Here is a 57,671-nt window from a genome sequence, read left to right on the forward strand (position 1 = left end):
CCTTTCTGCTAGCTGCATTTGAGACTTGCGTTTTTTGGGCTATGCGTATTCCTTGTTCAACACTCACAACTATAGAATACCATTATTGTTTATAATTGCTTATAAACTCAATGAAGTTTTACAATACATAGGGCGAGAAATGCGGTTTCCGATCTGGCCAGTCTGCTGGGAAAGGCTTTCTCCACAGAGAAAGCCCTGACCCACTCAAAACTCCTTAAACTTTTGTCCCGCACTCAGGACAAAACTTATTGGTCGAAACATTCTTAGCGCCGCAACTCGGACAATAAATCAACTCCGCAGATTCCAACTTGCTACGATCGGGCAAACCAACCATTTGAGCGTTACTCTTACCCGGAACTACCATCGGATAGCAGTTTTCGTCCCTCGTCACCTTCACGTTGATCAGCACCGGGCCCTGGTGAGCGAGCATTTCGGCGATCGCACCCTCCAACTCATCCGGCCCTGAAACCAGCATCCCCTTCACGCCGTAGGCCTCGGCCAGCATCACAAAATCCGGCATCCCCACAGTCATGTTCGACGACGAATAACGCTCGCCGTAGAACGCCTGCTGCCACTGCCGCACCATGCCCTGCCAGCCATTATTTACAATCACAACCTTGACATTAATGCCGTATTGTGCTAAGGTTCCGAGCTCTTGAATATTCATTTGGATGCTAGCGTCGCCAGCAATACAAATTACTTGCTCGTTGGGTAGCGCCATTTTTGCGCCCATCGCCGCCGGCAACCCAAAACCCATCGTGCCCAAACCAGCGCTGGAAATCCAGCGGCGCGGCCCGTTGTTCAAGAATTGAGCCGACCACATTTGATGTTGACCTACATCCGTTGTGTAGTAAGCATCGGGCGCTTGAGTCGCCAACTGAGAAATCACCGCTTGCGGAGACAAAATGTCTGGGTAGTGAGGCACAACTAACGGATAATCTTGTTTCCAGCGATCGATCCTGTGCAGCCATTCCCCAGTTTGTCCGGCAGTACCCGAAACACCAGTTTCCCGACAGCGGCGCAGCAAATCGATTAAAACTTGGCGGACATCTCCGACAATCGGCACGTCAGGGCCGCGATTTTTGCCGACTTCCGCCGGGTCAATATCGATGTGAATCACCTTCGCCCGCGCCGCAAACTCGTCTAATTTTCCCGTCACCCGATCGTCAAACCGAGCTCCGACAGCAATCAACAAATCGCACTCGGTAACGGCAAAATTAGCGTAAGCAGTGCCGTGCATCCCCAGCATTTTCACTGACAGAGGATGGTTTTCATCAAAGGCACCTTTGCCCATCAGCGTTGTCGTGACAGGTAATTGGAACATCTCGGCGAGTTCCTTAATTTCTTCGTGGGCCCCGGCTGCGATCGCCCCGCCGCCCACATAAAGCAAAGGACGGTTTGCTTCCTTCAGCAAATGGATTGCTTGACTGATTTGCCGGGGATTTCCCTTCACCGTCGGCCGGTAGCCCGGAATTCTCACCGATCCGGGTTCCACCGGCAGATACTCAAACTCTTCTAAACCGACATCCTTGGGCACGTCAATCAACACCGGCCCGGGTCGCCCGGTACTCGCAATGTGGAAAGCTTCAGCCACAATTTGCGCCATGTCTCTAGGGTCGCGCACTACATAGGAATGCTTGACAATCGGCAGGGTAATTCCGTAAATATCAGTTTCCTGAAACGCATCAGTGCCGATCGCCGGACGGGGCACTTGACCCGTAATAATTACCATCGGGATCGAATCCATGTGTGCCGTCGCAATCCCCGTCACCAAATTCGTTGCGCCGGGCCCGGAAGTCGCGAAACAAACCCCAACTTGTCCGGTAGCCCGGGCGTACCCGTCAGCAGCGTGAGCAGCACCTTGTTCGTGCCGCACTAAAATGTGTTTGAGCGCGCCGGTTTCTTCGGCGCGGTAGAGTTCGTCGTAAAGCGGCAGAATTGCGCCGCCGGGATAACCGAAAATATGCTTGACTCCGTGGCGGAGCAAGCTGTCAATCAAAGCAAATCCACCCGTTGCACGTTTGACGGCTACTTTAGTTTTTAGTTGCACTGATTTTTTTCCCTCAAACTAATTATGATTTTTATTGAAAGCTTTTATACTACTTTAATCTCAAGTATCGAACTCTGAGAATTTAACTGCTGATATTTTACAAAAAGTTTCGCGATCGCAAGTCGATCGCCCGATCGCGAAATTGTGGAACAGCAGAGGAAAAAACAAACAGAGGAAATTGCGGTCTCTCTACCAGTCTACCGGCTTCTAACGCTTGTATAGCATTGTTCGTGCAGGATTCGCTCGGAAAAACCACCGTTTTAGCAATTAAGAACTTACTCACCGTCGGGGCCGTTGCTGTGTTAAAGGTCGATCGGCAAAAGCAAAACCTCGGAATTTTTCCCCAAGTTTAGAGAACATCCCGCAAAACTTTGCGGGTATGCCGCCAAGCTGCCATGCCCATCAGCGAGACCAACAAGCCCAAACTCAGCAGCACGATCCGCAAGCCGAGGTCATCCGATCCCACGGCTTTGCTGACAGCATCCGTCAGCGGGCCTGTTAATGCTAAAGGCAAGCTGAGGGCAATGTTAATCGCATTGTTCTCCAATCCAAAGACCTTTCCGCGCATAGATTCAGGAGTTTTTTCTTGAATCAACGCTTGCATCGGGCCGTTAATTAAAGAAGCGCCAAAACCGAACAGAGCACTCAAACTAAATCCCAGCCACAACACTCTGGTAAAGGCAAACATTGCCAACACAAAACCCATCATCAAAAAACCAAGTAACGGCAAAGGTTTATGCTGCATTCGATCGCCCCAGTGACCCAAAAAAGCCGCGCCGAAAACCATTCCAACTCCCGCAGCAGCCAGCAAAAAGCCGAATTGAGTTTCTTTGAGACCAATTTTGCCCGAAAGTGCGATCGCCAGAACTTGCAGCGCCGCAAACACCGAATACAAAATCGTCAACTGCACCATCGCATTGCTAACGAGGTGGTTGTGCTTCAAATAGCGCAAACCTTCCTTAAGGTCAAGCCAAGGATGCGGGTGTTTGATGGTGCCGCCATGATTTTCTTTGATGTGCATGGCATAGATCAAACCTGCGGATATCAGGTACAACCCGGCCAACAAAAACTCTTGATAAGCTGGCCCGAAGCTGTGTTTGACCCAACTAAACAGCGGTTCGCCGATCGTCATCCCGACAATAATCCCCCCCATTGTAGATGAGGCGAACAAAGCATTTGCCGACATCAGTCCCTCTCGCCCCACGGCCAGAGGAATTGCCGCCGCCTCTGCCGGAGCAAAAAATTGCGTTACGGTAGAGACGAAAAACGTAATTGCCAACAACACGGCAAAAGTTTTGGGCAAAAACGGCAAAGCTACGATGAACACGGCTCTAATCACGTTGCAGCCAATCAGCATTTGCTTTTTGGAAAAGCGGTCTACGGCGATACCGGCCACCGAACCAAAGACGATCGCAGGCACCGTGTAGGCGATCATCACCGCTGACAGCATTGAATTTTCCGAATACTGCGAAGAAACAGGCCAGGGTCGGTAGTCGCCTGTTTTCAGCAGAATAATCAGCAATACGTAAAAGATTTTATCCGCCACTTGGGCCAACAACTGGCCCGTCCACAAGGCGAGGAAGGGGCGATTTCTCAGTAGGGCATCAAGCCCGCTGCGGTCAGGGGGAGGGCTGGCTGGGTGCATAGGAATAGTTTAACTGACCGCTTCTGGCAATTATAGTTTTCAGCAATAGCTGCAAAATCTGACACAACAAACTGGAAACTCGGAAAACTCCTGTCTCCTAGCTTCTTTTTCTGTTTTAGCAGATCGGTGGGGGATGCCTGCGCTCTTTTTTTGCTCTACCGCGATCAGTCCGAACCATTGCCCGCGCCGGAAAATCCGGTAATTTTGTGAAAAGTTCGCCTGCATTTCATAGCTAGTACAACATACGGTAGTATATTTTACAAAAGACTTGCTGTTGGCAGTGATATTAAAAGATGTCGCGCCAGTTAAGTAATATAACGAATGTAGTAAGTGTTAGGAGTGAAAAAGTTGAAAAAGGTTGAAGCTATTATTCGCCCCTTTAAACTAGACGAAGTGAAAATCGCGCTCGTCAATGCTGGGATTGTGGGGATGACTGTTTCTGAAGTTAGAGGTTTGGCCGTCAGAAGGGCATGACAGAACGCTATCGCGGTTCTGAGTACACCGTTGAGTTCTTGCAAAAGCTCAAGGTCGAGATTGTCGTCGAAAACGATCAGGTTGATATGGTGGTTGATAAAATTATCGCTGCTTCCCGCACAGGCGAGATTGGCGACGGCAAGATTTTTATCTCTCCTGTAGAACAAATTATCCGAATTCGGACTGGGGAAAAGAACCTGGAGGCAATCTAAGATACTGGGGAATGGGGAATGGGGCATTGGGCATTGTTGACTGTTGGCTGTTGCCAGGGCGGGCACTCACAGGCACCGCCCCTACTGACTGACTGTTGGCTGATGACTTCTTGCTTCTTGCCTCTTCCCTGTATTTACTTGACAAGTGTCTCGATTTGTGGTAACAAAGCTTGGAAAGCTCGACCGCGGTGGGAGTGCGATCGCTTGGTATCGGGTGTCATTTCTGCAAAAGTCTGTTGCTGTGCGGGTACGTAGAAAATTGGATCGTACCCGAAACCTCCCGTACCGCGAGGACTGTGCAGGATTTCACCTGGGCAAATTCCTTCTACTTGCAGGGCAATTGTACCGTCGGGACGGGCGATCGCGATCGCGCACACAAATTGTGCTTGTCGGTTTGGTTCGTTTCCCAATTCTTTAAGAAGCCGAGATATCCTGTCAGGATCAGTTCTCCCGTAGCGGGCCGAGTAAATCCCCGGTTGGCCATCGAGTGCATCTACCATTAAACCAGAATCATCGGCGATCGACCATTCACCTGTAGCTTTGGCAATTTCCGAAGCTTTCAAGCAAGCATTAGCCATAAAAGTCTCGCCCGTTTCTTCGACTTCCAACTCTTTCGGTTTAAGTTGCAACTCCCACCCCAAATCCTGAAGATAAGCTTGCATTTCCTTAAGTTTGCCCGGATTGCCGGTAGCTACAACTAGCAATTTGCGATCGGTCATTGTTTCAATTAAAACTTTGCATTGATATTAACTCACATTTGGCAGAAATGGTTGTAACAAAATTCCCAGAATCTTATCAACATCTTGAATATAGTATTCAATCGGATCGATATAAACAGTAGTTTCCTCCAAAATCAAGAATTTCCAGTTAGTCCCAGTCGTCACACCACCGTAAATGCGATCGACCTCACTACCTTGATTTTGATTGAAGCAATCAGCCGCCACCATTACCGCCCCGCACTGTCCCAACCCGCCAATAATACCTTCTTTTTTCGGTTCAAAGATAGTCACCACTGGAACACTGATAAATAATTGTTCCTGAGAACCGCTAATAATATACTCGCAAAATCCTTGCAATCCCTGGCTGGAACGACAGTAAAATCCTTACCTGAAAACAGCGAAACTCGCTTGTTGGACAGTCGCCTAACTTGGGAGCGTCCCAGTTTTGCAATTAGTATAAATACTGAGATAATTGCCTTGCCAAGTTGATGGCATAATAGAAAGCAGATAAATTACCATAACCGTATTGCATATGACCCCAGAAGAACAGCACAAGATCACAATAAATCTCCAACCAATAGCAGAGGTATTTTAAGTAGCTCAACAAAATTAATTACACATAGCAACTAATCTGATATAATAAAAATATCTAATCGTATTCAAGGAAATTTTATCTGTTTTTACTTCGAGATATTAATCCACTTTCGTTGAAATTGCTAAATCGAATTTATCGCGAAAGCAGACATCATCAAGTGCGCCACCCGAGCACAGTTTTAAATTTTGCTTTCACAAAGATTCAAAAAGAAAAACCTGCTGAAAATATTTAACATTAGTGATAAAACTATGTATAATTGGTTGAATCTATGGGAAAACGAGGCAATGCTCAGATTATAAGTAGTTAAGCAAAATAAATTACATAATTATCTCCAAATTCTTCAAAAATTATTTCTATATATGAAACAAGAGATTGCCAGCTATAGTAGGCATCTATTTCGAGCCATTCATATTTGATAAACCGCCACACAATCTCAATTAAATTAAATTAAGGTGAATAAGTCGGCAATTTAAAAATAGTTGATCTACGTTCTTTCCATTCTTCAAGTTTATCTAAAATGGCATTGCTAGTATGAATAGAAGCTTGGTCAACCAACCACAATAAATGTTGACCACTCCACCACAGCAAACAAATTCTCTCTACAGGCTATGATCGCATCACAATTAATACTCCTATCTGAAATATAACCTGGTCTAGTGTTTTGCTTATTCATGATTCGCAAGACATTTAAACGCTTAGTTATACGACTATAAACTGACAAACAATCGCCAATCTTTTGCTACACACAGGAGATATAAAATGCGACAAAAGCCAGATTTATAATATTTGGTTAAATCAATTGTTACCTCATTTTATAGTTGTTTAAATTCTGACAACTTTTGTTTTTTTTCTGGTATTATATGATATCTAGCTTGCCACCAACACCCCGAGGCATCCTAGGCCCACTCATACTTTTTTATAATTATTCTCTTAATTGTTTCCGTACTTATATTGATACACCATTCTTTTTTGAGTTTTTGTACTACTTGCTTTTATTAGGGCTTGCTGATTTAACCAAAAACCTAGATCCTCAGTGGATTGAGAGGGATCTCAAGTGAATGAGGTGCAAGGAATAAGCTTTTAAACCATCAAAACTCAATCACTTTCCTAGATTCCCGACTATTATTAACTCCTCTAATTATGAATTCTGACTCCTGACTCAAGGCCTTAACGCAAAGACTTTTTCAACAAGCAATAATTATTTTGGCTGCAATTTTATCAGTCTCTAATTTGAGCTATTTGTGCGAAATTCAATCTTGTTTCTGCCTATAACTGGTTTATTGTATAATCCGAGTAGTGCCTCGTATTCCCATCGATTCAACCAGTTATACATGGTATTATAACTAATTTTAAAAAATTTCATAGCTGTTTTAATTTTTGATGTTTTGTAAAACTAAAATTAAAAAATGTGTTCGGGTGGCGCACTTGATGATGTCTGCTTTCGCGACAAATTAGGTTTAGCAATTTCAACGAAAGTGGGTAAGGATTCAGGTAACATAACTCCTTGCTGGGCAAAGACTTTAGATCGGGAGCTTGATGCTAAATAAATCTCTATTCTCGGTCAATGACAAAAAATGACAGTTTCTCGTCCTTTATTGACAATCAACCACGAAAGACAAAAACCATTATTTTGCCCTAAAACCCTTGCCATACAAGCGTTGGAGCCGCAAGTTTTTAGACCTGAATCCTGACGAAAGTGGATTGATATCTCGAAGTAAAAACATATACAACCTCTTTGAATACAACTTGATATGTTAGCATATAGCGGTTCTCAGTTAGGTGTGAGGTAGGGCCACGGAGGCCACGGAGGCCACGGAGGCCACGGAAGCACCTCATATGAGAGATCGAAAGGCTATATCATATTAGTTGTGTAATTAATTTTGTTTAACTACTTAATTAGATTGCAGCGGTGGGGATCGAAAAGCAGTTAGAATAAAAGCAGAAACATTAAAACCGTTGGGCAGTTACAGCCTGCTACCAGTCGGCGGGTTATGTACTTCCCGAAAATAAGTCTAACTTTTCAACTATGCAGTCTTTAGATTCCGAACAGCAACACATCTTTGTCGAAACCAACAACATCCGCTTGCACTGCGTTTCCCAAGGAGAAGGCGAGCTCGTTGTGCTCCTCCACGGGTTTCCAGAGTTTTGGTACTCTTGGCGCCATCAAATTCCTGCCTTAGCGCGTCATTTCAAGGTTGTGGTGCCGGATTTGCGCGGCTACAACGACTCCGACAAGCCGGCCAGCGGTTATGATTTGGATACGCTGAGTGCAGATATTCGCGGTTTGATCGATCGGCTGGGCTATAAAAAAGCTCACATTGTCGGTCACGATTGCGGTGGTGCGATCGCGTGGCATTTAGCTCAAAAATTCCCCGAAAAACTCAACCGCTTAGCAATTTTAAACGCTCCGCACCCGCAGCGATTCGTGCAGGAAATGGCGAGCAATCTAGACCAACTCCGGCGCAGTTGGCACATTTTGGCTTTTCAGGTTCCCGGCATCCCCGAATGGTTGATCCAGCAAAATTTGAAAGATTTTGTCCACAATGTTTTTCAAGGACAAGCAATTCGCAAAGGAGCTTTTAGCGCGGAAGAAACTAAGATTTATCAGGCTGCTTTAGAAAAACCGGGAGTATTAAGCGCCGCGATAAATTATTACCGACAAATGTTTCACCCGCAGAGGATGTGGAATTTGGGGCAGAAATGGGAAACTGTGAATGTTCCTACTTTGGTGCTTTGGGGAGAAGAAGATGCGTTTTTGAGCCACAAACTCGTAGAAGGTTTAGACAGGTTAATTACGGCTCCGTTTAAGTTAAAATTAATTCCTAATTGCGGTCACTGGATTCAGCAGGAAGCGCCGCAAACGGTGAATCGAGAATTGTTGAGTTTTTTGAGAAATTCTTCTGGTTCTTTTGCTTTAGCCTAGGTGGTTTTAGAGCGATCGCTCGGAATGCGAGTCCTCTAATTTTTATGATGATTAAAGTGCGTGTATGTTGGGTTTCAATACAGAAACCCAACCTACTACTGCTAATTACTAATCACTACAAAATTTAGACTTCTTCCAAATCTTGTATATCCTCATCGTCATCGATTTCCTCATCGTCAATATCTGGATCGACAGGAGCGACAGAATTAGCAGAAACTACAGCCCCAGTATCAAGTTGTTCCCGCACTAGGCGCTCGATCTCATTTTTAAATTCGATATTTTCCTCCATGCGCCGAATCACGTTGTCGCGTCCTTGAGCAATGTTGTCGCCGTTGTAGCTGTACCAAGAACCTTTCTTAGTAATTACTCCCATTTCGTCGGCCAAGTCAGTCAGACAGCCTAAGGTAGAAATGCCTTTGCCAAATACAATGTCAAATTCGGCAATGCGGAAAGGCGGAGCAACTTTATTTTTAGCAACTTTAACTTTCGTGCGGTTGCCGTATTCTTCTGTACCTTTTTTTAAGCTTTGAATGCGGCGGATGTCGAGCCTCACGCTGGCGTAGAATTTGAGGGCGTTGCCGCCTGTTGTTGTTTCGGGGTTGCCGTAAGTTACGCCGATTTTTTGCCGCAATTGGTTGAGGAAAATGACGGTACAGCCGGATTTGCCGATGTTACCGGTGATTTTCCGAAGTGCTTGGCTCATCAAGCGGGCTTGCAAACCCATGTGGGAGTCGCCCATGTCGCCTTCGATTTCGGCGCGGGGGACGAGGGCGGCTACGGAGTCAATTACTACGATATCGACGGCGACGGAGCGCACGAGTTGATCGACAATTTCTAGCCCCATTTCTCCGGTGTCGGGTTGGGAAACTAGGAGATTTTCAATATCGACGCCCAAAGCTGAGGCGTAGGTGGGATCGAGGGCGTGTTCGGCATCGACGAAGGCGGCGATTCCGCCGGATTTTTGGACTTCGGCGATCGCGTGGAGCGCTAGAGTGGTTTTACCGGAACTTTCGGGGCCGTAAATTTCTATAACTCGACCTTTTGGCAAACCGCCGCCCAAAGCAATGTCCAGTGTCAGGGCTCCGGTGGAGATGGTTTCTACCTTCATGCGAGTGGAGTCTCCCAATCGCACGATCGCCCCTTTGCCAAAGCTGCGCTCGATTTGGGACAGTACGGAAGTTAAGGCTTTTTGCTTTTCTGAGTTTTCAGCAGTTTTTATAGACGTTTCTTTTTTTGCCATTTTCGGTACGCGGGTAGACCCCTTGCGGAGCTTGTTGATTAACTGTACAACACGTATGTTAGCAGTTATTTTTGGGGTCTGGAGGTTCTGGGAGGATTTGGTTGAAGATTCTTGGTTTTGGGTCGGTTCAGGCTGCTCCAGCCTTCAGAATGCCCAAGATGTAGAAGGTATTTAACTGGTTCCCAGGCTCTGTCTCTTAACCGATGTCCAGAGGCTCTGCCTCTTCAAGCTTACATTAAAATTGGAGGCAGAGCCCCGGATCTGTGTTATCAGGCTCTTCCTGGTAACAACCAATCGCCACAATTAGGACAAGCATGACATCTACAACACATCTAGACACATCTGTTAATACTAAAAATTTCCGGTGGCTAGTAGGCTTATTGGCGATCGGCATTTTACTGGGTATCGGATTTCGGTTCTTCGAGATCGATCGCAAACTTTACTGGCACGACGAAGTTTACACATCAATCCGCGCCGCTGGTTTCACCAGGCAAGAAATCGACAGCGAACTATTCCAAAACCGCATTGTTCCCGCACCAGAATTGCAAAAATATCAGCGGATTAAACCGGGAAGTACAGCAGCAGACACAATTGGTTCTTTAGCACTAGAAGACCCGCAGCATCCGCCTTTGTACTTTCTGATGGCTCGTTTGTGGATGCAGGAATTTGGCAGTTCTCTGGCAGCATCCCGCAGTTTGCCAGCAATATTGAGTTTGCTGTCGCTACCTTTGATGTACGCTTTAGCTTGGGAACTTTTTGCCTCAAATTTGGCGGGGCTAGTAGCAACAGGACTTTTGGCTTTATCTCCCTTTGACATTTTGTTTGCTCAGACAGCAAGGCAGTACAGTTTGCTGACTGCCACAGTTATTGGCAGCAGTTGGTTGCTACTGAGAGCAGTGCGGTTGCGCCGTTGGCAAAGTTGGGCGTATTACTCGCTGGCGATCGCAGTTGGTTTTTACACTCACCCTTTCTTTAGTTTAACACTCATCGGACACGGAGTTTTTATCATTGCGAATTGGCTGTTTGTCAAACAAAGAAAATTGCGAGCTCATCTCACCAATTCACAGTTTTTCTTAGCAGTAACAGCCGCTTTAATCTTGTATGCCCCGTGGATTTACGTGCTGGCAACCAATCTCGAACGAGCTTCATCGACGACAGATTGGACGCGAGTATCTCCTGGTTGGCTGTATCTAGCAAAATTGTGGACTCTCAGCTTTACAGCCTTATTTTTTGACTTCGACTTCGGTTTTGAAAATATCTGGACTTATCTGCTGAGATTACCATTTTTGCTGCTAATTGCCGCAGCCATTTACCAAATATGCCGCCAAACTAGCAGTTCAACTTGGCTGTTTATTTTGACATCAATTTTTGTACCTTTTTTGATATTGGCTTTACCGGATCTAATTCTAGGCGGCAAGCGTTCCGCCGTCAGCCGCTATCTGATTTCCTGCTTCCCGGCTGTGCAACTAGCAGTTGCTTACTTGTTCGCCAGTAATCTGAAAACTCAGCAGCGGTTTTGGCAAGTCATTTTAGCTGGGGTATTTACCGCAAGTATCGCATCCTGTACTCTCAGCGCTGTTTCTGATACTTGGTGGAGCAAAGACTTGAGCTATTTTAATGCTGAAGTTGCCAGAAATATTAACAAAGAAGCCATAGCTAATCGATCGATTAAAGATACAATTGTAATTAGCGATCGCGGTAACGATTTTACCAACATGGGAGATTTGCTTTCTCTGAGTTATTTGCTTGACAAAGATGTAAGGCTAATGCTGCTGAGCCAGTCGCCAGATATGGAAATGCTGAACAAATATTCGACTCCCCTGGTGTTCCGCCCTTCGGAAAAATTGATATCGGCACTTAAGCAAAATCAACGCCGCTTAGAGCCTATATTGGAATATGCCAAACTTTTTCGAGTGCGGCGAGCTTCTTAGCAGTCTTTGCGGCGTATACTTCGTTTAGGATCGCGAATTAAATAATTTACACATAATTGTGGGACGGGCTATAGAGCCCATCCCACAAGAACAATAAAAATGGTAAGTTATTTAATTCTCATTCCTTAGTGTTAAGTTTGTAGCGCCGCAGCGCACCGATTACCTAACTTTCAGGGTTTTGAGTTTGCTTCCGAATTAAGTCACCCAAACCCTTGTCAACTGGTATAAGAGTACACCTTAGAAGCTATTGCCTGTGCGCTATTATACCACCATACATCATCAGCAATAATTATTTGAATAATTAGGATAAAAGCCATGCAAGGGTTAAATAATTCATCTTCGGAGTCAGGGGAAATTTTTCGCAATCTTCAGGCAGAATTGCGGGAACGTTGGCGAGCAATCGAAGAATTTGACAGCGGAGATTGTGACATTATTGTCATTCCTTCTCTCAGCTTAGATATGCAAGAAATGCAGAAAATCGAGGGTGCTTACCACTACGAAGAGCGACATTTATTTTCATTGATTCGCCTGCGAAATCCCCGCACTCGCTTAATTTATATTACCTCGGAGCCGCTGCACCCGATGATTGTGGATTATTACCTGCAATTGCTCCCAGGTATTCCATTTTCTCACGCGCGCGATCGGCTTTTGCTGTTCTGTACTTACGATGCTTCTGCCAAATCCCTGACTCAGAAAATTTTAGATCGCCCCCGCTTGATGCAGCGCATCCGTCAAGCAGTGCGACCGACAAAATCTTATATGGTTTGTTACAACTCGACGCCTTTAGAACGCGAGTTATCTGTTAAATTGGGAATTCCTTTGTGGGCGAGCGATCCTGATTTGGATTACTGGGGAACAAAAAGCGGCAGCAGGCAAATTTTTCAAGAATGTGGCGTGCCTTATCCTGACGGTTCCGAGTTGGTTTGGAATGCGGCAGATTTAGCGGAAGCTGCGGCCGCGCTGTGGGAAAGGCAGCCGCATTTGCAGCGGATGGTAATTAAGTTAAATCAAGGTTTTTCGGGGGAAGGAAATGCAATTTTAGATTTAAAGCCGATCGCACGTAAAGCGCCTAAAGAAAGAGTTAAAGCTATTGGCGATCGCTTCGAGAATTTGCGTTTTCAATCCACAACCGAAACCTGGGAAAATTTCGGCAGTCGCATTCCCGAATTAGGGGCAATTGTCGAAGCATTTATTGAAGGAGAAGAAAAGCGATCGCCCAGCGTTCAAGGTCAAATTGTTCCCAGCGGCGAAGTCGAAATCCTTTCAACCCACGACCAGATTTTAGGAGGCCCGGACGGTCAAATTTTCTTGGGCTGCCGATTTCCGGCGGAGGAATCCTATCGAATTGGGTTGCAGGAATTGGGATGGAAAGTCGGGCAAAACTTAGCTAAAAAAGGCGCTTTAGAGAGATTTGGAGTAGATTTTATGGCGGTGCGGCAAGATGACGGCAAGTGGGATATGCAAGCAATAGAAATTAACTTGCGGAAGGGTGGCACAACTCATCCTTTTATGGCGCTGAAGCTGTTAACAAACGGTCGTTACGAGCGAACTACGGGATTGTTTTACAGCCAGCAGGGCCGTCCGAAATATTATGTCGCTTCGGACAATTTGAAAAAAGAGCGGTATCGGGGATTGTTACCGAACGATTTGATGGATATTATTGCTGACAATCAACTGCATTTTGATAGCGGTACTGAAACGGGAAGCGTGTTTCATTTAATGGGTTGTTTGTCGGAGTTTGGCAAATTGGGATTGACGAGTATCGGCAATTCGCCCCAAGAAGCAGAGGAGATGTATAACAAAGTTGTGAAGGCGATTGATCGCGAAACGTCAGGCGATTTTAGAAGATATTAGATTTGAGAATCGATCCAGTCAGTCAGCTTAGATCCCGGCTTCTTGAACAAGTCGGGGATCTAATATCCCTGGCGTTTTGTATAGTAACTGACAAGACGATTAACGATCTCGATCGCCGCAACCATTGCTGTTATTGACTTTGCCTTCTTGCTTTCGCTAAAGCTAATTTTTGACGGGATAAAGGGGCGCGGGATCGATCGAGCCTGTGCGGTTGAGAGGCCAAAAACGGACGATCGCCCTACCGATGATATTTTGCTTCGGTACAAATCCCCAATAATGGCTGTCACAGCTTGCGTTGCGGTTGTCGCCGAGCACCAAGTAAGAATTTTTAGATACAACTACAGGCCCGTAGGGATACTGGGGAATTTCTTCAATATATTTTTCCTGTAGCGGCTGCTTATTGATCAGAACTTTTCCCTCTTTGACTTCCACGGTGTCGCCCGGAAGTCCGATCACTCGTTTGATGTACGCATCTTTGATCGGCGGCGGCTGTCCAGTGCACAAACTCGCCGGATCGGGAGGCATAAATACGATAATATCTCCTCGCTGAGGGTCTTGGAATCGATAGCTCACCTTGTCTATAATTAACCGATCGTTAATTTGGAGGGTTGGCAACATCGAGCCGGTCGGAATGTAGCGAGCTTCGGCGACCAGGGTGCGGATGCCAAAGGCCAAGAATGCTGCTAAGCCGATCGTCTTAATTCCTTCAATCCAAGGATTTTCGGTGTTTTGCGGGGGTTTGTCGTCGGCTGACTTGTCTAGACGAGTCATAAGTATTTAAGTCACTGGGCTGAATACAAATTATAGACTTAATTCCGAGTTTTTTGAGGAAATCTGCAAAATCTTCGCGGGTCGGGTGAGTTTTTGTACTGTTTGGTTGAGTGAGGTGTACGGTTCGGCGCAACTTACAAATTATAAATTTTATGAAAACCAGTTATAATTCTTACTATTTTCAAAACTCTTTTGAGGATAATATTTGTGCAAGTTTCCACGGACATTACTCATTTAATTATAGCTTATGCCGACCACATCAACTTTGTTAATCCGCCGCGCTCGCGTTCTGTTACCCGACGGCGAGTTTTTGGTAGGGGACGTGCAAATCTGCGATGGCAAAATTGTTCGGGTTGCTCCGTCCATTGCCTTCAAGGGCGATCGCGAAATAGATGCGATCGGCTTAACTCTGTTACCCGGAGTAATTGACCCGCAGGTACACTTTCGCGAACCGGGTTTGGAACACAAGGAAGATTTGTTTACCGCTAGCTGTGCTTGCGCTAAGGGCGGCGTGACATCGTTTTTGGAAATGCCTAATACGCGACCTCTGACCACAACTCAAGCTGCTTTAGATGATAAACTAAGACGCGCTGCCGAGAAGTGTTTGGTCAATTACGGCTTTTTTATTGGTGCAACGCCGGAGAATTTGCCGGATTTGTTGGATGCGAATCCGACTCCGGGGATTAAAGTATTTATGGGTTCGATGCACGGACAGTTGTTGGTCGATGGAGAAGCGACTTTAGAGCAGATTTTTGCTAAGGGCGATCGGCTAATTGCAGTACACGCAGAAGACCAAGCTAGAATCAATCAGCGCCGTCAAGAATTTGCCGGCATTTCCGATATCGCCGTACACTCGCAAATTCAAGACAACCAAGCAGCCTTGTTAGCCACTCAACTAGCATTAAAACTTTCAAATAAATATCAGCGCCGATTGCACATCCTGCACCTTTCAACAGGCGATGAAGCTGAACTTTTGCGCCGCGAAAAACCGAGTTGGGTAACAGCAGAAGTAACGCCGCAACATTTGTTGTTAAATACCGGCGCATATCAGAAAATCGGCAGTTTAGCACAGATGAATCCGCCCTTGCGCGAACCCAGAGATAACGAAATACTTTGGCAAGCTTTACTCGACGGCGTAATTGATTTTATCGCCACAGATCACGCACCACACACCTTAGCAGAAAAAGCTCAAGATTATCCAAATAGCCCATCGGGAATGCCCGGAGTAGAAACATCTTTGCCTTTGATGCTGACGCAAGCAGTCGAGGGAAAATGTACGGTTGCTCAAGTTTCTAACTGGATGTCGGCGGCAGTTGCTCAGGCTTATAAAATTCCCAATAAAGGGGCGATTTCTCCGGGTTTTGACGCGGATTTGGTATTGGTAAATTTGGAGAAATACCGCCCGGTTGTCGGAAAAGAAATGGCTAGCAAGTGCGGTTGGAGTTCCTTTGAAGGTTGGAATTTGACGGGCTGGCCTGTGGTGACTGTTGTGGGAGGAAAAGTTGTTTTTGAGAACGGCAAATTAGATACAAATGTCAGGGGAGAAGCCTTGAGATTTGATGGCGAGTAAACCTGCATAGGAGTTTTGTAACAAACCCAGTCAGGGGTATGGTGCGTCAGGAAAGGTAATTGTCAATTATCACTGAAAATCTCATTCTGACGCACCATTTATTTATTCGTTGGTGCGTCAGAATGAGATTGTGAGTCTTTGCGAAATTCTGCCTAGCTGACGCACCCTACTTGACTACTTCAGTGATCATAAAAATTGTGCTAAAATAATCAGAATATATTCCCTTATTTTCAAGACTATATTACCTATGCTCCCAGAATTAGAAACACAACTACTGGCCTTAACTCCCAGCGAAAAAGCCGAAGTCCTACGACTTTTAACCCAAAGTTTAAACAATAGCTGGCCGGGAATTACGAAAACTCCCGATGTGTGCGGTGGCGATGCTTGTATCGCCAAAACTCGCATCCCAGTTTGGCTGCTTGAAAGTTTTCGCCGTGAAGGTTCAAGCGATTCTGAACTTCTACAATTTTATCCCCATCTCAGCGCTGCCGATCTAGTGAATGTTTGGACTTATGCTGATGCACATCTGGAGGAAATCGAAGAAGCAATCTGCAAGAATGAGGAAGCCTGAGTCATGCTGAATTTGTATGCAGACGAACAATTTCCTTTGCCAGTCGTCCAATTGTTGCGCGCTTTTGGTCACAATGTCCTGACTGTTCAGGAAGCAGGAAAAGCAGGAATTGGGATTCCCGATCCAGAGGTGCTAGCATTTGCTATAAGCAAAGATAGAGCTGTTTTGACATTAAATCGGTTTGATTTTATCGGACTGCACAACCGACAGCCAGACCACTCTGGTATTATTGTTTGTACCAAAAATCGGAATGTAGAAATGTTGGCAACACGCATCAATGATGCTATTGCTAGTGAAGAAACTTTGAGAGGTAAATTGATTCGTGTCAACCGCCCGCCGCAGTAAGTCCGTGAAGCGTAGCTATCCCGTAGGGAATCGCCTTTTCTCAAATTTCCAATTGCCAATCCAATAAATCGCCATTTCCCATCACTTCAATTTGCCGCCCGTTATCGCAATAACTGAGATAAATTTGCAAATAATTATCGGGCTTGTAGGGCAATCTTTCTGCCCATTCGATCGCCACAATTCCCAAATCCCTTTCTAATCCGTCCCAATAACTTTCTAAGTGCAAAGCCTCGGCTTCTTCGGGTTCCAGTCGATACAAATCTAAGTGATACAGCGGAACTCGCCCTGTAAAATACTCGTTAATCAGGGTGAAAGTAGGACTTTCGATGGAGTCGGAGATTCCCAAACCTTCGGCGATACCTTGCACGAAGGTAGTTTTGCCAGCACCTAAATCTCCTTGTAATAAGATTGTAGTGCCTGGGGGGAGCGATCGACCTAACGCCAAGCCAAACTTGCGTGTAGCCTCAAAATCAGCAAGAAAAAGTATCATATTAGTTGTCAGTTGTTAGTTGTTAGTCAACAGTCAACAGTCAACAGTCAACAGTCAACAGTCAACAGTCAGCAACTTAAATGTTCTGGGCGCGGCCGTACCAACGCAGCAGCATTGCGGCCAACCTTTGAGAATTATGGCGAATTAAACCCGTATTTTGGTCTTCGTCCATGACATTGGCGATGACAATTCGCCGCCCCAATTGTGTTACGGCTTCTCGATCGAGTACAACCGGATAGGAATTCTCCTGAGAATAGCGGATCAAAGCTTTTGCGGAAGGGACTTTTCCCTGCACTACTACAGCATCGAACAGGGGCCGGCCGCAAGCGCGATCGATCGCCCGAACGTGATCGGCAACACTGTATCCGTCAGTTTCCCCCGGCTGAGTCATAATATTGCATACATAAATGCGCGGAACTTCGCTGTGGGCGATCGCATCAGCAATTTCCTTCACCAACAAATTCGGAATCACACTCGTATAAAGACTTCCAGGTCCAATAATAATAAAATCCGCTTCCCTCAGTGCTTGAACCGCCCTCGGCAAAGCCGGAGGATTAGCAGGAGTGCAGCCAATTTTGAGGATTTGCCCGTTAGCTTCGGTAATGCTGGACTCCCCCTCAATCCTCCGGCCATCAGCCAGTTCTGCCCACAAAGAAACATCGCTCAGAGTAGCTGGCAGCACTTCCCCTCTCACCGCTAAAACTTTAGAACTAGCGGCGATCGCCTGTTCCAAATCTCCAGCAATATCGCTCATCGCCGTCAAAAACAAATTCCCAAAACTGTGACCCACCAAACCGTCACCGGCCTGAAAACGATATTGAAATAACTCAGTCAATAACTTTTCCTCATCGGCCAAAGCCGCCAAACAATTGCGAATATCTCCCGGCGGCAAGACTCCAATTTCCCGCCGCAGCCGCCCGGAAGACCCGCCATCATCCGCCACCGTGACAATCGCAGTGATTTTGGCGCTGTAATCCTTCAATCCCCTGAGCAAATTAGAAAGACCCGTACCCCCTCCAATTGCCACAATTTTCGGGCCGCGGTGCAAGCGGCGGTGGTTGAGGAGTCGATCGACCAATTCCTCATTCCCTTCCGGCATCAGCACTTGAGTAATAGAATTCAAACTGCGAGTTTGTCCCCACAGAATTAACAAAATCCCGCCAGCAATCACGATCGGCCCCGACACGTAATTGGGAATAACTTCGGCAATCCACGTCAAAAAATTTCTCAACAATTGCAAGAAGAAAAAAATCGGAGTCATCCCAGTCCAAATCGCTAAACCCAAAGTGGCAAGCACCACACCGCTAGCACTGATCAGCAGCCACCGTTTCACCAGCAGTCCGGGGGCCAACCACTTAAACCACTGGTAAACTCGCCCGTTCCGCAAAGAAGGGGGGTAAGGATTTTTGGATTGGGCAAAAACCTGCTTGGCTTTGGCCAAGACGCGAAGGGCTTTAGGAAGTGAACTAATTGACATGGTTAATTAGTCTTAAGGTTATGGGAACAGCTCGAGCTGACAAATTTACAATACAAGAGAGTTTTGATTCTGGCAGTCTATTTAAGTCATTAATTATTAGTCAGGAGTCCTGAGTCATTAGCTAGACTGAGGACTGAGGACTGACAACTTATTGATAACATCTTATGGCTGAGCCGCTAATCGAACTCAAAGGGGTAAGTAAGTCCTTCGGCCAGAACCAGATCCTCGATCGAGTCGATCTCAGGATTTATCGGGGAGAGGCCCTGGCAATTATTGGCCCTTCCGGGACGGGGAAATCTACGATTTTGCGGATAATTGCGGGTTTGTTGGCCCCCGATGCCGGGGAGGTTTTCGTTCAGGGACAGCGCCGGATGGGATGGGTGGACGACGTGGCAGATCCGATCGGCATTGGGATGGTTTTTCAGCAAGCTGCTTTATTTGATTCGCTGACGGTGGAAGAGAATGTCGGTTTTTTACTGTACCAGCATTCTAAGCTGCCACGCCGCCGGATTCGGGAATTGGTGGATCAGAAGTTAGAAATGGTGGGTTTACCGGGAATTGGCGAACGCTATCCGGCGCAGTTGTCTGGGGGAATGCGGAAGCGGGTAAGTTTTGCCCGCGCCATCATGGCGAATCCCGACAATGCCAGGGACAATCCAGAGGTTTTGCTGTACGACGAACCGACGGCGGGTTTAGATCCGATCGCCAGTACGGTAATTGAAGATTTAATCCGCGACTTGCAGAAAGCTCAAGGGGTTTGCAGCACTTATGCGATCGTCACCCACCAAGACAGTACCATCCGCCGCACAGCCGATCGCATCATATTTCTCTATCAAGGCAAAGTGCAGTGGGACGGAACCGTCAGCGACATTGCAGCCACAGATAATCTGTTAATTAAACAATTTTTTAGCGGCAGCGTTACCGGGCCGATTCAAGTTATTGGATAGTCAATTGTCAGTTGTCAGTGGGCAGTTGTCAGTGGGCAGTGGGCAGTTGTTCGTGGACAGTTGTTCGTGGACAGGAAAGCACTTGTTAGGAAAGCAGTTTGTCGTGATTAATTGTTTGTATTATTGGGAGATAGCATATGTCACAAACAAATTTTCAGAGGTTAGATGTTTATAAATTAGCCGAAAAATTAGCTGATAAAATTTGGAATATTGTTATAAAATGGGACGCACTAGCAAAAGATACGGTGGGCAACCAAATTATTCGCTCGGCTGATAGTATTGGTGCTAATATTGCTGAAGGAGATGGTCGAGGCAGCTATCAGGATAATCGGCGCTTCATCAAAATAGCCAGAGGTTCTTTATATGAAACAAAACACTGGTTGAGACGAGCTTATACTAGGCAACTACTAACAAGTGCACAAGTAGAAGCACTCAAGCCAATTATTGATGAACTATCCCCCAGGCTAAATGCCTATCTAAAATCTATAGGCAACACATCAGAAAAAAACTAACAACCGCCAACAACCAACTGCCAACAACCAACTGCTTTCCTAACAACTGCCAACCATCAACTGCCAACTGCCAAAGGAGGCAATATGCGATCGCGAACGATGAGAGAAGGTTCTGTCGGATTCTTAATTTTAGTAGGAATCGGCTTATTTGGAGGCTTAGTCCTCTGGCTGCGGGGCGTGCAGCTAGGCAACCGCAGCTACAAATTCGCCGTAGAATTTGCCAGCGCCCAGGGAATGCAAATAGGCACGCCCGTCAGGTATCGCGGGGTTGCAGTCGGTAAAATTACCGCCCTCAAACCCGGTTCCAACGGCGTAGACGTGACCCTGGAAATTGCCCCCGGCACTTTAGTCATTCCCCGCGATGTGCTAATCGAAGCGAATAAATCCGGTTTAATTGGCGAATCGTCGATCGACATTACCCCCAACTCAATTTTGCCAGACTCATTACTTACCGCCAATCCCATTAGTGCCGACTGTCCCCCAGAAATAATCTGCAAAAATTCCCGCCTAAAAGGTCAAGTTGGAGTCAGTCTCGACGAACTAATTCGCTCCACAGTCCGCCTAGCTAATTTATACACCGACCCCGCACTGTTCAACAGTATTAAATCAATTGCACAGAATACAGCCAGCACAGCTCAAGGTGCAGCTAAACTCACTCAAGATTTATCGAACTTAACTAAAACTGCCAACGCCGAAATCAAAAGTTTGAATCAATCCGTCAGGGGAGACGTTGGCAATTTAAGTAAATCAGTTACCAACGAATTGACAACATTAAATCAATCATTAAAAGGGGAAGCTGACAGTTTAACCAAATCATTAAAAGGAGAAGTAAACAGTTTAAATCAATCATTAAAAGGAGAAGCTGCCAGTTTGAATCAATCGCTCAAAGGGGACATATCAGGAGTAGCCGCAGATGTTTCTAAAGTAGCAGCTACTGCCGACACTTCCACAAAAGCCGTATCTGCCGCTGCAATCAACTCTGCTAATTCAGTAACTCAAGCAGCCAATCAAATTACCTTAACAGCCAACCAACTTAATGCTTTAGTAGCAACCAACCGCGCCAGTTTAGTCTCAACCCTCAACAACATCAATCAAAGCAGTCAAGAATTGAGAGTAGCTGTCAGCAGTTTGAGCCCGACAATTAATCGCATCAACCAAGGACAATTGCTGAACAATTTAGAAACTCTCTCAGCGAATGCCGCCCAAGCTTCTGGTAATTTGCGAGATTTGTCCACCCAGATCAACAATCCCGGCACTTTGCTATTATTGCAGCAAACTCTAGATTCAGCACGAGCTACATTTCAGAACGTGCAGAAGATTACTTCTGACGTGGACGAATTGACGGGAGATCCGGCAATCCGCAACAGCATTCGCCAATTATTCAAAGGACTGGGAAGTTTATTTGGTTCAACAGAACAACTGCGACAAGAAGTTAAAGTAGCTCAAACATTGGCTCCCCTTTCCGAGAAAGTAAATGCGACTGTAACTGCGGAACATCTATCTGTCCCGCCTGGTTTTCCCAGATTGCACAAAAAACCAAAATAGCCTGTTATACCTTGTCAAACCCCAAAATCGGCAGAACCCATTCTGCCATAAAACACTTCTGAAAACCTGGTATAATTTAATAAACGGAATTATTACCAGGTTCGGGATTTTTTTTCTGGGAACTAAGTTATTGTAGTTATTTTAGGGTGCGTTTACTCTCAGAATGTGGTGGCGAATGACTCAGATTTTCCCCCTGAAGCGCACCATAGGATTAGTTGAACGTGCCAACCAGGCATTAAACTTATTGTCCAGATTCTATTCACAAAAAAGTATTTCAATCGCAACCATGAAAACCAATGAGTCAAACATTATCGAAACCGGAAAAAACAACAACTCAGTATACTGTAATTTGGGAAAAATTGCCAGATGACTTTAAATTACCAGACGATCCTGTGGAAAATATTGACCAACCACTCTTAGCTGCTGCCCTGCGAGAAGCTTTGGAACTCGCAGGATTTATCCTAGCTTCAATGCTAATAGCTTCCAATTTTGGACTCTGTGCCAAAGTTAACGACAAAACAGTAGTAAAAGCACCAGATTGGGTGTTCGTTCCCTCGGTACTACCAGCAGAACTAGGAGAAGTTCGCCGCAGTTATACGCGCAATGCTGAGGGAGAAGTACCCGCAGTAGTGATGGAATTTTTATCGGATACTGACGGTAGTGAATATTCTAATAAACCGACATATCCTTACGGAAAATGGCGGTTTTACGAGCGAATTTTGCAGGTGCCGATTTATGTAATTTTTGAACCTAAATCGGGTGTGTTGGAAGTATATCGACTCTCGGATTCGGGAGATTACGAACTGCAAGAACCGGATGTTAATCGGCGATTTTGGATAGAATCAATGGGTTTATCTCTAGGGGTTTGGGAAGGTAAAAAATCTCAGAGAACGGGTTATTGGTTGCGCTGGTGGGATGAGAATGGCAATTTGCTGCTGTGGGGGGCCGAACGGGTGGAACAGGAACGCCAGCGGGCCGATGAGGAACGCCAGCGGGCCGATCGACTAATGGCATATTTGAGGAGTCAGGGTATCGATCCTGATAGCATTTGAAGGTGTGGGAGGTCGATCGAACAAAAGTTAATAAAATTGATAAAACAGTTGCGCTGTCAAAGGCTTAATCTAGAAAAAGGATAAGGAAAAAACATGACACAAACAGCAGTCAAAAACTCAATTACTGATAGCTGCCTGACTCTAAGAGGAGTGAGTTGGTCACAATTTGAATCGCTAGAAGCTGCTTTTGAGTCTGTCGGCGGCATCAAATTCGCTTACTTAGATGGAATTTTAGAAATTATGACAGTTAGCCCCGAACATGAAGAATCGAAGAGTACCATTGGTCTTTTGTTAGAAGCATACCTGAGAGAAAAGGGCATCCGATTTTATGTTAAGGGCGGGCCGACTTTGGGTAGTAAAGAATTAGGGGCGAGAAAAGAGCCTGATGAGTCGTATAATTTGCAGACTAAAAAGGCAATTCCCGATTTGGCGATCGAAGTTGTATTCACTAGCGGTGGCATCGATAAACTTCAACTATACAAGCGGTTGGGGATACCAGAAGTTTGGTTTTGGGAAGATGGGGTGCTGAGTATCTATTATTTGAAGGAGGAGTACGAAAAAGTCGATCGCAGCGAGTTGTTGCCGGAGTTAGACATTGCTTTGTTAGTGAGATATGTAACTTACTTCGATCAATATGATGCTGTTAATGAATTCATCAAGGCTTTGCGGGAATAGTTTAAATCAACTTAAATTAAATTTAATACCAATTTTTTATGAGGCTGGATAGAATCCGATCCCCCCTAGCCCCCCTTGTTAAGGGGGGAACAAGATTCTTCTCTTTCGTCCCCCTTAAGAAGGGGGATGCGAGGGGGATCGAGATATATGCAACTTCACATTAAATTGGTATAACTATAATAAAGGAGCGAGCGACATGGTTCAAGCCTTAACAAAATTAGTCACATTTGACGAATTCATTGCATGGTATCCTGAGAATGCAGAACATCGCTACGAACTGCATAATGGAGTAATTGTTGAAATGCCCAAAGGAACTGGCAAACATTCCGAAGTTTCTGGATTTCTCAATATAGAAGTTGGCGTTATATGTCGCAATGCTGGATTGCCCTATTTCCTTCCCAAGGAATGTGTCTTTAAACCCGATCGCACTGAATCAGGATACGAACCAGATGTCATCGTTCTCGATCGCCAGCAAGTGATAAATGAACCGCGCTGGGCAGCAGAATCGATTATCACAATGGGTTCTTCAGTGCGTTTAGCAGTAGAAGTTGTCAGCACCAACTGGCAGACTGACTATCTTACAAAACTGCGCGATTATGAAGAAATGGGCATTTTTGAATACTGGATTTTCGATTATTTGGGATTGGGCGGAAGACGCTATATTGGCAATCCCAAACAACCGACGCTTTCGGTATATTAATTGGTTGACGGGGAATATGAGTTGACGCAGTTCCGGGGAGACGAGAGAATTGAATCGGCTGCTTTTCCAGAGTTAAAATTGACGGCTCAACAGGTGTTTGAAGCAGGAATTGTTAATGAATAAGGAGCGAGTTCGCCATGACTGCAACATTAGAAGAAAAATTAGATAGATCCTTGCTATTTCCAGGGTTAACCTGGGAACAATTCAAGACTTTAGAACCGATGCTGGATATTCCAGGGGTTCGGCTGTCATTTTTAGATGGGATACTGGAGATTCAGAAAATGCCTGGAAGAAAACACGAAACAGCCAAGGGACGTATCGGTGCGTTGGTAGAAACTTACATGATGGCGGCCCGAATCGATTTCACCCCTACGGAGTCTCTAACTTTAGAAAATGAATCGCGACTGGTAAAGTGTGAAGCAGACAAGTCTTACGAATTGGGTGCTGATAGAGAACGTCCAGATTTGGCGATCGAAGTAGTCGTAACTAGCGGCGGAATTGACAAGCTAGAGGCTTACAAACGGCTGCAAATTCCTGAAGTCTGGTTTTGGGAAAACAGCCGACTGTTTCTGTATGCTCTCAGACAGCAAGGATACGAAGAGATTGCGAGTTCCGAATTGCTCCCACAACTCGATATTCCTTTGTTTGTGAGGTGTGTTAATATGCCGAGTCATGTTGAGGCTATCAAAGAATTTCGCAGTGGGTGCGATTAATTAAATTAACCTACTTAGTCGCAGCAAAAAAGTTTATAATAAATAGACAACTAATAGGAAGCACGACCATGACAACAGTCGTTCCCACCCTCAAAACTTCTGAAATCGTATACCCTAGCGCTGATGGAGAACCAGTGGCAGAAACTTACGACCATGTTTATGCAATCTTAACTACTTTAGAAGTCTTAAAACAATACTTTGCAGACCGTCGAGCTACTGTTTTAGCAAACCAATTTTTATACTACGCTCAAGGTTTCCCAAAAATCCGTGTAGCACCAGACGTGATGGTGATTTTTGATGTAGAACCTGGTGGCAGAGATAATTACAAAATCTGGGAAGAAGGGCAAGTGCCGAAAGTAATTTTTGAAATTACATCACCAGGTACAAAGTCGGAAGATATAATCAATAAAAAAGAATTGTACGAGGGGATAGAAGTTGAGGAATATTGGTTGTTTGACCCTAGAGGTGAATGGATTAGAGAACAATTGCGCGGGTATAGGTTGGGGGAAGATGGGTATGAATTAATCAGAGATAATCGCAGCGAAGTATTGCAACTGCGGTTAGAAATAGAAGGAAAACTGATTGGGTTTTATCGTGAAGATAATGGGGAGAAATTATTGATTCCCGATGAATTGGCTTCAGCTTTGCAAGCGGAACGGGAACGGGCAGAAGTGGAACGGCAACGGGCAGAAGTGGAACGGCAACGGGCAGAAGCTGAAAGTCAACGTGCCGAAGCTGAAAGTCAACGTGCGAATGAACTCGAATCTTTGCTAGCTAGTTATCGAGATCAGTTTGGAGAATTACCGCAAGATAATGGCTAAAGACACAGGGGCGCGATCGCCCTTCACCGATCGAGATCGTGCGCGTGTTATTGTTACCTAAATGTCCTTGACAAATCTCAGATTTTATGTATTGGAATAGAATTGGTCTCAAATTTTAAATGGCGAAGGGCGATCGTTTTGCGATCGAACTTGGGCAATCTAGATATAGGCGCTTTACGAGTGCCTGGAAAACAGCCGCGCTAAGGGTTAGCAATGGAAAGTATACAGACAAAATCGAGCGATCGTCCAGTTAATAAGGGCGATTCCCTACGGGATAGCTACGCCGCGCGTACAAAGCAGATTTTTGCGTTAGTATCGATGGTAGGTTTTGCTGGTTCTGCGATTTTTGGGATTTTCAGTCTGTTCAGCAGCGGTTTGAGCAGCCAGCATCGACAAAAACCGGTGGCTGCTGCTGTTTCTCAGGAGTCTCTGCTGGCGGCGAAGGAACGGGGATATGAGACGGTTTTGCAGCGGGAACCTCAGAATCTGACGGCTCTGGAGGGGTTGGCAAATGTGCGGTTGGAGATGAATAATAAGGTGGGGGCGATCGAGCCTTTGGAGAAGTTGGTGAAGCTAAATCCTGACAGAGCTGATTATAAGGAGCTTTTGAGGCAGGCGAAGGGGAAGTAGTAGGGGGAAGGTGAGGAGCTGCTAGGATTAAAAATCTGAAACTCTAGAACTAAGGTATTATTTCACACAAAATTAACACATATGAGTAAACATATTTTATTGTCTACAGACGATCCAGGTGTCGGTGGAGTTGCACAATATAATCACTCAATTATGTGTGCATTGGCAAGGTTAGGCTATCAAGTAACTTGCCGACACCCCGAACCATATAATAATAATTTAATAACTTATCAAAACCAGTTAGGTATCCAGCATTTATGGATAGAAAGTAACAACGTTGAAGAAGCGCACCATACTTTAATAAACCTATCCGCTAAGCCGGATCTGATTATTTGTAGTAACTCCAACCCGTTCTCCAATTTGACAATCAAGCAAATTGCTATCCAGCTTGAGATACCTTACATCACAGTTGAGGGGCTTGTCGATCCTTATTTAGCAGAGTGTTTTAGTGGCTACTTAAACGAGTTATCACTTCACTACAACCAAGCTAAGTCAGTTATTGCGGTTTCTTATGATAATCTGAGTTTATTACACGAACTTTTCAAACTTCCTAGAAATATGGGGGAGGTTATTTATTACGGAAGACCTTCAGAATATTTCACTGCTAGAGATTTATCAATTTGTAAAAGCCTACGTCAAGAGCTTAGTATTCCTTTAGATGCTGTAGTTTGTTTTACAGCAGCTCGCATAGAAACGCGAAAAGGCTACCAGTATCAGTTAGAGGCAATTAAGCAGCTTATGCAAAGTCCAGTCTGGTCACAAATTTACTTTTTGTGGGCGGGAGGTGGTATTTTTGATCCGCAGCTTGAAAGGCAAAGTCAAGAAGCAGTTAAGGAATTAGGAATAACCGATAAAGTTAAGTTTTTAGGACAGCGATCGGATGTTTCAGCTTGGTTGAATAGTGCGGATATTTTTATTCTACCTTCCCAATTAGAAGGAATGCCTTTGTCTGTTATGGAGGCAATGGCAAAGGGTTTGCCAGTTATGGCAACAGCCGTCAGCGGTATACCAGAAGAATTGGGCAATACTGGTAAATTACTTTCAGACCCAAAAATTGACTCCCAAGCCACAATTCAAGAATTAGTTACAACAATTGAAGAGTGGGTAGTGAATCCCGACTTACGTCACTCTATTGGTCTAGTTTGTAAGCAGCGAGCAGAAGAAATGTTTAGAGAAGAACGAATGATTGAGGAAACAGTAAAGGTCATTGAGCGTGCCTTGTTACCAGTCGGAGATTATGTATCGCCTGGATTTGAACTCGTACAGCCTGACAATTGTTTTCTAAATATGATAGCAGGAGATGCTAACAGTCAACCTTGGCCTTACCTGCGTCGGGAAATCCCCCATAATTGGTATGTGGACAAGCGACACCCAACGATAGGGTTTCTGAGTCGAGATGAGGCTCATATTCTTTACAATACAGCTCTTAAATTTCAGGGGAAAAAAGCTTTAGAGATTGGCTGCTGGTTGGGTTGGTCTGCTTGTCATCTAGCATTAGCAGGAGTACAGCTAGATGTAGTTGACCCTCTATTAGCGATACCAGAATTTTATGAAAGTGTCAGCAATTCGCTGAAAGAGGCTGAAGTTTTTGAGTCAGTTAATTTAGTGGATGGTTATAGCCCTCAAAAAGTGGAGGAGTTAGCAGATCAATTGCAAAGTAAATGGTCGTTGATTTTTATTGATGGCAATCACGAATCACCAGGACCACTTAATGATGCGATCGCCTGTGAACAATTAGCAGAAGCAGACGCTTTGATTTTATTTCACGACTTGGCTTCTCCTGATGTAGCTCAAGGCTTGGACTATTTGAGGTACAAGGGATGGCAAACATTAGTGTACCAAACTATGCAAATTATGGGGGTTGCTTGGCGGGGAAATGTAGAGCCAGTTATCCATCAGCCCGATCCTAAAGTTAACTGGGTTTTACCAGCACATTTACAAAGTTACACAGTCAGCGGTATGTCAAACAATCAGTCGGTCGATCCTTTTTTAAATAAGCTGTTTCATTATGTTGAAGAGTATCAATCTGTGTCAGATGTACGCTCCTCAGTTGATTTTAGCGGCGATCGCCAAAAATTTACTCAGTTAATCCAGAAAGGCAAAGAGTGTTTTGTGAAGGGTGAGATAGAGACGGCGATCGCTACCTTCACTCAGGCACTAAAAGTCCATCCAAGCTCTTTAATTGCTCAGAACTATCTCAGCTCGCTTTACTGGCAAGTAGGGGACGTTCAAAAAAGCTTGCAGCATCATATCCAGGCTCAATTTAGCAACATAGCTTTTGCCAAAATTCTCACTGACGAGTTTCAAGAAATTCTCTCAGTTATCAGACCTTACACATTATTGAATGAAGCCAGACTGTTCTCGCTATACTCCCTAGCAAGGCAAATCTGTTTAGATGATATACCAGGTAACTTCGTTGAATGTGGCAGTTACAAAGGAGGGTCAGCAGCACTTCTCGCAGTCGTTATCAAGAGATACAGTTTACGCCCGCGACTCCTCTATGCTTTTGACACTTTTGAAGGGATGCCAGAACCCACTGAAGCTGATAAACATCACGGAATTCCTGCTAATTTAACAGATTGGGGTGGTGGAACTCTCAAAGCTCCACTTAGTGACAACTTAGATGTCATTTGTCAATCCTTAGAGGTCGCAGATATTGTCATACCCGTTAAGGGGCTATTTGCTCAAACCTTACCTGAATCTAAATCCGCAATAGGCAGTATAGCTTTACTACACGCTGATGGCGATTGGTATGAGTCAACCATGGATATATTTAACAACATTTACGATAGTGTTGTTCCCAGTGGCTTTGTCCAGATAGACGATTACGGTCACTGGGAGGGTTGTAAAAAAGCAATCCATGAATTTGAAAGACGTTGTGGTCAATCATTTGCTATTCGGGCGATCGACTATACTGCTGTATGGTTTCAAAAAGGAGATTCTGTTCATCAAAACTGCAATCACTGGCAGACTTTTTGGTATTTAGCGCAAGCCTCAGAGAAAATGGGCAATATAGAATTAGCCAAAAAAGCAGCGCAAGCCGTTTTGAAAATTGTGCCAAAGCTGGTCAAGGCTGAGAATCTCTTGAATCGCGATCCTTCACAGTTAAAGTTGGTTGTCTCGCCAGAAGTTTCACTGTCACCGGAATTGGATGACTTCCTCAATAACTTAAGACTGAGAGAGATTAATATAATTCTGTTTCCTGATTGGCAGCAACCTGAAGAGTCCCTCTGTCTTCAGCTAGAAGGCGTAATTACCACTTTATTTGCTCAAAAAGAGCCAAGTAAAATAACTGCGCTTCTGGATACAAGCAATATCTCTGAAGAAGATGCAAATCTAGTTTTATCTTCTGTTATAATGAATATTCTTATGCAAGAAGATTTAGATGAGACAGATGTTCCAGAAATTTCATTACTGGGAAATCTCAGTGAAATGCAGTGGAAAGCTTTACTACCCTGCCTCCACTTTCGGGTAGTCTTAGAGAACGAAAATCAACAGGCAGTTGCACAGGCTGGTGCAGCAAGTCTCCCCAGTTTGAAAGCAGTCAATCTTAAGCATTTGATGAATTTCACTCAACCTATAAAAAGTAGGTCAGTCATGGATGAAAATCAAATTCTTCAACAACTCGAAAAGCACAAGTTCTATCACATAATTCAATTAACTGAAAATCTCTCAACATCGGGAAATAATGTCGCTGTACCTATGCAGGATGTGCCTCTCAGAGCTTTAAGAACACTGGATCTTAAGGACAAACGAGTTCTTGATATCGGCTGTCGAGATGGTCTGTTTTGCTTTGAGGCAGAAAAGCTGGGTGCAAAGGAAGTCATTGGCATTGATAATGACTTATCGATGGGGGCGATCGAATTTTTAATTCCTTTTTTCAATTCACAAGTCAAGATGTATCAATTAAACCTCCTTGACTTAAAACCGGAGACGTTTGGAATGTTTGATGTTATCTTATTTCCCGGTGTTCTTTATCACCTCAGATACCCCTTCTGGTCGCTAAAGTTAATTAAGGATGTGTTGCAAGAAGGAGGCAAAATAATTATAGAAACAGCAGTTTATATGGATGACAACCAAAATGCCATGCTGTTTTGTCCCATAGGTTCTGAGAGTCCCTATGAGCCTACGAGTTGTACATTTTTTAATTTAAAAGGACTCATGGATACGCTCTTGAGTTTAGATTTGGTAGTGGAAGATGTTGAACTTTTGTACAACAATGATTTACTATCATTATCACCCGAAGGAATTACTTATTCAGTAACTAATCCAATCCAACGTTGGATTGATCGCGCCACTTTTATTTGTAGCAACAAACAATCAATACATCAGCCCAGAGTTGTTGATTATTGGAACAGCACACACGATGTTCATACCATTCAAAAGTTATAATTAGGTGAGGCATCAACTCAACGCTGAATTCCCGATCTCTACTGATTTCTTTTTTTGTTTTGAAGTGCTAGTTCGTACAAAACGGATTCTAATCTATCCATTGTGCGGGTGCGACTGAGTTCGGATAATGCTCGTTCCTGTCCCTTTCTAGTCATGACTTCCCACTCAGCAGGATTCATAGGCAAGGAAGATAAATAATCGGCAAGATCCAAAGGATTCTCTGACTCAAAGATTAGTCCAGTTTTACTATGCTGTACTGCTTCCGGCGAGCCTCCTGTGTTGCTAGTAACGATCGTCAACCCAGCAACCATAGCTTCGATTAAGCCTATACTGAAAGGCTCTTCAAAACGGGAGGGCAACACCCAGACATTATGCGTGCGGTACAGTTGCACGAGTTCCTGGCGAGACAAAAGTCCTGTAAAGCATATCTTTTCCTGTAAACCTTCTGACTCAACAAACTTCTGAAGTACCTCAACAAATTCAGGGGTGAGAGAACCTCCAGCGATAGTCGCAGTAAAATCTACACCAGCCTCATGGAGCAAGTAAAGAGCTTCAATCAAAACATCTGGCCCTTTATAGTGCATTACTAAACCGGCATAGACAATGCGGAGCCGATCGCGCTGCGGGAGTTCAGATTGGTAAAATTCCTCAACCTCTGCACCGGGGTAAATCGTCTGAGCTGTTTCTGTAGGGTAGCCTTGTTCTTGTAAATTCTCTCGAATCCAATTGCTAACAGTTATGTATCGATACAAAGGACTGCGGGGAGCTAAATCGTGGCTATATCCTGGTTGGGAATTCATCACATAATGAGCAACTGGTATCTCAGCATCAAGTATTTGTTCTAAAACTTCTGAGCCTAAAAAATCTGTATTTCCTGCTAGGCAGACATCCGGTTTAAAGGAATTCAACTCTTGCTCTAACGCCTTGTAATTGCGTACAGCAATTGATGCAACGTGAGCCGGATAAAAAGGTTGCGCTCCTCGCTCTGTCCAAGTGCCCCACAGGGACAAACAGCGCCGCACTGTACTCGGATCGGAATCAGCTTTTTGGTAGCCAGTGGGCAATTCTTCTGTGTTACTCGTGAGTACGAGGACTGTGTGACCGCGTTCCTGCAAAAGTCGGGCATAATCTGCGATCGCCCGTTCGTATCCTCCAACCACCTGGGGTGGATATAGATTATTTACAACCAGAATTTTTAGCTTTTCCAATCACCTAATCTCCCTTATGACTAATGTTTATCTAAATATATCTGCCACATTTGCTCGTAAGCTTTCTCCATCTCTCGCGTAAATTGCTTGCCATTCCACAGAGGCGCAGTTTGCCGTGACTGCCGCAATTTCCAACATATTTGTTGCCGCAAACCAGAGTCTTTACCCAAACGAATCCCCCATTCTACATACTCTTCATCAGTCCAAGCAATCCCTTCGGAAATACCAGCATTCATCATCATCGTATAACTGTTGCGACTGGCAAATTGCTGTCCTACACGGGTTACTAGCGGAATGCACATCCACAGAGTTTCCATAGTTGTTGTGGCTCCATTGTAGGGATAAGTATCGAGTACCACATCAGCAATACCCAAGTTAGCTCGGTGAAGTGCCTCTGAAGGAGCTAATGGTAAAAATCGGAGGCGATCGGCATTCACACCTTCTGATTCTGCAATCTGGATAAAAAAGTTTTTAAGTGATTCTTGATCCGCCAAACCTTTTATTAACAAGTAGCTATTTGGTACTGCTTTAATAATTTGTATTTGTAGCCGTGCTGTATTCGGGTTATATTTGTACCCTCTCTGAGCGCTAAGATATATGACAGCATCGCTGGAGATATCTAATTGATCCCGACGCAGAGTTGGCACAGCCACTTCAAACCCATCCACTGCGATGTAAGTTTGAGGCAAACGCCAAATTTTTTCTGTGTAGTATTCCTGAGCCGAGTCCGGTACAACATAAGGGTCAGCAATGAAGTAGTCAATCGCTGGAATTCCTGAAGCATCCCAACCAAGCCAAGTCGCCTGAACAGGTGCCGGTTTCATTGCCATTGTTTCACAAGTAGCAGTCAGGGTAATACTATCTAAGTCGATCAAAATATCAATCTCATCCTCGTAAATTTTATCAGCAGCTTCTGCCCCACTTAGTCCTAATTTATGGGCTTTAGAAACTTGGCTGATGTACCATTCCTGCAATGGATTTTCGGTCAGTTCAGAACCCATCAAGTAGGCATTGATTTCAAAGTGTTCGCGGTCATGGTACTGAAAAAGCCATCGCGCTAGCCAACCGACAGAATGACCGCGCAGACAATAAGAAAGATATCCAATCTTCAAACGTCTAGTAGGAACTCCTGTTTTCAGAATAGGCGACTGCCGCTGGCGATATCGCTCCACTCGTTCCTTATTACAATTTTCTACGTTTAACTGAGCAATCTGAGATACTTGACTGCGAATTTGTCCATTTTTATCCGCTCTATCTTCAAAATAAGGGAAGAAAAAGGTAGAATTGAATAAGCGGATCGCAGCACTTGAATCCAGAGATGTCGGTGGCGTTGCCAGTAAAGTAGCTAGCAATGATTTCTGCACTTCCAATGCTGAACAAACTTCATTCCAATAACCTCCTGCACTCATCAAACCCCGCATTATTAACAGATTTGCATAAATTTTATCTGATATGCTTTCCATGAGAAAATAGCATAATTTAGCAGCCTCTATTCCCTTAGAAAATTCACAAATATCTTGATAAAAACAAGATATAGCACGTAGTAATTCTAGATGTTCAGGAATCAAACGCAAGCCTAATTCAGTGAAGCGAGCTGCCAAAGGAAAATCCTTTCCTGAGTAAGAAATATGATAAACAAATGGGATCAAAGTGTCCACAAAAGCTAGAGGTTCCTTGACATAAGCTAAACACGCTTCTGTGAACTCAAACGTTGACGGATGCAAAGGATCTCGATCTAACACATCCTTCCACACTTGCAGCAATAGTTCAGAGTCTACCCCATTCCCTTCTTCAGACTTAAGAAGTTCTAAAAGGCCTAAATCTGTCAGTTCCTCGCCTGTGTAGGTCTTCAGCAGAATGGAAAGTCCTATCAAATGCAACAGGTTATTAATATCTCTAGGTTTAATTTCCCGTATGTGGTGCCGAATTGCCCAAGCGGTTTTATGATCGCCCACCTCCAGTCTTCTTCGCTCTGCTTCCGTCTGAAGCACCTGTATCAATTCTTCAGTCCACAAATCTATTTCTTCAGGCTCCCCTTCGGTCATTCCAAGCAGCCACGTTGTCTGAGCTTCCGCCTCTTGTCCTTGCAACAAGAACATCAATCCCAAGTGCCAGTAGTAATACTTGGTATCTGGTTCGGTTTCAATCGCCAGTTCATAAAGCGTCGCAGCCTGAATATAATTGCCTTTAAGCATACATTGATGGGCTTGGTTATGCTCATCGGATGTAACAACCGATAAATCTTTAGAAATCATGTTACAAGCAGATAAATGCAGTTTTCAGTAGAAGTTTCTTTAACTTTGTCAGAGGTCTAGCAAATACATCAAAGTGGGCAGTACATAGGATACCACCCACTTTTTTTATTGTTCTAAACAAGCAGGAAATTGTTGCACTCAGTAATTACTTGGTAACTGCCGTCATGGCGTTGGCACAAACAAGACTAGCTACGGTACCATCGGGAGTCGTGACTGCAGGCGAACCAGTACCAGTAGTCTCACAAAGTATGGTCTGCGTACCTTTTGCATCTCCACTTGGAACTAACCCCACAGCTGCTGCATATCCTTTAAGGGCAGAAGTAGCACCACCGACTGGAGTTCCAAGAGATGTAGCTCCATTCGCGCTACTTCCTAGCGTGTAGGTATAGTTATTGGTTACAGATTTGAGACCAAGACCCAATTCAGTAACATCGCTTGCAAATAGATTATTCTCTGCGTAGACTGCTTGCTGACCTTTGTTGATTGAAGAGAGGTACTGCTTAGCTTCAGATTGCTTAGCCTTATTTGCTTGGCTGAGGAAGGAAGGCAAAGCAATAGCCGAAAGAATACCGATAATGATAATAACAACCAGCAGTTCAATCAGGGTGAAACCTTGATCCTGTCTTCTTTTGTTGATGTGTTGCAGGAACTTGGCTTTAAATTCAGTCTTCATAAGTCTTTTCTCCTAGAGGCGTGGGATGCTCGTTTCTAACTCTTATATGTAACTTACCCAGTTGTCGGCGCTTTAATATCACCCCAGAGCAATTTTTTTTTCAACTCCTGGCTCTAATGCTCCAAAAGCACATACAGAAAGAGTTCCAGCCTAAGCAACAATTCCTTGACTTCCTCAAAGGCTGTCTGCTCGCTAACAGGCTCTGGGTTAACAGCCATCTGAGAGCGGATTTGAAGGCACTTCTGGACTAGCGACACCACAGACTGCGGCCCCTCCCACAGAGGTAGCAAACAAGCCGCCATTTTACTCTCGATCGCCACTGGCGCCAAAGTCGGCACAATAATATAACGGCTAATCTCAAACGCAGTCTCACTCTCAATACAATTAGTCAAATCTTCCCTAATCTGGGAAGTCCTCAGTTGAGGGTGCAGGTGTACCCGTGCTTCGGGCCATTGGGCCTCCGTCCATTCCGCCACGGGCACAAAATCCTGAGCCCGATTTGGATTGCCGCACCAGAAATCAAACAAACGGTGCAGGGGATGCAGCAAGTCAAATAAATGCAGTCGCTCTTCCAGAGAAGCTTCTGGCAGACTCATCGCCAAAAACGGAGGCAAATCATCTGCATCTTTGAACAAATCCATCAATTCCCACCTGCGCCAAGCCACCATATTGATAAACTCTAGATCGGCGGATCTCAACATGGCAAACACTTCAGGAATGGTAGAACCTTTATCACCAACTAATAAATAGTTAGACATAATCCATGACTCATTCTGCGCGCGATCTGAGTTCCATGTAAATGCCTTAAGCCCAACTCCATCTTCTAATGCTTCCATAGTCTCCCGGACTATTTCTATCTCCAATTCTCCCGGACTTCCATCCATTAATCCCATTGCTTTGAAAACAGCTTGACCGCGAAATACTCCGGCTCTACCATTTGAACTGTGCAGGTTGGTGCGGATAATTCCATCTGGAGCCATAACAGACTTCATCGCTTGCAATCCAGCAATAGCATCGGGCAAGAGATACAGAACTTCGTCAGCATTGATATAGTCAAACTGTAACCCTAAACTTGGTAACTCTTCTATTTTCAAAGCATAAAACTCTGCATTCGCAACTCCATGATATTGCAAACGTTGCTCGGCTAGTTTCACAGATTCTTCTGATAAATCGATGCCTACTATTTTTGCTCCAGGATTTGCTATAGCTAACACTAAGGATTTGTAACCGGTGCCGCATCCCGCATCAAGGATAACTTTACCAGAGGTATTGATGACTTTTCTATTTCTGAAGTAGTAAGCAGTGACAAGATTATGAAGGTAGAGCAATTCGCTGTTGTCTTTTGGAGATTCTTCCAGCGGGATTCTGGGAAAAGGAGTATTGTCAAATTGCTGGCGAATATTTTCTATTAACTCTAAATTTTCGTGATCCATTTTCAATTACGCTCAACGCTGGCAGATTATCCTAGTATCTCAGAAAATATGCGATCGCCCGCTCAGGCGCAACACATACAGCAGATTCCAGGTTTATGAAGTACACCGCGCGATCTATATATTCCTTTAGGGACACGGCATTGCCGTGTCCCTACCTCTGCTAGCCCGCCCTAACCAGAAATTCCTCACCTAAAATCCCTCATCGCTTTGGTACTTTGCTCTCAATCGAGCCCCTATTCTAAAATTTGATCCAGAAAACCAGAAACTGAAACAATCTTAGTATTGCCCAAAGTTTCTACCTCAGTAAAATCTCGATCGCCCGTTATTTAAAAATTTGCATTACCAGCCAAAGCACAAGCGAGGAATTTAGCATCTTTCCGAACCCTCGGAAAATCTACCTTAACCTCCACCTCGATCGACTGCGTTACCCTATCAAAAATCTCCCACCACTCTGCTATTACTTCCTGGCTTAGCTTAAACTTGAGAGGCCACAAAACATTCTTATATTCTATTATAATTTATGCTAACCTGTTCTGCATTTAAATTTTATATGAAAAACAATAAAACAATGAGTGGGTTCTTGCTCTGAGCATCGCCCTGAATATGCAATGTTTATTTGTGCGACAGCTTATAATTTCTGCTGATACTAGCCACTCCCAGTCTGGGCGATATACTTCAGTATTTGAAACAACATTCATCGCCTATTTCCTGTTAAAAACTATGTGCGGTCGCACTTCCAGCTTGGTAAGTTCGTCCGACATCTTTCTTTATAAGTTAGGTGCGATCGCCCCCTGATTCCCATTTTTACTTTGAGCGATCGCCCCCAACTAAAGCTCCCAATCCAGGTAATTTGTCGATCGCTATCCTCCAAAAAATCTACAATTTTGCCCTCAATTCATCCGCCGATAACTGTGGCAGTTCTTCTACCAGCACAGTCAATTCGACCGCAGGCAATTCGAGTAAATTGGTAACGGCTGCATCAAGAATATCTGCCGATTCATTAAAGTACCTCCTCAACACATATTCCGCCAACAATTTCACCGCTTGCTGCTGCCCTGCTGCATCTACTGTCAGCATTGATATCGCCAGCAACATCCGAGTAAATTCCGTCGCCGACAACTTGGATAGAGGCGTTAGAAACACGCTCATTTTGGGGCTTAATTCTCCGAATCTTCCTGGCAGAAAATCTGATAAAATTAAGCATTGCTGTTCTTCTCTCCCTCGTTCTAGCCCTCGTTCTAGCCCTCGTTCTAGCCCTCGTTCTAGCCCTTCTTCTCTAGCTTGTTGTTGTGCGGCTTGTATTTGTTGTTGAAAAAGTGGTGTAATGGCCATAATTAACTCCCGCTCTTCTGGTTCTAATTCCTGTGGAATATCGGTCACTAAATTTGACTGTAACCTATATAATAACTCTAAGGCAGTCATCCGCAGCGGATCGTCCGTGGCTAAAGCGCTCAACTGAGAAATAGCCCTTTGCTGCACTTTCCCTTTGCCCAAAATCCTCAACCACAGGGTTTCTGGTGTTTCTGGTAACTGGTGAATCACCACAATTGCTCCTTGCCAGTGTTCCGGGAAAAAATAGATGCCCTCCAGCCAATTAGAGAGGTTTGGTATGCCACCAAAACCCGAAACTAATGATTTCGAGGCTGTCGGTGTCAAAATCCACAGAAATGGCAACTTAGCATCATCATAGCGAGTATTTTCTCTTCTTGCCTGTCGCTCTAATTCTCTTCGCAAATCGAATAACTTACTCGTACAGTTCCAGACGTCGCCCAGAGCGATCGGATTGCGAAATGGTTCAAATATTGCAGTCGTACAAGCCATTTTTCCCAACAATCCTAGATTTTCTGTATATTCTGGGATTGGCGTACCTGGAGTGAAATAGACATCGATTTCTCGGACTTCGCTCGTCACATCGCGACCAACATTGACTGTACCGATGGGAGAGAGCATTTCTTCCAGGTATTCTTTGGCAAAGCGATCGTGAATGAATCGAGTCATAGAATTTATGATTGATTTTTATCACTGCATTTTATCATCATTTAATTGCTGTGCGATCGCCCTAATAAATTCTCTTCCTAAACTCCCTCATCGCTTCCACACTCGCAGCCATCAGCAAGCAGCGACACAATAAATTAATATCTCAATCAGGCAAAACCACAATTGCACAATTTTTATCAGCGATACACAGCCAATATACCATCTTCCCAGAACCAGAATTCAGCAACTCCCAATACTCGATAGCGCTGCATTTTTTTGATAGTATTGGTTAGTGAAGACGACTTCAATACATAAATATAGACAATAATTTGGAGTAAAATGTTATTGGTAACGATCGCACTTCCAACTCGCTAATTTTGTTCCATCGCCCCCTGATTCCCTTCCAACCTCACGCCCGTTTACAGCACAAATTTGTCACAATAATCTCAATCCCTGATTATACAACCAAAGACCACCTCCATGAACACCAACATCAGCCCGATTCTCAAAGTATTCACCCTTTCCGCCGCCCTTTCCCTGGCTATCAAGTACGCAGGCCCTAGCTTATCCATACCTTCAAGCGACTTCAACGCCCTCATCGCCGTGTTTAGCCCCAGTATCATTCTAGCTGCACTGCTGTTGGCGCGATCGCGCCAACAGCAGTAGAAGTGCGATCTACAGTAGGTTTAAAAACTATGTTTTTGCCAAATTTTTAATTTCCAGTACAGCTATCGCAACCAAACTTGAGACACTCACCATGATTCAAAGCATAACAGAATTAGTAACATTTGATGAATTCATCGAATAAGATCCTAAAAATTCAGAACACCACTACGAATTACACAATCGAGAAATTGTTGAGATCCCAAAAACAACAGGCAAACATTCTAAATTGACAGGTTTTATGCTAGCGGATCTCTACTTTGAAATTCGCAGGTTGCAACTGCGCTATTTTATTCCAAAAGAATGCGTCATCAAACCCATGCGCGAGGAATCAGGATGTGAACCAGATATTATTGTACTTAACGAACAAACCATTGGAAACGAGCCGCGATGGGAGAAATCATCAATTATCACAATGGGTTCATCAGTCCCCTTAATCGTCGATGTAACTAGCACTAACTGGGGGGATGATTATGCCCTAAAGCTTGAGGCTTATGAGTCAATGGGCATCCAAGAATATTGGATTGTAGACTATCTAGGATTAGGCGGCAGACGGTTCATCGGCAACCCCAAACAACCTACTTTTTCGATTTACCAACTAATTGATAGCCAATATCAAGTCAAACAATTTAGGGGGGACGAACGGATTGAGTCCCCAACTTTCCCAGAATTGAACCTGACAGCGCAGCAGGTGTTCGCAAAAGGGAATTGAGAAAACAGCTTATTGTGGTGTCAGAGTAGAGTATCTTAGTGAAGATAGGAGTCAACTATAGCTGTGAAGCTAGTGACAGACTGGTATCTGACGATTATGTTTAGATCCCCCTACTCCCCCTTCTCAAGAGGGAAAACAAAAAATTGCTCAAACTCTCCCTTCTTAAGGGGGATTTAAGGGGATCGAAACTTAGCTATAAACGAGAGATACAAAGAGTTATAGTCTTATAATTCCCAATACTCTACTTCTGAATCTAAAATCTAAAATCTAAAATCGAATGAAGCTAGGACAGTGGATGGGCTTATTAGCCCTCATCGCATCTTGTTACATCCTGTGGCAAATCCGGCAGGCCCTACTGCTGCTGTTTGCCGCCATAGTCTTAGCCACAGCCTTAAACAGACTAGCACGCTACTTGCAAAAATTCCGACTCCAAAGGTCGATCGCCGTACTTTTATCAATTAGCTTTTTAGTCCTGGTTTTGGTAAGCTTGTTCCTGATAATTGTACCGCCCTTTGCCCTACAATTCCAACAACTGACCCAAAAAGCACCTGAAGGAATCGCCAAACTAAACGAGTGGGTAGATCAAATCGAAGCTCGCTTTTCGGGACAATTCGATCAAAGGCTGCCGAATCTTGATGTTAACGATATTATGCGACAACTGCAACCCTTGTTCAACCAACTCGTTGGCGGTGCAGGAGCTTTTGTTGGCAACACATTAGGGGTTATTCTCAGCTTTTTGCTAGTCTTAGTTTTGACCTTGATGACCTTAGCAGATCCGCTCTCTTACCGCCAAGCATTTATACAACTATTTCCCTCTTTTTACCGCAGACGAATCGATGGTATTTTAGATGAATGCGAAATAGCTCTCGGTAGGTGGGTCATCGGCGCACTCATTAGCATGAGTGTGATTGCTTTGTTGAGCTTAATTGGTTTATCTGTTTTGCGAGTTCCCCTACCGCTAGCTCACGCCGTAGTAGCAGGATTTCTTAACTTAATTCCAAATATAGGCCCCACGATCAGTGTCATCCCGCCCATGACGATCGCACTTTTAGACTCTCCCTTACAATCCGGCTTAGTTCTGATTCTTTATTTCCTAATTCAACAGTTTGAAAGCAACATCCTCACTCCTTACGTCATGGCACAGCAAGTATCATTGCTGCCAGCAGTAACATTAATATCTCAAGTATTCTTCGCCACATTTTTTGGGTTCTTAGGACTATTACTTGCCCTGCCTCTCACCGTTGTAGCTCAAGTTTGGATTAGGGAAGTATTAATTAAAGACATCCTAAACCAGTGGGGTGCAAATCCAAAAATCCTAGCAGCAATCGATTCGGCTATTCACGAAGAATATGAGTCTCTAGGAGTAAAAAATAACAGGCCAGAAATCCTTCCAGAACAAAAAACAGAGCTCGCAGACCAAGCAGAAAATGACGATACTGTCAATCAATAATTCAGGTTTGAGGGTTCGGACTTCAGTCCTTCTTAATTCTCCGAGTGAGAACAGAAGTCCTAGGAGCATCTCCTGCATCGCAAAAAGTTTTTTACAGTGCGAGCATCCCCGCTCGCGTGCTGTGTAAAACACGCGAGCTCGCGACAGCTCGCACTACAAATGCAAAACCCAGATACACCATAATTCCTGATGATCAACCAATAGGGTTTACTTAAGTTATAAGTTGTAGGGTGCGTCGCTCGTTTAATCTGGCGTTTCAGGGCGAGAGTTGTTCTTGGCGACGCACCCTAGGTTCACTAAAAATTCAAGAAATCGCCATCAATAAAACTAAAAACTAAAAACTAAAAACTAAAACTAAAATTATGAGATCGATCGACGAAATCAACGATAAAATCAGCCAAGGCAAAGCCACAGTCTGGACGATCGAAGAACTCAAAAACCGAGTCAAAGAAACCAGCATTACCGAAGCCGCCAAACAAGTCGATGTCATCACCACCGGCACCTTTGAGCCAATGGAATCCTCCGGCGCCATCATCAACCTCGGCCATACCGACCCCCCGATCAAAATCCGCCAATGCTGGCTAGACGGCGTTTTAGCATACTCCGGCTTTGGAGCTGTAGACCTGTACTTGGGAGCCACCCAAGTAGCCGAAGACGGCGAAGAATCCCGGGAACGGGGAGGCGGACAGGTCATCGAAGACTTAATCGCCGGGAAACCAGTGCAGTTGCGGGCCCTGGGGCAAGTCACAGACTGCTACCCCCGCGCCTCCTTTGAAACCACAATTACCCGCGACACCATCAACCAGTTTTATTTATTCAATCCCCGGAACGCCTATCAAAACTTTATTGTGGGAGTCAACGGGGGCGATCGACCACTATTCACCTACCTCGGCCCCCTGCAACCAAACCTCGGCAACGCCGTCTATTCGAGCCTGGGAGCCATGTCGCCGCTGCTAAACGACCCCCACCTCCAACTCATCGGCATCGGCACCCGCATCTGGCTGGGAGGCGCTCAGGGCTACATCACCTGGGAAGGAACCCAGCACTTCCCCCTGCAAAAACGCCAGCCTAACGGGACTCCGATCGGCCCAGCCGCCACCCTCGCACTCATCGGCGACGCCAAACAGATGAACTCCAAATGGGTGCGGGGCTGCTACTTCAAAAACTACGGCCCATCCTTGATGCTGGGAGTCGGCATCCCCTTTCCAGTCTTAAACGAAACAGTCGTCGCCCACTGTGCAGTATCAGACAAAAAAATAGTAGCGCCGGTGGTAGATTTCTCTATCCCCCGGCGCGTTCGTCCCACATTCGGCTTAGTCAGCTACGCTCAATTAAAGACTGGCCGCATCCTCATCGAGGGCAAGCCAGTCAGGGCCGCCCCCCTAGCGAGTATGTTTCTCTCCCGGCAAGTAGCATTGGAATTGAAGCAGCAAATTGAATCAGGTCAATTTACCCTCACGGCCCCAGTTGCTCCCCTACCCACCGACAGAGTATTTCTCCCGCAAGATTTGTGGGGCGCCCAAGTCAGGCTGGAATAAAGGATTTTAGATTGGCGATTTGCCGATTTTAGATTAATCAGATGTACTAACCGAAAATCTCAAATCTCAAATCTTGCCCTAGGCCTCGGGCTTAGGCTTCTTAACCGGCTTAGGAAGAGGTTCCTTGGGAACAGCAGGCGCTGCTGCTGCGGACTTGATGGTAGGACGCCCTACAGGAGCACCGTCACCGCTGGGCCTAGGAGTAAACGGACGCTTGTTTCCCCCTCCTTTGTAGCCACCGCCGGGCTTGCCACCAGAGGGGAATTTCCGCTTTTTAATCGGCAGGGCGCCAATATTGTTCGCCTGCTCGATAGTCAGACTCTCAGCTTTCAATTTGACATGGAAATCCCAAAAAAATCCGATCGCCTTTGTAGCTAAATCCCCCTTGAGTTTCAGCTTAAAAAACTTCATCTTGTCATCATTCTTGCGGGGAGCTTGCTTGATTTTGACGATGACATACTTTTCTGCATCTTGCGATTGATAAATCACCTCGCCTCGAATCGAAAAATACCCATCTTCAACATCAGGTTCCGACGGCGGAAGTGCAGTCGATGCTTCAGCGCCAGTCTCAACCTCCCCAGCTTCCAGATTTTCCTCATCAGAGGAAGATTCGGGAGATTTCTTGAGCGTTTCCGGCTCCCAAACTCCCATAATCTGGGCGTGCAAGTTGCCGTCTTCTTGCCTGGTGCGGGGATAGACCACCCACAGGTGTTCTTGTTCCAGATCCAGGTGATTTTTGACTAAACTCATGACTCTACCCAGCAAAACTGCATCGATGGCAGTTCCGTCAGCAGCAATCAGCATACCTCGGGTGAATTGCTCTTCGGATTGGGTGTAGCGGCCCCGCACCAAACCAACAGCTCGGTACTGTCTGGGTTCGCTGGGGGGGGGAATCGGATGTTGGCGCATGACAGAGGGTAAGTCATCCTCGGCCTGAGCTTCCTTAGCTGCTGGCTCGCCGATTGCCGGCGGTGCGACTGCGACTGCTGGAGTATCCCTGGCCGATTCCGAAGGCGCGGATGGCGCCGAGGGTGCAGGAACATTGCTGGGCGGTTCTTTTGGCTTTGTTTTGTCCTTGTCGGGGGCAGAACTGTAGCGCGGTCGTTGCAGCGTATCCTTTGACGACGCGGGCGCGCCTGTTGGCGCGGGCGCTAGATTTTGGTCAACAGGTGCAGCCGGCGATGGCGGGGAAGACACGGGACTTTCGTCTGGTGTCTCCGGCGCGGAAGCTGTAACTGCGGACTGATTCACGGCGGACTCGCTCGGCTCGGCCTTGCGAGCAGAAATAGATTTGGACGATTTGGAAGACCGATTGGGAGAGGGGTTCATAAAAAACTCCTTGCAGCGGAGACACATCCCTTAAGGGAAATTAAGAATAAACTGAAAAAACTGATTTCAAAACTACTAGCACCTGACAGGCCGGCTTGGGCCCGGAGGTCTGGTTGTGACCCGTCAACGCCAACTTTCAACCCTACTGCAAGCTTTCTGGTTGTCTTGCTGCTAAAATCCTTGCTGGCAAAGAGTTTGACAGTTGCCAACCGTAAAGCCGGCGGGGCGCAAGTTGGAATTGCTCGCTAGTAGAATTTAGGATATTCAGCCTGCCTATTTTACTTACTCCAATTACCTTACTGGTCGATCCGCCATCTTTTCGGTAATTTTTAGCTCGACCAAACGAAATTGTACTGACACCACACTCCTTGGGACTGCGGGTCTAAGTATCCAAAATTGTTTGGCTAGCCTGGAGTTGTGGGTCTGTTACCATATTAGCTCCAAGTAAAAGGCTGTTTTGTCAGTTGGGACTTTGAAGTTAAAAACTTTGATAAAAAATACCCTGAAAACCCTGAGACCAAAGTCGAGGGATGAAAGGGCCCAGGAGACCAAAGTATCCAGCTAGATATTTACCAAATCCGAGTAAAATTAGTCAAGGGAGCTGGCACAAAATGTATGCAGTACAAAAAGATGTATGGCATTTAACCGAACTCGACAAAATTATTGTTGAGCAAATGCTCAAACAACCTTTTTAATGTCGGGATTTGCCAAAGTCGGCAGCGGTACTTTAGCCACAAAAGTGCGGTTAAATATCTCGAACTGTACAAAATAACCAAGACCCACCAAAATTACGGGCTACTATACTCTCAAGTTGCTCAACAAGCCCTAAACTCTGTTGCCGGAGCTTTTAGCTCTTTTCGTTTCTTAGAAAACTTACCCAAAAAAGGACAAATCAACCAAAAACCCACACTGCCAAAGTACAGGACTCAACAAGGAATGTATCCAGTCTCACACCCTGGACAAACCTTAAAAATAGTACGAAATCGGGTTTCACTACCTCTGGGAACCAAACAAAAAGAACACTTTTGGACAGATAGTCTTAGGGTGTCGCTGCCTGAACAAAGCAAAAATTGCCAGATTAAAGGCAGGAAGGCTAATCCTCAGAAACGGCAAGGTTTGGGCAATTGTACATCCCCGAATCTCTGACAGAACAAACTGCTAGTTGCACTCTCGAAGCAACCGGAGTTTGGGGAATAGAGTCCGGCATCAACAATTGGCTAACTTGTGTTTATAGTAATGGTAAACGTTTGAGCGTTGACGGTGGCAAATTGAAAGTTTGAACCAATGGTTTAATCCAGAAAAGGCGTGATTTCAATCTGAAACTGCTAAATACAATCTGCCTAAATATTGGTTATCAAAACGGCTGCGACAGTTCTCGTAAACTGCCACTAGAAAGATGAGAAATGCGGTGAAAAAATCAGTCATAACAATTGTAGATGATTGCGAAAATCACCAGATCAACGTCACAGTTTTTGGTTGGAATCAACGACAAAATCCAGAAGTAAAAATGGGTAGAATGACAGAGCAGAACTTTGTTATTATACCCACACCCAAATTTAAAGATAGACTCCAGCAAGAGTCCGACTTAAAAAGATGGCATTTGTCGAAAAAGACGAATCAGAGACCTCAAAATCTAGCTTCTGAGACCGAGAGTTTCTGCTAGCAAAAGTCAGTGAAAAACTGGACATTTGGCAGCAGTTGAGTAAAAGAATCAAGCGAGGTTTGTACTGTTCCAGGATGCGCGCTGTTAATTAATACAGACATTAACGGTGCGGCTAAGATCGTTAGAAAGTCACAAGTAGCCACAGATAGAATCTGCTGAGCGAATAGGTGGGGGTTGCTGACAAACCCTTTAAGAATTAAACTTTGGGTGGATTCATGCCCCAAAGTTTGTCCTTAAGAATGCCTGGGTCTTTAGACCCGGAGTGTCAAGGTTGCAGGGATCTGGTTAAATTGCAGATGCCCCCTGGCGATGCGTTAATTCTTAGAAAATAGTAGGTTTTAAGTTGGGATAGTTGAATTATGCAAAAAGCAAACAAGCGTCGCGGGTTGATTACTGTAGCGGTGGTGCTTTCGCTCATCGCTTTTTTGGGATTTTCTCTGGTCCCAATTTTGGATAGTATCCTCAAGGCCAGTCAAACATCCACTAGTAGTTCGACTCCAACGCCGACTCAGACGGCGGCCTCTGGCGAGAAGCAATCGCAGTTGCTGCAAGATCAGGTGAGGGGGTACGAATTGGTTTTGCAGCGGGAACCTGACAATGTAACGGCTTTGAGGGGATTGTTGCAGGTGCGGCTGGAGTTGATCGGACAAGGAGTGGGGGAAATTAAGGATGCGATCCCACCTTTGGAAAAGTTGGCTAAACTGAATCCGGAGACTACCGAATACGGGATTTTACTGGCTCAGGCTAAGGAACGCACGGGCGATCGCGAAGGGGCGGCTCAGGCTTACAGGTCAATTTTGGCGTCTAAGCCTGGGGAAATTAAGGCTTTGCAGGGCTTGGTGAATTTGCTGCTGGTGCAACAAAGGCCCGAGGCTGCGATCGGACTGCTGCAAGATACGCTCAAGGCCGCTCCGGGGCAGAATCAGGCTAAACCGGGAAGTGTTGATGTCACTTCGGTGCAGTTGATTTTGGGACAGGTTTATGCTGTACAGAAGCGCTACCCGGAGGCGATCGCGATTTACGACGAATCGGCTAAGGCGAACCCGAAAGATTTTCGCCCGACTTTAGCCAAGGCGATCGTGTTTAAGGAACAGGGCAAAACTGATGAAGCAAAAACGCTGTTTGATAAAGCTGCTGAGTTAGCTCCTCCTAACTATAAAGACCAAATCAATCAATTAGCTAGCGGCACTCCTTCGCCTTCTCCAACAGCAGATGCCAGTCCCGAATCGGCGGCTTCTCCTACTCCAGAAGGTGCGCTACCTAAGCCTTAAGGAGAGTTTGGCATGAAAGAATTTTGAGTTTTAACTGAAATAGTTTTAAGTAAAAAAATTAATGTTTAAAACTCAAAATTTATTGTTTTATTCCGATTTTAAATTAGATCGTATCTGGTCAAATAATGGTGATCACGTTTGTAGTGAGGACTAAAGTCCTCATAAATATCTGAGGACTAAAGTCCTGACTACAAACCTATTGCTAATTAAGTAAGATTTCGGAGGGAATTATGACCCAAAGCGTTGACCGCCTTGTTCTACTCAAATAATGGTGATCACGTTTGTAATGAGGACTTTAGTCCTCATAAATATCTGAGACTAAAGTCCTGACTACAAACCTATTACTAATCAAGCAAGATTTCGGAGGGAATTATGACCCAAAGCGTTGACCGCGTTGTTCTACCTCCTGCTTTTCCAGACCACACTCAATTACCAGAGTCAGATGGTACTTTTGTGAAAAATTTTCAGGAGCATCCCCAGAGTTTAATTTTAACTGATTCGATCGGCCCAATTTTGCAGGAGCGGCATCCTGACGGACAATATGCGATCGGTCAAGACTGCGGCATTTACTGGCGAGAAACCGAGCCACCGGAAAAAGGTGCAGAAGCTCCAGATTGGTTTTACGTTCCCAATGTACCTCCCAATTTAGACGGTCAAATTCGCCGTTCCTACGTGTTGTGGCGGGAACACATAGCACCGTTAATTGCGTTGGAATTTGCTAGCGGGAATGGCGATGAAGAGCGGGATATTACTCCGTTGTCGCGGACAGACGAAGGGGTGGTAACGAAACCCGGAAAGTTTTGGGCCTACGAGCGGGTGATGCGAATTCCCTATTACGGCATCTATGAAATTAATAGCGGCAGATTAGAAGTTTATCGGTTGATTGACGGGTATTATCAACTGTTAGAACTGAATGAGCGCGGTCATTTTGCGATCGCACCTTTAGGCGTAGAATTGGGACTTTGGCAAGGCAATTATCAAAATCAAACCATGCTTTGGCTGCGCTGGTGGGACGAGGAAGGTAATTTGCTGTTGATTGGCGATGAAAGAGCCGAATTGGAGAGATTGCGGGGGGAACAGCAGCGGGAAAGAGCCGAACAAGAAAGGTTGCGAGCCGAACAAGAAAGGCTGCGAGCTGACAGTGCAGAGCAGGCACAACAAGCTGAATTTCAGGCAAGAAGGGATGCAATTCCCCGGTTGTTGGGAATGGGTTTGAGTGCTGAACAAGTGGCGGAGGCGTTGGGTTTATCTGTCGAGGAAGTTAGGGAGGATTCTCAAGGGTGAGCCAATCGTACCCAATCACTTTATCCTTATCTCTCTGATTCAGTAGCTTGAGAAACAGGCTGAATTTTACCTAAACGATAAGCGGTTAGCGGACTTTTGCGAATATCTGCTTCTATCTGGGCAATCAGTTCATCAAGTGCAAAATTAAGACTGTCAAACTGCCGACAGACTTCGCGCATTTGAGTAACTGTCTGCTTAACTTTTTCTGGTTCTGGAAGTTGCGGTTGTTGAGTCATAGTAGGTTCCAATCACTCTTAGCTTCTCGGACTGTAGCTTCTCCGGCCTCGGCTGTAACTTCAGCTTGTTCTATGGTTTGAGTCAGTAGTTCTATCGTAGCAGCAGGAGCGATCGGCTGAAATTCAGAAATTCGCAGCAGCAGGTTAGAAAGGCGAGAATAGGACGAAGTAGCTCGTTCTCTGATGTTTGTCAATTGCTCTAGCACAGAAGCAGTTGCCTCGGTTTCTCCAAATATTTCAAAAACAGATAGTTCGGTTGCTCCCGCTTGATTGATTAGCTGCACAAGTCGGCGCTGTAATTCTAGAATAATTGTAATAGTTCGATCGGGCAAATCAGCCATGCGCTTTTTCCTCACTATCATCCAACTCCGCCATAAAATCGGCTACAGAACCAAATTTAACATTTCCCTCAGCATACTCTTGACGAACTTCTGCAACTTCCTTGAGTAATTCATTTCGTCGCTGTTGTTGCAGGCGGTTCTGAAGAATATCTAGAAGCATGGCTTGATCTTCTAATGATAAAACTTCTACAGCTTCAAGAGCTTGCTGGAATTGAGATGTCTGTGTCGTTTTACTCATATATTATATTTAACTGTATGATACCGATAAAAGCAGTATAACACTGCCAAGTTTGCAGTCATCTCCCAGAGTTGAATAAACAGCAAATTCAGTAGATTGTGTTTACTCTTCTGACCACCAGATAGGTTGTCCATCGTGTTGATAAGAATAATCTTCTGGCGGCGGAGATCCGTCCCAAGGAGGTGCTTTTGCTTACCTCTGGTATTGGTTGCAATTTTTATTTCTGATAGTCCTGGACGCATGGGATCCAGAAACCGGGTTTTTTTACAAAAATACTTCGTTGCAGCCCGTACCCAAGGTAAAAAACCCGATTTCTTTTGTCCGAGTGCGTCCAGGACTGTTTGAAAAACCTTCGGCTTTGACAGCTAGCAAAATATGGTTGAGCATATCTATGCTTGGCGAACCTGTAGTTGTGAATTAGTAAGGTGCGAACTGCCCAAGAAGGGATGCAATTCCCCGATTGTTGGGAATGGGTTTGAGTGCCGAGCAAGTGGCGGAGGCGTTAAGTTTAGCTGTGGAGGAAGTTAGCCACAATTATCACGGGTGAGATAGTTTTATCGGGATAAAGTTAACTTCAAATTCTCGAAGATTCTCAAATTTCAAATGTCTGCTTCTCAGCTTTTGGAAGAACTAATAGCGAGTGCCACATCCTCACGAGTTGCTCCCAGCGCTAGCATTGTCCTTACCATCAAATCAAGAGAAACAGACGGATCGCCAGCTTCTATTTTAGCTACCCGTGACTGACTAGATTTAATTTTCTTAGCCAAACTTTCTTGAGAAAGATTTTGACTAATACGAAGCTGCTTCAAGCGTTTAATTAGAGACAGCTTCATATCAATAAAAGCAATTTCTTCTGCTGAAAGTTCTAGAAAGTCTGCGGCATCTCCCACTCGCCAACCTGCTGCTTCTAAACGTTGACGTTTAATGGCATCCATTGTAAATATTACCTCTTTTTTAAATTATATGAATTGCACAGAGCAAGGATTGTGAATGGTGAATTGTGTCTCAATTTGTAAGGTGGGCAATGCCCACCCTAAGGGAAGTCATGAAATAACTAGGTTTCTCCTGAGCTTCGATCGTACAATCTCAGTCGTTTTTGACTGTTTTCGATGGCGCGCTTAGGCGTTTTCTGGGTAGTTTTTTGAAACACCTCTGCAATGACAATAGCATCTGAGTCAATCCGGTAAATAATTCGCCACTGTTTACCGGCTTCACTATCATCGATCCGCAATTCGTGGCAGTGAGGGCTGATGCTTGGCATAGGTCGAGAGACAGGCATGGCTAAAATTTCTCCATTTTGTAACATCCTTAATAAAATCCCTGCCTCAATTCGCGCTGAGGCGGAAAAAGGGGGAGTTTTTACGGAGCCTCTGATGAGCCAAACAACATCTTTGTTCTCGCCTTGGGATTCCATAAATTAAGTAGTTTAGTCATAAAGTTTACAAATATGTCGTATCTGACATAATTATAGCGCAAGATAACTAAAAGTGGTAGAAGAGACTAAAGATTGCCGAATTTCCTCTCAATTGGTAAGGTACGCATTGCCAGCCCTGTCAAGGTGCGATCCTCTTCGAGGGCTGCGCTAACGACTGATTTGCGTCATTCTAGGCGGTGGCGATCGGCAATAAACCAGGTTTATTACCGATCGCCTTTTAAAAGAATCAGATTTAACGATCGCCCGCTACCCAATTTCAAGCGTTTGAGGGATTTCTTCACAACCTTAACAGGGCTGGCCTTGCCCACCCGTACAAATCAATACTTCCTTTCCTGCGGCTCAAACATGGTAATCGCCACCGGCATATAAGCCAAATCAATCCCCGCCGGCGAATAATAGGCGAGGGTATGTTTCAAGAAATTGCCGTCATCGCGATCGGTAAAATCTTCCCGCGAATGAGCTCCCCGACTTTCCTGCCGATTCAAAGCCGAAGTTAAAATCATTTTCCCGACAACGATTAAACTCCGCAATTCCAAAGCTTCCACAATTTCCGTATTCCACAGCTTGCCTTTATCGTCTAAGTAAACATCCTCATATTGTCGCTCCAATTCCTCCAATTTCGTTAAACCTTCTTGCATCGATTCGGCGCTGCGAAATACCCCACAATACTCAGTCATCGTATCTTGATACTGCTGCCGAATTTGATTGATTCGGTATTTTCCGGGACGTTCTAACAGTGCCTGAATTTGCTCGCTGGCTTCCTTGATATAACGCTGTTCATCCACAGATGGTAACTTGCGATTTTGTACGAATTGTGCTATGGTTGCGCCAGTAACTTTGCCGTAAACGACGCATTCTAAAAGGGAATTGCTGCCCAAACGATTTGCGCCGTGAACCGACACGCAAGCTGCTTCGCCGGCTGCAAAGAAACCGTCCACTAAACCCTCAGCACTGCTGCGAACTTGTCCGCTCACATTTGTAGGAATTCCGCCCATTGAATAGTGAACTGTCGGGCGGACGGGCATCGGCTGATTTACTGCATCTATTCCTAGCAAGCGGTGGGCTTCTTCCCAAGCGAAAGGTATTTTGCTCATGATTTTTTCGCGTCCCATGTGCCGCAAATCCATGTAAATAAATGGGCCGCCGGCACTACCGTCAATGTTGATTCCTCGGCCTGCACGAATTTCTAGAGATATTGCCCTGGATGTAATATCCCTGGGCGCTAATTCCATCCGCGACGGGGCATAATTGGCCATAAATCGATCGCCCTCGGAATTGATCAAATAAGCGCCTTCGCCCCGCACAGCCTCCGAAATCAACACTCCCACGGGATACAAACCCGTCGGGTGAAACTGCACAAATTCCATATCTTCCAGCGGCAGTCCCGCCATAGCAGTCATCGCCAAACCGTCTCCAGTCGAGGCGTAATCGTTCGAGGTCGTGTTGTAAACCCGGCCGTAACCCCCCGTAGCAAACATCACCGCCTTAGCGCGCACGACGGCAATTTCGCCGTCTATTAGGTTAAACATAACTACGCCCTTGGCTTGGCCTGATTCCAAAATCAGGCGGGTGACGTACCATTCCTGATAGATGTGAACTCCGTTACGGCGGAGGTTGTTGACTAATTCGTGGAGGATGGCGTGACCGGTTTTGTCGGCGGCGTAACAGGTGCGGTTGTGGGAATGTCCGCCGAAAGCGCGCTGGGCAATTCTGCCGTCTTCTAGGCGGGAAAAGAGGACTCCCATGTGTTCTAAATCGATGACTACACCGGGTGCTTCGCGGGTGAGAATTTCTACTGCGTCTTGGTCGGCTAAATAGTCTGAACCTTTTACTGTGTCGAAGGCGTGGGCTTTCCAACTGTCTTCGGGATCGACATTTTGCAGGCTGGATGCCATGCCGCCTTGGGCTGCGACGGAGTGCGATCGAATCGGGTGAGTTTTGGCAACAACTGCTACGTTTAAGCTGGGGTTAGTCCGGGCAATTTCTACAGCGGCGCGGCAACCTGCTAAACCGCCGCCTACAATGATTACGTCGTGTTCTAGCATTGTTGGAATAATTTTGAGTGTTCTCCTCAAGTTATCGTGACGCAAAAAAAACTTCCTATCCAAAGATCGGGAAGTTTTTTAACTTTTGATTTGAATTGAACATCAAAAGTTAAAATTTTAAGTTCGACTAGCCGACGGTTTCGACAGGCTGCTGATTGGATTGATTTCCCGTTGCAGAAGGTTGCTCTTCGGTGGCGGGGTCTACCGAAAGCACTTGAATGTTATTTAGCAGAGTTGTCACGAAAGCAAACAGCAAGAAGGGTAGAGACAGCACTAAAATCAAGCCGACGGTAGCCAAGGCGTAGATTTGACGGGCGCTGCTCCAGAGGGCGAGTGCCGACGCTAGACTCAGGAAGATGACTATCAGCCAAACAATGATTTGACCGTAAATGTCGCCAAAGGTGAGGGTACATTTAAGGCGATAGTTTTGGATGTTACTCATTTGATGCCTCGGGAGATTGCTATTACGACTGTCCAAAAATACTTTGACAGTCTGTCAATACTGACTGTAAATTCCTAATTTTAGAGCCTACCAGTAGGTTTTGGGGCAGTTTTAAACATTTTTATAGAAGTTTGCAACAACACTTTATGAATTTTTGTTTCAGATTGGGAAATTTTGCCCCAACAAGACTTATCTCAGAAAGAGCTCCGGCTACGGAGGCATTCGGCATTGGGAGTGAAAAAATATTTTTTGTCCTGGCTGATTGGGTTTACAGCCCTTAAATAGATTTATGAAAGCCAAAAAAGAGACGTATAGCAATTCTGGGCAACATGAGGTATGAGCGACGAGTGGGAAAAGGTAATTAGTATTTAGTAATTAGTAATGACCCGATCGCTCAGGGTGCCATTACCGATTAGGGCGATCGCTCAGGGTGCCATTACCGATTAGGGCGATCGGGTGTACCTCATTGAACCGAGACTCGGCTATATGTAGATCCGCGCTGGCCATCAAATACGCTGTCAAATGTTAAATCCCCTAAATTTATACCAATTCTCAAAAACTCTGCAAAAGTTTTTGTAGGGTTCCCCTCCCTCTGATCCATGCTATAGGAATCCTAAATGATTTGAAAAATAACACGCAAGCAAGATGCTTACACTACAAAGATTCTGGTCTCGATCTATTTTGCGGCTGATGCGAGGACTGCTACATAATAGACCTCTTGCAAAAATCCTTTTCATCAATTGATCGGACGGGTTCTCCGGCCCATCCCACAAGAAAAGATAATTCTTGTGGGATGGGCCGGAGAGCCCCCGTCCTAATTATTTTTGCAAGAGGTCTAATATCATTTCCGGTTATACCGTCAGGTGATGTTGACTGTTGAGGGCCCGCACTCACAGACACCGCCGCTACTGACTGTTGAGTGTTGATGGTTTGAACAATACCGATACAACCGAAAACGATATGATATCAATTCCTGTTGCACCGTCAGATGATTTTGACGGTGCAACAGTTTCTAATTGGGGTTATCTACTTACAAAACTTCTAAGACTTCTGACTTGTGAAATCTTACCTTTGCCAGTGAAGCATACTTATCTGCTTCAGAGCGATAGCCAGCGGCACAGGCAACGACGGTAGTAAAGCCTTTTTCAGGTAGCCCTAACAAATTGTCGTATTTGACAGGTTCGATTCCTTCCATTGGGCAGGTGTCTACACCGAGTAATGCAGCACTGGTCATAAAGTTACCTAGTGCGATGTAAGTTTGGCGCGTTGCCCAGTCATTGACATTAAAGCTGCGCGTACCGTGAACGACATCATTGACTATCAGGTTTCGATAGCCTGAGAGAGCATCGACAGTTCCTCCCCGGATCTCAGCAGTGCGGGCGATAAAACGATCGACATGCTCGGCAGTTAGATTCTTTTCGATCGTAAATACGACATAGTGAGAACAATCCGTCACCTGTGACTGATTCCAGGAGAAGGGTTTGAGCTGCTCTTTGAGTTCCGGACTGGTAACAATTAAGAATTTCCAAGGTTGAAGCCCATAGGAAGATGGCGTTAACACTAAGGTATCTTCTAAAGCTGTCCAGATTTCTGGATCAATTGTTTTGGATGGGTCGAACTGTTTGGTGGCATAACGCCATTTGAGATGTTCGAGTAAGTCTGTTGTAGTCAGGTGATTCATAGTCAAGAAATTAGATTGTCTAGTGAACAGTTTCGATTGTGATGGGTCTGAGATTTGGTGCTTGAAACGATCGGCGGGTACTTTGAACTTAGGTTTTTGTGCAGGCGATTCCTGTTCGTTAATCTATTGATTCGGTCGTTGCAGCAAATAGCGCGTCAAGGATATCGTAGCGTGTCAAGGATATCGAGGTGGCCGTTCACAGCTTCAACATCTGGGGTCAGCGACATCCTTGGCGCGTCTCTCTCATCTTATAGAACGCATTCGAGCTCTTTTTAGCGATCGCGAGCCACAGTTTATCTGTAGCAGGACTTTAGGAAATTGGTTTTGTAGAGTGCAAGTATACTTTTTGGCTGAGTCTCGATTTGGTAAAGTAATGTTAAGCTGCATGGGGGTACAATCAACCTCTATAGCGTCGCACCTGTCTTTTCGCCCATGTCTTCCGATCGCACATTGCTGATTTCGCGCTGTTTCCTGGCCACTTTGGGGACGCAGATGTTTTTGCACCACCAGCACCGGATGCCCCGAGAGAGTCCGGTGCTGGTGGTGAGCAATCACCGCAGTTTTTTAGATCCTATAGTGCTGACGGCGGCTTTGGGTGGATCGATCCGCTTTGCTTGTCATCACTACATGGGTCAAGTTCCGGTGATTCGGGAAGTTGTCACGACTTTTGGGGCTTTTCCCTTGGAAGCACCGGAACACCGACAGCAGCATTTTTTTTCTCAAGCGACAGGTTTGCTGCAAACTGGGGAGATGGTGGGGGTGTTTCCCGAGGGTGCAGAACCGATGGTGAAAGTTACTCAACCGAATGTTGTGGGGAAGTTTCAGCGGGGATTTGCTCATTTGGCTTTGCGGGCTCCGGTGCGGGATTTGGCGGTGTTGCCGGTGGCGATTGGTTCGATCGAGGAAAAGTCGGTGCGATCTGGCGTACCGCTGAAGTTGTTGAGTTTGTTCGATCCTTCCGAACCGCTGTTCGATCGTGGTGGGTGGCATCCTGTGATAGTTTATCAGCGAGTTAATGTTTTAATCGGTCGCCCTTACTGGATTACTGTCGATCGACAGCAGCAATATCGAGGCAAAAAAGCCAAAGCTGTTGTTGCTGAACTGACAGAGCACTGTCAGGGGGAGATTGCACAATTGCTCCAACGAGGGTGTTTGTAAGTTGGTTGACTGTTGACTGTTGGCCGAACTCATATTTCCAATTCTTCAATTCTTCAATTCTTCAATTCTTCAATCGATTGACTTGAATCATGCCAAATGCTAGTAACAAGGTTCGTTTTCTAACCCCCAAACCGCCGATCGCCGATCGCCCTTTATTTATATTTCTGCCCGGTATGGATGGTAGCGGTTTGCTGCTGCGGCCGCAAATTTCTAAATTGGCAAATCATTTCGACATTCGCTGCTTAAGTTTACCTGCTGACGATATGCCTAGTTGGGAGGTACTTGTCAGCGAAACAATTGCTTTAATTGAAGCTCAAAAGCAAGCTGGAAAGCAGCAGGTTTATCTGTGCGGGGAGTCATTTGGGGGCTGTTTAGCAATGAAAATTGTTTTAGAAGCTCCGCAATTGTGCGATCGACTAATTTTAGTGAATCCTGCTTCTTCATTCCGACAGCAGCCTTGGGTGCAGTGGGGTTCGCATCTAACTCAGTGGCTGCCGGCGAACCTTTATCCGCTGTCGGTAATTGGTTTGTTGCCGATATTAGCATCTTTAGGAAAGATTGGGCGCGATGACCGCCGCGCTTTGCTAGAAGCGATGCAAGCGGTACCCCAACACACGTCTGTGTGGAGATTGGCGTTAGTGCGATCGTTTGATGTTGATGAAAATCAGTTGCGCGGCATCCAACAGCAGACGTTAGTAATTGCTAGCGGTGCCGATCGGCTGCTACCTTCTCTAGCAGAAGCGAAGCTTTTAGTCAAAGTAATTCCTAATGCTGAAATGGTGATGCTTGCTAAAAGCGGTCATGCTTGTTTGTTAGAAACAGATGTTGACATTTACGCGATTATGCAAGCTCGCAATTTTTTGACAGATCAATCATTAGTCAGTAGTCAGTAGTCAGTTGTTAGTTGTTAGTTGTTAGTTGTTAGTTGGTAGGGGCGGTGCCAAGAGTACCCCGTTCCCGCCCTCTTACAGCATATTCCATGTATATGTGGTACACACCGCGGGCGAGATCCGTGTCAGGTGCGGATCCCTCCGTAAAGGAGCAAGTTATATCCAATATCTAGCAGATCCGCACCCGGAGGATTAATGTCACACAGTTAAGGCGGATACTGTACTTCATAAACCTGGAATATGCTGTAGTAGTCAGTAGTTAGTTGTCATTTCTCACTTATGGGTCACTAGAAGCAAAATTACAGATTGAGCGATCGATAAAGTTCGTATCCAAACTAACCAGACCGTCACTCAAAAGTGCCTGGAGACAAGCAACTAACAACTAACAACTAACAACTGACTACTGACTACTGACTACTGACTAATTAAGATCCAGCCATTTTTGAGCGTTAAGCCGCTGGACGACTCCAAACACCATGAGGTCGAGAGTAATCTTGCGCTCGTCTATCAAAAAAGGCTCTAAAGTGCTGGTGTTGGTATTATTTTCAGCACAGGAAAACGCCCTTTGACTTTGAATATTTTCTTGAGGAAAATACAGGTTAAATTGGCGCTGACCTTCTTGGAATTTACCAATTACTTGCCAGCAATCTCCAGCGGAACTCATGCCAGCAATGGGGAGTTTTTGCTTGGCAAAACGCACCTCTAAATCCTGAACGCCCTGCTTAGTCAAAGCAGTTTGCAAGGCGGGCAAATAATCTTGTTGAATAAATTCCGCAAAAGGCTTGTCTTCAACAGCAGGTGCTTTTTCTTTTTTAGCTTTAGCTGGGGGCTTTTCGCCGTCAGCTTGGGCTGCGGGCTTTTTAGTTTTAGCTGGGGGCTTGTCGGTTGTCTCGGG

The 57,671-nt window shown here is 45.2% G+C and carries 51 protein-coding genes and 4 pseudogenes (1 of these 55 running past the window's edge); 29 read left to right on the forward strand and 26 right to left on the reverse strand.

All coding sequences use genetic code 11. From position 1 onward, the window contains the following. Positions 1-214: 214 nt before the first annotated feature. The 3 genes from ilvB to IQ270_RS02035 form a co-directional block, all read right to left on the reverse strand. Positions 215-2,050: a biosynthetic-type acetolactate synthase large subunit gene (ilvB, locus tag IQ270_RS02025; RefSeq protein ID WP_193971480.1), complete on the reverse strand. Its 1,836-nt coding sequence runs from the start codon at positions 2,048-2,050 to the stop codon at positions 215-217. Positions 2,051-2,147: 97 nt separating this feature from the next. Continuing rightward, the gene (locus tag IQ270_RS02030) at positions 2,148-2,333 is read right to left on the reverse strand and encodes a hypothetical protein (RefSeq protein ID WP_193971482.1); all 186 of its coding nucleotides are present in this window, start codon (positions 2,331-2,333) and stop codon (positions 2,148-2,150) included. Between the two features lie 66 nt (positions 2,334-2,399). Next, positions 2,400-3,695 (reverse strand): MFS transporter, encoded by a 1,296-nt coding sequence (locus IQ270_RS02035; RefSeq protein ID WP_193971484.1) that lies wholly within the window; start codon positions 3,693-3,695, stop codon positions 2,400-2,402. Positions 3,696-4,043: 348 nt separating this feature from the next. Between IQ270_RS02035 and IQ270_RS02040 the strand changes: the two are divergent. Further along, a pseudogene (locus IQ270_RS02040) lies at positions 4,044-4,381 on the forward strand (P-II family nitrogen regulator). A 134-nt stretch (positions 4,382-4,515) separates the two neighbouring features. Here IQ270_RS02040 and rdgB read toward each other — a convergent pair. Next, positions 4,516-5,100: an RdgB/HAM1 family non-canonical purine NTP pyrophosphatase gene (gene rdgB / locus IQ270_RS02045; protein WP_193971486.1), complete on the reverse strand. Its 585-nt coding sequence runs from the start codon at positions 5,098-5,100 to the stop codon at positions 4,516-4,518. Between the two features lie 27 nt (positions 5,101-5,127). Further along, positions 5,128-5,394: a hypothetical protein gene (locus IQ270_RS02050; protein WP_228056011.1), complete on the reverse strand. Its 267-nt coding sequence runs from the start codon at positions 5,392-5,394 to the stop codon at positions 5,128-5,130. A gap of 2,327 nt (positions 5,395-7,721) precedes the next feature. Here IQ270_RS02050 and IQ270_RS02055 point away from each other — a divergent pair. Continuing rightward, a complete protein-coding gene (locus IQ270_RS02055) occupies positions 7,722-8,618 on the forward strand; it encodes an alpha/beta fold hydrolase (protein ID WP_193971488.1) in 897 nt (298 codons plus the stop codon). A 124-nt stretch (positions 8,619-8,742) separates the two neighbouring features. Here IQ270_RS02055 and recA read toward each other — a convergent pair whose 3' ends face one another. Then, positions 8,743-9,858: a recombinase RecA gene (gene recA, locus IQ270_RS02060; RefSeq protein ID WP_193971490.1), complete on the reverse strand. Its 1,116-nt coding sequence runs from the start codon at positions 9,856-9,858 to the stop codon at positions 8,743-8,745. A 314-nt stretch (positions 9,859-10,172) separates the two neighbouring features. On the opposite strand from recA, the gene IQ270_RS02065 reads away from it, so the two are divergent. Continuing rightward, a complete protein-coding gene (locus IQ270_RS02065; protein ID WP_193971492.1) occupies positions 10,173-11,789 on the forward strand; it encodes a glycosyltransferase family 39 protein in 1,617 nt (538 codons plus the stop codon). 315 nt (positions 11,790-12,104) lie between these two features. Continuing rightward, positions 12,105-13,643, forward strand: coding sequence for a peptide ligase PGM1-related protein (locus IQ270_RS02070; protein WP_193971494.1), 1,539 nt, complete (start codon positions 12,105-12,107; stop codon positions 13,641-13,643). A gap of 162 nt (positions 13,644-13,805) precedes the next feature. Here the strand turns inward: IQ270_RS02070 and lepB are convergent, their stop codons facing one another. After that, on the reverse strand, positions 13,806-14,414 hold the full coding sequence (gene lepB, locus IQ270_RS02075) for a signal peptidase I (protein ID WP_193971496.1): 609 nt from the start codon (positions 14,412-14,414) through the stop codon (positions 13,806-13,808). 247 nt (positions 14,415-14,661) lie between these two features. Here lepB and IQ270_RS02080 point away from each other — a divergent pair, with 247 nt between their 5' ends. From IQ270_RS02080 to IQ270_RS02090, 3 genes are all read left to right on the forward strand, one after another. Next, positions 14,662-15,984: a dihydroorotase gene (locus IQ270_RS02080; RefSeq protein ID WP_193971498.1), complete on the forward strand. Its 1,323-nt coding sequence runs from the start codon at positions 14,662-14,664 to the stop codon at positions 15,982-15,984. Between the two features lie 247 nt (positions 15,985-16,231). Then, the gene (locus tag IQ270_RS02085; protein WP_193971500.1) at positions 16,232-16,555 is read left to right on the forward strand and encodes a DUF433 domain-containing protein; all 324 of its coding nucleotides are present in this window, start codon (positions 16,232-16,234) and stop codon (positions 16,553-16,555) included. A 3-nt stretch (positions 16,556-16,558) separates the two neighbouring features. After that, positions 16,559-16,900, forward strand: coding sequence for a DUF5615 family PIN-like protein (locus tag IQ270_RS02090; protein WP_193971502.1), 342 nt, complete (start codon positions 16,559-16,561; stop codon positions 16,898-16,900). Positions 16,901-16,940: 40 nt separating this feature from the next. Here the strand turns inward: IQ270_RS02090 and tsaE are convergent, their stop codons facing one another. Both tsaE and yvcK read right to left on the reverse strand, forming a co-directional pair. After that, on the reverse strand, positions 16,941-17,390 hold the full coding sequence (gene tsaE / locus IQ270_RS02095; RefSeq protein WP_193971503.1) for a tRNA (adenosine(37)-N6)-threonylcarbamoyltransferase complex ATPase subunit type 1 TsaE: 450 nt from the start codon (positions 17,388-17,390) through the stop codon (positions 16,941-16,943). 76 nt (positions 17,391-17,466) lie between these two features. Beyond that, positions 17,467-18,867 (reverse strand): gluconeogenesis factor YvcK family protein, encoded by a 1,401-nt coding sequence (yvcK, locus tag IQ270_RS02100; protein ID WP_193971505.1) that lies wholly within the window; start codon positions 18,865-18,867, stop codon positions 17,467-17,469. Between the two features lie 164 nt (positions 18,868-19,031). On the opposite strand from yvcK, the gene IQ270_RS02105 reads away from it, so the two are divergent. The 10 genes and pseudogenes from IQ270_RS02105 (at position 19,032) to IQ270_RS30605 (ending at position 30,854) form a co-directional block, all read left to right on the forward strand. After that, positions 19,032-19,814: an ABC transporter ATP-binding protein gene (locus IQ270_RS02105; RefSeq protein ID WP_193971507.1), complete on the forward strand. Its 783-nt coding sequence runs from the start codon at positions 19,032-19,034 to the stop codon at positions 19,812-19,814. 137 nt (positions 19,815-19,951) lie between these two features. Further along, positions 19,952-20,326, forward strand: a complete 375-nt coding sequence (locus IQ270_RS02110) for a four helix bundle protein (RefSeq protein ID WP_193971509.1) — start codon at positions 19,952-19,954, stop codon at positions 20,324-20,326. An 84-nt stretch (positions 20,327-20,410) separates the two neighbouring features. Next, the gene (locus IQ270_RS02115; RefSeq protein ID WP_193971512.1) at positions 20,411-21,871 is read left to right on the forward strand and encodes an MlaD family protein; all 1,461 of its coding nucleotides are present in this window, start codon (positions 20,411-20,413) and stop codon (positions 21,869-21,871) included. A 296-nt stretch (positions 21,872-22,167) separates the two neighbouring features. Beyond that, a complete protein-coding gene (locus tag IQ270_RS02120; RefSeq protein WP_193971514.1) occupies positions 22,168-22,923 on the forward strand; it encodes a Uma2 family endonuclease in 756 nt (251 codons plus the stop codon). A gap of 93 nt (positions 22,924-23,016) precedes the next feature. Beyond that, on the forward strand, positions 23,017-23,598 hold the full coding sequence (locus IQ270_RS02125; RefSeq protein WP_193971516.1) for a Uma2 family endonuclease: 582 nt from the start codon (positions 23,017-23,019) through the stop codon (positions 23,596-23,598). 196 nt (positions 23,599-23,794) lie between these two features. Then, positions 23,795-24,421, forward strand: a pseudogene (locus tag IQ270_RS02130) (Uma2 family endonuclease). Between the two features lie 14 nt (positions 24,422-24,435). Then, the gene (locus tag IQ270_RS02135) at positions 24,436-25,011 is read left to right on the forward strand and encodes a Uma2 family endonuclease (protein ID WP_193971518.1); all 576 of its coding nucleotides are present in this window, start codon (positions 24,436-24,438) and stop codon (positions 25,009-25,011) included. Between the two features lie 68 nt (positions 25,012-25,079). Further along, positions 25,080-25,832, forward strand: a complete 753-nt coding sequence (locus IQ270_RS02140; protein WP_193971520.1) for a Uma2 family endonuclease — start codon at positions 25,080-25,082, stop codon at positions 25,830-25,832. Positions 25,833-26,045: 213 nt separating this feature from the next. Continuing rightward, a complete protein-coding gene (locus IQ270_RS02145; RefSeq protein ID WP_228056012.1) occupies positions 26,046-26,462 on the forward strand; it encodes a tetratricopeptide repeat protein in 417 nt (138 codons plus the stop codon). 81 nt (positions 26,463-26,543) lie between these two features. Beyond that, positions 26,544-30,854 (forward strand): TylF/MycF/NovP-related O-methyltransferase, encoded by a 4,311-nt coding sequence (locus IQ270_RS30605; protein ID WP_228056013.1) that lies wholly within the window; start codon positions 26,544-26,546, stop codon positions 30,852-30,854. Between the two features lie 38 nt (positions 30,855-30,892). On the opposite strand, the gene IQ270_RS02165 is transcribed toward IQ270_RS30605, so the two are convergent. The 5 genes from IQ270_RS02165 to IQ270_RS30610 all read right to left on the reverse strand — a co-directional run bounded on the left by IQ270_RS02165 (position 30,893) and on the right by IQ270_RS30610 (position 36,917). Continuing rightward, the gene (locus IQ270_RS02165) at positions 30,893-32,062 is read right to left on the reverse strand and encodes a glycosyltransferase family 4 protein (protein ID WP_193971522.1); all 1,170 of its coding nucleotides are present in this window, start codon (positions 32,060-32,062) and stop codon (positions 30,893-30,895) included. A 20-nt stretch (positions 32,063-32,082) separates the two neighbouring features. Then, a complete protein-coding gene (locus IQ270_RS02170) occupies positions 32,083-34,257 on the reverse strand; it encodes an O-linked N-acetylglucosamine transferase, SPINDLY family protein (protein ID WP_228056014.1) in 2,175 nt (724 codons plus the stop codon). A 205-nt stretch (positions 34,258-34,462) separates the two neighbouring features. Then, positions 34,463-34,990, reverse strand: a complete 528-nt coding sequence (locus IQ270_RS02175; protein WP_193971527.1) for a type IV pilin-like G/H family protein — start codon at positions 34,988-34,990, stop codon at positions 34,463-34,465. 113 nt (positions 34,991-35,103) lie between these two features. Then, entirely contained in the window at positions 35,104-36,423 is a 1,320-nt protein-coding gene (locus IQ270_RS02180) for a class I SAM-dependent methyltransferase (protein ID WP_193971529.1), read from the reverse strand. 326 nt (positions 36,424-36,749) lie between these two features. Continuing rightward, complete coding sequence (locus IQ270_RS30610) at positions 36,750-36,917, reverse strand: hypothetical protein (protein WP_228056015.1); 168 nt, start codon at positions 36,915-36,917, stop codon at positions 36,750-36,752. Positions 36,918-37,026: 109 nt separating this feature from the next. On the opposite strand from IQ270_RS30610, the gene IQ270_RS02185 reads away from it, so the two are divergent. Then, positions 37,027-37,218: a hypothetical protein gene (locus IQ270_RS02185; protein WP_193971531.1), complete on the forward strand. Its 192-nt coding sequence runs from the start codon at positions 37,027-37,029 to the stop codon at positions 37,216-37,218. 81 nt (positions 37,219-37,299) lie between these two features. On the opposite strand, the gene IQ270_RS02190 is transcribed toward IQ270_RS02185, so the two are convergent. Beyond that, positions 37,300-38,421 (reverse strand): flagellar assembly protein H, encoded by a 1,122-nt coding sequence (locus IQ270_RS02190; protein ID WP_193971533.1) that lies wholly within the window; start codon positions 38,419-38,421, stop codon positions 37,300-37,302. 7 nt (positions 38,422-38,428) lie between these two features. On the opposite strand from IQ270_RS02190, the gene IQ270_RS31755 reads away from it, so the two are divergent. From IQ270_RS31755 to IQ270_RS02210, 5 genes and pseudogenes are all read left to right on the forward strand, one after another. Continuing rightward, positions 38,429-38,554: a hypothetical protein gene (locus tag IQ270_RS31755; protein WP_255532353.1), complete on the forward strand. Its 126-nt coding sequence runs from the start codon at positions 38,429-38,431 to the stop codon at positions 38,552-38,554. Positions 38,555-38,880: 326 nt separating this feature from the next. After that, the gene (locus IQ270_RS02195) at positions 38,881-39,066 is read left to right on the forward strand and encodes a hypothetical protein (protein WP_193971535.1); all 186 of its coding nucleotides are present in this window, start codon (positions 38,881-38,883) and stop codon (positions 39,064-39,066) included. A 91-nt stretch (positions 39,067-39,157) separates the two neighbouring features. Then, positions 39,158-39,775: pseudogene (locus tag IQ270_RS02200) on the forward strand (Uma2 family endonuclease). Between the two features lie 277 nt (positions 39,776-40,052). Next, positions 40,053-41,225, forward strand: a complete 1,173-nt coding sequence (locus IQ270_RS02205) for an AI-2E family transporter (protein ID WP_193971537.1) — start codon at positions 40,053-40,055, stop codon at positions 41,223-41,225. A 362-nt stretch (positions 41,226-41,587) separates the two neighbouring features. After that, complete coding sequence (locus IQ270_RS02210) at positions 41,588-42,763, forward strand: homocysteine biosynthesis protein (RefSeq protein ID WP_193971540.1); 1,176 nt, start codon at positions 41,588-41,590, stop codon at positions 42,761-42,763. Positions 42,764-42,841: 78 nt separating this feature from the next. Here the strand turns inward: IQ270_RS02210 and IQ270_RS02215 are convergent, their stop codons facing one another. Beyond that, positions 42,842-44,092 (reverse strand): hypothetical protein, encoded by a 1,251-nt coding sequence (locus IQ270_RS02215; RefSeq protein WP_193971542.1) that lies wholly within the window; start codon positions 44,090-44,092, stop codon positions 42,842-42,844. A gap of 1,124 nt (positions 44,093-45,216) precedes the next feature. Between IQ270_RS02215 and IQ270_RS30615 the strand changes: the two genes are divergently transcribed. The 3 genes from IQ270_RS30615 (at position 45,217) to IQ270_RS02230 (ending at position 48,310) form a co-directional block, all read left to right on the forward strand. Continuing rightward, the gene (locus IQ270_RS30615; protein ID WP_228056016.1) at positions 45,217-45,372 is read left to right on the forward strand and encodes a hypothetical protein; all 156 of its coding nucleotides are present in this window, start codon (positions 45,217-45,219) and stop codon (positions 45,370-45,372) included. Between the two features lie 742 nt (positions 45,373-46,114). After that, on the forward strand, positions 46,115-47,026 hold the full coding sequence (locus tag IQ270_RS02225) for a lipopolysaccharide assembly protein LapB (RefSeq protein ID WP_193971544.1): 912 nt from the start codon (positions 46,115-46,117) through the stop codon (positions 47,024-47,026). A 372-nt stretch (positions 47,027-47,398) separates the two neighbouring features. Then, on the forward strand, positions 47,399-48,310 hold the full coding sequence (locus IQ270_RS02230; RefSeq protein ID WP_193971546.1) for a Uma2 family endonuclease: 912 nt from the start codon (positions 47,399-47,401) through the stop codon (positions 48,308-48,310). 26 nt (positions 48,311-48,336) lie between these two features. Here IQ270_RS02230 and IQ270_RS02235 read toward each other — a convergent pair whose 3' ends face one another. From IQ270_RS02235 to IQ270_RS31760, 4 genes are all read right to left on the reverse strand, one after another. After that, positions 48,337-48,546, reverse strand: coding sequence for a hypothetical protein (locus IQ270_RS02235; protein ID WP_193971548.1), 210 nt, complete (start codon positions 48,544-48,546; stop codon positions 48,337-48,339). Beyond that, positions 48,543-48,887: a hypothetical protein gene (locus tag IQ270_RS02240; RefSeq protein ID WP_193971550.1), complete on the reverse strand. Its 345-nt coding sequence runs from the start codon at positions 48,885-48,887 to the stop codon at positions 48,543-48,545. The genes IQ270_RS02235 and IQ270_RS02240 overlap by 4 nt, the downstream gene beginning before the upstream one ends. Continuing rightward, on the reverse strand, positions 48,880-49,125 hold the full coding sequence (locus IQ270_RS02245) for a hypothetical protein (RefSeq protein ID WP_193971552.1): 246 nt from the start codon (positions 49,123-49,125) through the stop codon (positions 48,880-48,882). Before IQ270_RS02245 ends, IQ270_RS02240 begins: the two co-directional genes overlap by 8 nt. A gap of 264 nt (positions 49,126-49,389) precedes the next feature. Then, the gene (locus IQ270_RS31760) at positions 49,390-49,512 is read right to left on the reverse strand and encodes a hypothetical protein (protein ID WP_255532354.1); all 123 of its coding nucleotides are present in this window, start codon (positions 49,510-49,512) and stop codon (positions 49,390-49,392) included. A 52-nt stretch (positions 49,513-49,564) separates the two neighbouring features. On the opposite strand from IQ270_RS31760, the pseudogene IQ270_RS30620 reads away from it, so the two are divergent. Continuing rightward, positions 49,565-49,672: pseudogene (locus IQ270_RS30620) on the forward strand (Uma2 family endonuclease); the annotation flags it as partial. A 67-nt stretch (positions 49,673-49,739) separates the two neighbouring features. Here the strand turns inward: IQ270_RS30620 and IQ270_RS02250 are convergent. The 5 genes from IQ270_RS02250 to IQ270_RS02270 form a co-directional block, all read right to left on the reverse strand. Next, entirely contained in the window at positions 49,740-50,060 is a 321-nt protein-coding gene (locus IQ270_RS02250; RefSeq protein WP_193971554.1) for a helix-turn-helix transcriptional regulator, read from the reverse strand. Positions 50,061-50,179: 119 nt separating this feature from the next. Further along, positions 50,180-50,539 carry a type II toxin-antitoxin system RelE/ParE family toxin gene (locus IQ270_RS02255; protein ID WP_193971556.1) on the reverse strand — a complete coding sequence of 120 codons (360 nt, stop codon included), beginning with the start codon at positions 50,537-50,539 and terminating at the stop codon, positions 50,180-50,182. A gap of 338 nt (positions 50,540-50,877) precedes the next feature. After that, positions 50,878-52,605: a succinate dehydrogenase/fumarate reductase flavoprotein subunit gene (locus IQ270_RS02260; RefSeq protein ID WP_193971558.1), complete on the reverse strand. Its 1,728-nt coding sequence runs from the start codon at positions 52,603-52,605 to the stop codon at positions 50,878-50,880. 127 nt (positions 52,606-52,732) lie between these two features. Further along, positions 52,733-53,047, reverse strand: coding sequence for a hypothetical protein (locus tag IQ270_RS02265; RefSeq protein WP_193971560.1), 315 nt, complete (start codon positions 53,045-53,047; stop codon positions 52,733-52,735). Positions 53,048-54,077: 1,030 nt separating this feature from the next. Further along, complete coding sequence (locus IQ270_RS02270; RefSeq protein ID WP_193971562.1) at positions 54,078-54,728, reverse strand: NAD(P)H-dependent oxidoreductase; 651 nt, start codon at positions 54,726-54,728, stop codon at positions 54,078-54,080. A 432-nt stretch (positions 54,729-55,160) separates the two neighbouring features. Between IQ270_RS02270 and IQ270_RS02275 the strand changes: the two genes are divergently transcribed. After that, the gene (locus IQ270_RS02275; RefSeq protein ID WP_193971564.1) at positions 55,161-55,886 is read left to right on the forward strand and encodes a 1-acyl-sn-glycerol-3-phosphate acyltransferase; all 726 of its coding nucleotides are present in this window, start codon (positions 55,161-55,163) and stop codon (positions 55,884-55,886) included. Positions 55,887-55,975: 89 nt separating this feature from the next. Next, positions 55,976-56,779: an alpha/beta fold hydrolase gene (locus IQ270_RS02280; protein WP_193971566.1), complete on the forward strand. Its 804-nt coding sequence runs from the start codon at positions 55,976-55,978 to the stop codon at positions 56,777-56,779. Between the two features lie 418 nt (positions 56,780-57,197). Here the strand turns inward: IQ270_RS02280 and IQ270_RS02285 are convergent, their stop codons facing one another. Further along, positions 57,198-57,671 carry the 3' portion of a DUF2996 domain-containing protein gene (locus tag IQ270_RS02285; protein ID WP_193971568.1) on the reverse strand. The gene runs 84 nt beyond the window's last position, so 474 of the gene's 558 nt are visible here — the last part of the coding sequence; the start codon falls outside the window, past its right edge; its stop codon occupies positions 57,198-57,200.

The organism is Microcoleus sp. LEGE 07076 (genome assembly GCF_015207455.1).
Taxonomy (GTDB): domain Bacteria; phylum Cyanobacteriota; class Cyanobacteriia; order Cyanobacteriales; family Microcoleaceae; genus Microcoleus.

What these genes read in the sequence shown, in the direction of transcription:
- IQ270_RS02135 (WP_193971518.1), top strand. Translation starts at nt 24,436, where the DNA reads ATGACTGCAACATTAGAAGAAAAATTAGATAGATCCTTGCTATTTCCA.
- IQ270_RS02245 (WP_193971552.1), bottom strand. Translation starts at nt 49,125, where the DNA reads ATGAGTAAAACGACACAGACATCTCAATTCCAGCAAGCTCTTGAAGCT.
- yvcK (WP_193971505.1), bottom strand. Translation starts at nt 18,867, where the DNA reads ATGTCAATTAGTTCACTTCCTAAAGCCCTTCGCGTCTTGGCCAAAGCC.
- IQ270_RS02230 (WP_193971546.1), top strand. Translation starts at nt 47,399, where the DNA reads ATGACCCAAAGCGTTGACCGCGTTGTTCTACCTCCTGCTTTTCCAGAC.
- recA (WP_193971490.1), bottom strand. Translation starts at nt 9,858, where the DNA reads ATGGCAAAAAAAGAAACGTCTATAAAAACTGCTGAAAACTCAGAAAAG.
- rdgB (WP_193971486.1), bottom strand. Translation starts at nt 5,100, where the DNA reads ATGACCGATCGCAAATTGCTAGTTGTAGCTACCGGCAATCCGGGCAAA.
- tsaE (WP_193971503.1), bottom strand. Translation starts at nt 17,390, where the DNA reads ATGATACTTTTTCTTGCTGATTTTGAGGCTACACGCAAGTTTGGCTTG.
- IQ270_RS02140 (WP_193971520.1), top strand. Translation starts at nt 25,080, where the DNA reads ATGACAACAGTCGTTCCCACCCTCAAAACTTCTGAAATCGTATACCCT.
- IQ270_RS02180 (WP_193971529.1), bottom strand. Translation starts at nt 36,423, where the DNA reads ATGGATCACGAAAATTTAGAGTTAATAGAAAATATTCGCCAGCAATTT.
- IQ270_RS02145 (WP_228056012.1), top strand. Translation starts at nt 26,046, where the DNA reads ATGGAAAGTATACAGACAAAATCGAGCGATCGTCCAGTTAATAAGGGC.
- IQ270_RS31760 (WP_255532354.1), bottom strand. Translation starts at nt 49,512, where the DNA reads ATGCTCAACCATATTTTGCTAGCTGTCAAAGCCGAAGGTTTTTCAAAC.
- IQ270_RS02255 (WP_193971556.1), bottom strand. Translation starts at nt 50,539, where the DNA reads ATGGAATCCCAAGGCGAGAACAAAGATGTTGTTTGGCTCATCAGAGGC.
- IQ270_RS02080 (WP_193971498.1), top strand. Translation starts at nt 14,662, where the DNA reads ATGCCGACCACATCAACTTTGTTAATCCGCCGCGCTCGCGTTCTGTTA.
- IQ270_RS02235 (WP_193971548.1), bottom strand. Translation starts at nt 48,546, where the DNA reads ATGACTCAACAACCGCAACTTCCAGAACCAGAAAAAGTTAAGCAGACA.
- IQ270_RS02240 (WP_193971550.1), bottom strand. Translation starts at nt 48,887, where the DNA reads ATGGCTGATTTGCCCGATCGAACTATTACAATTATTCTAGAATTACAG.
- IQ270_RS02120 (WP_193971514.1), top strand. Translation starts at nt 22,168, where the DNA reads ATGAGTCAAACATTATCGAAACCGGAAAAAACAACAACTCAGTATACT.
- IQ270_RS02185 (WP_193971531.1), top strand. Translation starts at nt 37,027, where the DNA reads ATGCAATGTTTATTTGTGCGACAGCTTATAATTTCTGCTGATACTAGC.
- IQ270_RS02210 (WP_193971540.1), top strand. Translation starts at nt 41,588, where the DNA reads ATGAGATCGATCGACGAAATCAACGATAAAATCAGCCAAGGCAAAGCC.
- IQ270_RS02105 (WP_193971507.1), top strand. Translation starts at nt 19,032, where the DNA reads ATGGCTGAGCCGCTAATCGAACTCAAAGGGGTAAGTAAGTCCTTCGGC.
- IQ270_RS02190 (WP_193971533.1), bottom strand. Translation starts at nt 38,421, where the DNA reads ATGACTCGATTCATTCACGATCGCTTTGCCAAAGAATACCTGGAAGAA.
- IQ270_RS02065 (WP_193971492.1), top strand. Translation starts at nt 10,173, where the DNA reads ATGACATCTACAACACATCTAGACACATCTGTTAATACTAAAAATTTC.
- IQ270_RS02085 (WP_193971500.1), top strand. Translation starts at nt 16,232, where the DNA reads ATGCTCCCAGAATTAGAAACACAACTACTGGCCTTAACTCCCAGCGAA.
- IQ270_RS30605 (WP_228056013.1), top strand. Translation starts at nt 26,544, where the DNA reads ATGAGTAAACATATTTTATTGTCTACAGACGATCCAGGTGTCGGTGGA.
- IQ270_RS02110 (WP_193971509.1), top strand. Translation starts at nt 19,952, where the DNA reads ATGTCACAAACAAATTTTCAGAGGTTAGATGTTTATAAATTAGCCGAA.
- IQ270_RS02195 (WP_193971535.1), top strand. Translation starts at nt 38,881, where the DNA reads ATGAACACCAACATCAGCCCGATTCTCAAAGTATTCACCCTTTCCGCC.
- IQ270_RS02215 (WP_193971542.1), bottom strand. Translation starts at nt 44,092, where the DNA reads ATGAACCCCTCTCCCAATCGGTCTTCCAAATCGTCCAAATCTATTTCT.
- IQ270_RS02250 (WP_193971554.1), bottom strand. Translation starts at nt 50,060, where the DNA reads ATGGATGCCATTAAACGTCAACGTTTAGAAGCAGCAGGTTGGCGAGTG.
- lepB (WP_193971496.1), bottom strand. Translation starts at nt 14,414, where the DNA reads ATGACTCGTCTAGACAAGTCAGCCGACGACAAACCCCCGCAAAACACC.
- IQ270_RS02035 (WP_193971484.1), bottom strand. Translation starts at nt 3,695, where the DNA reads ATGCACCCAGCCAGCCCTCCCCCTGACCGCAGCGGGCTTGATGCCCTA.
- IQ270_RS02205 (WP_193971537.1), top strand. Translation starts at nt 40,053, where the DNA reads ATGAAGCTAGGACAGTGGATGGGCTTATTAGCCCTCATCGCATCTTGT.
- IQ270_RS02055 (WP_193971488.1), top strand. Translation starts at nt 7,722, where the DNA reads ATGCAGTCTTTAGATTCCGAACAGCAACACATCTTTGTCGAAACCAAC.
- IQ270_RS02125 (WP_193971516.1), top strand. Translation starts at nt 23,017, where the DNA reads ATGACACAAACAGCAGTCAAAAACTCAATTACTGATAGCTGCCTGACT.
- IQ270_RS02115 (WP_193971512.1), top strand. Translation starts at nt 20,411, where the DNA reads ATGCGATCGCGAACGATGAGAGAAGGTTCTGTCGGATTCTTAATTTTA.
- IQ270_RS02225 (WP_193971544.1), top strand. Translation starts at nt 46,115, where the DNA reads ATGCAAAAAGCAAACAAGCGTCGCGGGTTGATTACTGTAGCGGTGGTG.
- IQ270_RS02070 (WP_193971494.1), top strand. Translation starts at nt 12,105, where the DNA reads ATGCAAGGGTTAAATAATTCATCTTCGGAGTCAGGGGAAATTTTTCGC.
- IQ270_RS02280 (WP_193971566.1), top strand. Translation starts at nt 55,976, where the DNA reads ATGCCAAATGCTAGTAACAAGGTTCGTTTTCTAACCCCCAAACCGCCG.
- IQ270_RS02170 (WP_228056014.1), bottom strand. Translation starts at nt 34,257, where the DNA reads ATGCTTAAAGGCAATTATATTCAGGCTGCGACGCTTTATGAACTGGCG.
- IQ270_RS02260 (WP_193971558.1), bottom strand. Translation starts at nt 52,605, where the DNA reads ATGCTAGAACACGACGTAATCATTGTAGGCGGCGGTTTAGCAGGTTGC.
- IQ270_RS02270 (WP_193971562.1), bottom strand. Translation starts at nt 54,728, where the DNA reads ATGAATCACCTGACTACAACAGACTTACTCGAACATCTCAAATGGCGT.
- IQ270_RS02275 (WP_193971564.1), top strand. Translation starts at nt 55,161, where the DNA reads ATGTCTTCCGATCGCACATTGCTGATTTCGCGCTGTTTCCTGGCCACT.
- IQ270_RS02175 (WP_193971527.1), bottom strand. Translation starts at nt 34,990, where the DNA reads ATGAAGACTGAATTTAAAGCCAAGTTCCTGCAACACATCAACAAAAGA.
- IQ270_RS31755 (WP_255532353.1), top strand. Translation starts at nt 38,429, where the DNA reads ATGATTGATTTTTATCACTGCATTTTATCATCATTTAATTGCTGTGCG.
- IQ270_RS02265 (WP_193971560.1), bottom strand. Translation starts at nt 53,047, where the DNA reads ATGAGTAACATCCAAAACTATCGCCTTAAATGTACCCTCACCTTTGGC.
- IQ270_RS02090 (WP_193971502.1), top strand. Translation starts at nt 16,559, where the DNA reads ATGCTGAATTTGTATGCAGACGAACAATTTCCTTTGCCAGTCGTCCAA.